The sequence below is a fragment of the Streptomyces sp. NPDC017676 genome (assembly GCF_044329325.1).
Taxonomy (GTDB): Bacteria; Actinomycetota; Actinomycetes; order Streptomycetales; family Streptomycetaceae; genus Streptomyces.
On sequence record NZ_JBIRJA010000015.1, the window covers coordinates 141,615 to 199,168 of the forward strand.

Below are 57,554 nucleotides of genomic sequence, written 5' to 3' on the forward strand. Positions count from 1 at the left end.
GCGCTGAAGCGGCTGGAGAAGGGCGACGTCAAGGAGGCGATGGCCGAGCAGCCCAGCTGCAAGGTCACCCCGTCCGGCTCCGCCCAGCCGACGGCGTCGGGGACGGCTGGCTGACGTCTGCGGGAGCGCGGCTGAGGTCTGCGGGTGCGCGGCTGAGGTCGGTGGGTGGCTCGCTGAGGTCGTGAGTGGGCGGCTGACGTGGCGAACGGTCCGCGCGCAGTCGGGCCGGGGCAGTCGCCGCGAGCCGGTCTCTGGCAGTGGCCAGGACTCAGCTCCGGGCAGCCGCCGCAGTCGACCCGGCCAGCTTTCGCCGGTCGACCCGGCCAGCTTTCGCCGGTCGGCCCGCGCGCCGTCGCCGGTCGGTCCGCGCAGCCCTCGTCGGCCGGCCCGCGCAGCCCTCGCCCGTCGGCCCGCCCGCCTTCGCCGGTCGGCCCGCGCGCCGTCGCCCGTCGGTCCGCGCAGCGCTCGCCCGTCGGCCCGCGCAGCCGTCGTGAGGCGGTCGTGGGTGGCTGTCGCGGGCGACAATGGGGGCGTGACTGACTCCGGACCCGCTTCCCTGCCCGCTTCCGACCGGCTCGACATCGCCGCGCGTCTGAGGGACGCGCTGCTGGCCGCCTCCTTCACCGCCGACGGGCTGCTCGACCTGCTCGGCGCGCCCGCGTACGCGGCGCTGGCCCGCAGCGAGACAGTGCCCGCTCTCCGGGCGACCCGTGGCGACACGCCGCTGGAGACGCTCGTACGGCTGTTCCTGCTCCAGCAACCGGTGCCCCACGCGCGCGTGGCGGCCGTTCTGCCGGTCGGGGAGGCGGTCGAGGCCGGCTGGCTCAGGCGTGTGAGCGGTGACGAGGTGGCCGCGACCGTGGACGTGCGGCCGTACGGCGGTCCCGGCGGCGAGGACTGGTTCATCGTCTCCGACCTCGGCTGCGCGGTCGGCGGAGCCGGCGGCATCGGACAGCGTGACGAGGGTGTCGTCCTGGGTGTCGGCGGCGCCTCGACGACCCTCGCCGGCATCACCGTCCGTACCCCCGTCGCCGCCGCCCTGGACCTGGGCACCGGGTCCGGTATCCAGGCGCTGCACGCCGCGCAGCACGCCACGCGCGTGACGGCGACCGACCTCAACCCCCGCGCGCTGCACATCACGGCGCTCACCCTGGCGCTCTCCGGGGCGCCCGCCGCCGACCTGCGCGAGGGCTCGCTGTTCGAACCGGTCCGGGACGACGAGACGTTCGACCTGATCGTCTCCAACCCCCCGTTCGTGATCTCCCCGCGCGCCCGGCTGACGTACCGGGACGGTGGCATGGGCGGGGACGATCTGTGCCGCTCGCTCGTTCAGGAAGCGGGGGAACGGCTGAACGAGGGCGGGTTCGCGCAGTTCCTCGCGAACTGGCAGCACGTGGCGGGGGAGGACTGGCAGGACAGACTCAGGTCGTGGGTGCCGCGCGGGTGCGATGCCTGGATCGTGCAGCGCGAGGTGCAGGACGTCACGCAGTACGCCGAGTTGTGGCTGAGGGACGCCGGTGACCACCGTGGGGACCCGGCGGAGTACCAGGCGCGGTACGACGCCTGGCTCGACGAGTTCGAGGCGCGCAAGGTCAGGGCGGTCGGTTTCGGCTGGATCACCCTGCGCAGGACCGGGTCCGCCGAGCCCTTGGTCACGGTGGAGGAGTGGCCGCATCCGGTTGAACAGCCGCTCGGCGAGACGATCCGGGCGCACTTCGAGCGGCTCGACTATCTCCGGGAGCACGACGACGCGGCGCTGCTGGACAGTCGCTTCAAGCTCGTCCCCGAGGTGGTCCAGGAGCAGGTCGGGCTGCCCGGCGCGGAGGACCCGGAGCATGTGGTGCTGCGCCAGCACCGCGGGATGCGCCGGGCGACGAAGGTGGACACGGTGGGGGCCGGGTTCGCGGGGGTGTGCGACGGCACGCTGAGCGCGGGCCGCATCCTGGACGCCATCGCGCAGCTCGTCGGCGAGGACCCGGTGGTGCTCCGCGACCGCACGCCCGCGCAGATCCGGCTGCTGGTGGAGCAGGGCTTCCTGGAACCGGCGGGCTGAGCGGGCGCGCGGGACGGGACGGCGCCAGGAGCGGTGCCGCGGCGCCGGGTGCGAGGCCCGGTGGGGAGCGGTGCCGGGCAGGTGCCGTACGCCGGGTGCCCGTGCCGACGTAGGCGCGGTCGGATCATCTCCTGATCGCGCCGCGCGCATCGTCGTATGCCGCTGGCACGGGCCCGGCGAGGTCGCAGGGAGAGGGCGGCGCCGGGCCGTTTCCCGAAAACGGCTGGAAAAAATATCGGCACCGGGTTCGGGCCCTGCGATTCGAGTGTGCGTTCGAATGATCGGGAGCCTTCCGTTCACCCCGATGTCGCCCGCCCGCCTCCATGGCGTGCCACCCTCCCGGCGCTGGGCAGAGCCGACGGCAGGGAAGGGGTGCTCGGGCGATGGAGAGCGGACCGGCGATCTTCGCGGGAGTGGTGTTCGCCCTGTTCGGGGCCGGTCTGCTGGCGTGGACAGGCATCCGCGTCCGGCGCAGGGAACCGGTGGCCGTCGGTGTGAGTCGGGTCGCATCCGCCGCCGTCGCGAGCCTGGCCGGAGCGATCGCGCTGAGCCTCGGGGTGTACTGCCTGACCCGGCTCTGAGACGGGTGCCCGCCATGTCCAGCGGGTAAGGGGAGCGTCACGCTCCGGACAGGATCGCGGGGGTGGGCGAGCAGTCCGGGCGGCAGGAATGGCGGTAGTCGGGTTACCGTTCGAGTGGCCGTTGTGGGCTTTTCCCGTTTGACACGGGGGCGGGATGTAGCGTCACACTCCGCAGCGTCACACGTGCCAGCAGTACGCCGCGACCCCGGGACCAAGGCCTGGGGAGGCCCCAGCGTCGACCGGAGAGAAGAGCGAAGTTGTCCCCGACCAGCGAGACCGCACAGGGCGGCCGCCGACTCGTCATCGTCGAGTCGCCTGCCAAGGCGAAGACGATCAAGGGCTACCTCGGCCCCGGATACGTCGTCGAAGCGAGCGTCGGGCACATCCGTGACCTTCCCAACGGCGCCGCGGAGGTGCCCGAGAAGTACACCGGCGAGGTCCGTCGCCTCGGTGTGGACGTCGACCATGACTTCCAGCCGATCTATGTGATCAACGCGGACAAGAAGGCCCAGGTCAAGAAGCTCAAGGACCTCCTGAAGGACTCCGACGAGCTGTTCCTCGCCACTGACGAGGACCGGGAGGGCGAGGCGATCGCCTGGCACCTCCAGGAGGTCCTGAAGCCGAAGATCCCCGTCAAGCGCATGGTGTTCCACGAGATCACCAAGGACGCGATCCGCGAGGCCGTCGCCAACCCGCGCCAGCTCAACCAGAAGCTGGTCGACGCCCAGGAGACCCGCCGCATCCTCGATCGCCTCTACGGCTACGAGGTCTCCCCGGTGCTGTGGAAGAAGGTCATGCCCCGGCTGTCGGCCGGCCGCGTGCAGTCCGTCGCCACACGGCTCGTCGTGGAGCGGGAACGCGAGCGCATCGCGTTCCGTTCCGCCGAGTACTGGGACCTGACGGGCACCTTCGCGACCGGCCGCGCGGGAGACCCGTCGGACCCGTCGTCGCTGGTCGCCCGCCTGCAGACCGTCGACGGCCGACGGGTCGCGCAGGGCCGCGACTTCGACTCCCTGGGACAGCTCAAGAGCGAGAACACCCTCCACCTCGACGAGGCGACCGCCCGCGCCCTCGCCGCCGCCCTGGAGGACACCCGCTTCTCCGTGCGGTCCGTCGAGTCCAAGCCGTACCGCCGCTCGCCGTACGCCCCGTTCCGTACGACGACGCTGCAGCAGGAGGCCAGCCGCAAGCTCGGCTTCGGCGCGAAGGCGACCATGCAGATCGCCCAGAAGCTGTACGAGAACGGCTACATCACGTACATGCGTACGGACTCCACGACGCTGAGCGACACGGCGGTCTCCGCTGCCCGCGCCCAGGTCACGCAGCTGTACGGCGCCGACTACCTGCCGCCGCAGCCGCGCACCTACGCCGCCAAGGTCAAGAACGCCCAGGAGGCGCACGAGGCGATCCGCCCGTCGGGTGACCGTTTCCGCACGCCCGCGGAGACCGGCCTGACCGGCGACCAGTTCAAGCTGTACGAACTCATCTGGAAGCGGACCGTCGCCTCCCAGATGAAGGACGCGACCGGCAACAGCGTCACCGTGAAGATCGGCGGCACCGCCGCCGACGGCCGGGACGTCGAGTTCAGCGCCTCCGGCAAGACGATCACCTTCCACGGCTTCCTGAAGGCCTACGTCGAGGGTGCCGACGACCCGAACGCCGAGCTGGACGACCGCGAGCGCCGGCTGCCGCAGGTCGCCGAGGGCGACGCGCTGTCCGCCGAGGAGATCACGGTCGACGGCCACGCCACCAAGCCCCCGGCCCGCTACACCGAGGCCAGCCTGGTCAAGGAGCTGGAAGAGCGCGAGATCGGCCGCCCGTCGACGTACGCGTCGATCATCGGCACGATCCTGGACCGCGGTTACGTCTTCAAGAAGGGCACGGCCCTGGTGCCGTCGTTCCTGTCGTTCGCCGTGGTGAACCTCCTGGAGAAGCACTTCGGGCGGCTCGTCGACTACGACTTCACGGCCAGGATGGAGGACGACCTCGACCGCATCGCGGCGGGTGAGGCCAAGGCCGTGCCGTGGCTGAAGCGCTTCTACTTCGGCGAGGGGACGGCCACGGGCGGCGCGGCCGACGCCGGCAACGGCGACGGCGACCACCTCGGCGGCCTCAAGGAGCTGGTGACCGACCTGGGCGCGATCGACGCGCGCGAGGTGTCGTCGTTCCCGGTGGGCAATGACATCGTGCTCCGCGTCGGCCGCTACGGCCCGTACATCGAGCGCGGCGAGAAGGACACCGAGCAGCACCAGCGTGCCGACATCCCGGACGACCTGGCACCGGACGAGCTGACCGTCGAGCTGGCCGAGGAACTGCTGGCCAAGCCCAGCGGCGACTTCGAGCTGGGCACCGACCCGGCCACCGGCCACTCGATCGTCGCCAAGGCCGGCCGCTACGGCCCGTACGTCACGGAGGTCCTTCCCGAGGGCACCCCGAAGACCGGCAAGAACGCGGTCAAGCCGCGGACGGCCTCGCTGTTCAAGTCCATGTCGCTCGACACGGTGACGCTGGAGGACGCGCTCAGGCTGATGTCGCTGCCGCGCGTCGTCGGCACCGACGCGGACGGCCAGGAGATCACCGCGCAGAACGGTCGCTACGGCCCGTACCTGAAGAAGGGCACGGACTCGCGCTCGCTGCAGTCCGAGGACCAGATCTTCACGATCACGCTGGAGGAGGCGCAGGCGATCTACGCCCAGCCGAAGCAGCGTGGCCGGGCGGCCGCCAAGCCGCCGCTGAAGGAGCTGGGCGAGGACCCGGTCTCCGGTAAGCCGGTCGTGGTCAAGGACGGCCGCTTCGGTCCGTACGTCACCGACGGCGAGACCAACGCGACCCTGCGCTCCGGCGACAGCGTCGAAACCATCACTCCTGAGCGTGGTTTCGAACTGCTCGCCGAGAAGCGCGCGAAGGGGCCCGCCAAGAAGACCGCGAAGAAGGCGGCGGCCAAGAAGACCGCCCCGGCGAAGAAGACCGCCGCGAAGAAGGCGGCCGCGAAGAAGACGACGACCGCGGCGAAGAAGACGACTGCCAAGAAGACCACCGCCAAGAAGGCGACGGCTTCCAAGGCGACGGCTTCCGGCGCGGAGGACTGACACGCCATCGGGTCACTGACCTGAACGCCCCGGCACCCCCTCGGTGCCGGGGCGCGCGCATGCCCGGACACGCGAGGTGTGGTGTCAGCGGCTGCGGATAGGCTGAACGCATGACGCGAGCCGAGCAGCCGACGGCCCACACCCCAGCACCGGACGACGCCCTGGTCGCGGACTCCCGCGAGCGCGCCGTCCGTTCCCTGCTGCGCCGACCGCAGCTGAGGCGCCTGTGGAGCGCGCAGCTGGTGAGCGGTGTCGGCGACATCCTGTCCCTCCTCGTCCTCGTCCTCCTGGTCCTCCAGTCGGCGATCGCCGAGGGAGCCTTCGGGGGCGGCTACCGAGGCGTGGCGTTCGCGGTGGCGACGGTCTTCGCCGCGCGTGTCCTCGCCGCGCTGCTCTTCGGCGCCGTCCTCCTCGGTCCGCTGACCTCGCTCACCGCCCAGGAGGGCCCGCTCGACCGCCGCTGGACCATGGTCGGCGCCGACGGCCTGCGTGCGGCGCTGCTGATCGTCGCGCCTCTGTGGATCGACTGGACACCGGACGACGCGCTGGCAGTCCTGCTCGTCACCGCCTTCGTCACCGGCGTCGCCGAGCGGCTGTGGACCGTGTGCCGGGAGAGTGCCGCTCCGGCCCTGCTGCCGGCCCCGCCGCCGGAGGGAGCGACGGTACGACCGCTGCCGGACCACCTGGACGCCCTGCGCCGTCTGTCGCTGCGGACGACCTTCCTGGCGGTGCCGCTGGCCGCCGCCGCCCTGGTCGTCGCCGCCCTGCTGAACAACCTGCTGGGCAGCGGCGTGGCCTGGTTCGACCAGCACCAGGCGGCCCTCGGGTCGTACGTGGCGGCGGGCCTGTTCGCCGCCTCGCTGTCCGTGCTGACCTGTCTGGAGCTGCCCGGCACGCGCACCCCGCGCGCGCGGTCCCCGCTGGAGGGCCTGCGCCGCCCGCGCACCGCCACCGGCGTCGACAAGGGCCGTACGGGCGCCATCCCGCTGCTCGTCCCGGCCTGCGCCGGAGTCGCCGGCGCCATCGCGGCGGCCGTCTCGGTGTGCGTACTGCACGCCAAGGACCTGGGCGGCGGCCCCGTGCTGTACGGCCTGCTGGTGCTGGGCCTGACCGGCGGTGTCGCCGTCGGCATCCGCACGGCCCCCCGGCTGCTGCCCTCGCTCTCCCGGCGCCGCCTGCTGGCCCTGGCCATCGCGGTCGCCGGCATCGCGCTGCTGGCCGCCGGACTGGTCCCGGACGTCACCACGGTCCTGCTGATCGTGACGCTGGCCGGCGTCGGCGCGGGTGTGGCCGCCAACACCGGGCACACCCTGCTCGACCAGGAGACCGAGGACTCCCGCCGGGCGCGCACCACCGAACACCTGCACGCCATGGTCCGCGTCTTCATAGCGCTGGGCGCCGTGATCGCGCCCCTGGTCGCGGCCCTGATCGGCCCGCACCGGCTGGAGAACGGCAAGTTCGTCTTCGCGCACGGCGGCGCCGCCTTCACCCTCATGCTGGTCGGCGCGCTGCTGTTGCCGGTGGCCGCGCTGGTGCTCGCCAAGGTCGACGACCGCTCCGGTGTGCCGCTGCGGCAGGACCTCAAGGACGCCCTGCTGGGCGGCGACGACCCGGTCACCGCCCCGGCTGCCAACGGCTTCTTCATCGCCCTGGAGGGCGGCGACGGCGCCGGCAAGTCCACCCAGGCCGAGGCGCTCGCCGAGTGGATCCGGGCCAAGGGCCACGAGGTCGTGCTCACCCGCGAGCCCGGCGCCACCCCGGTGGGCAAGCGGCTGCGTTCGATCCTGCTGGACGTCTCGTCGGCGGGCCTGTCCCACCGCGCGGAGGCGCTGCTGTACGCCGCCGACCGCGCCGAGCACGTCGACACCGTCGTACGACCCGCCCTGGAGCGCGGCGCGGTGGTGATCACCGACCGCTACATCGACTCCTCCGTCGCCTACCAGGGCGCCGGCCGCGACCTGTCCCCGACCGAGATCGCCCGCATCAACCGCTGGGCCACCAACGGTCTCGTCCCGCACCTGACCGTCCTGCTGGACGTCTCCCCGGAGACCGCCCGCGAGCGGTTCACCGAGGCACCCGACCGGCTGGAGTCGGAGCCCGCGGAGTTCCACGCACGCGTGCGGGCCGGTTTCCTCACGCTGGCCGCCTCCGACCCCGGGCGCTACCTGGTCGTGGACGCCGGGCAGGAGCCCGAGGCCGTCACCACCGTGATCCGGCACCGGCTCGATGTCGTGCTGCCGCTGTCCGAGGCCGAGATCAAGGCCCAGGAGGAGGCCCGCAGGAAGGCCGAGGAGGAAGCCCGCCGCAAGGCCGAGGAAGAGGCCGCCCGCAAGGCCGAGGAGGAGCGCCTGGAGCGCGAGCGCCAGGAGCAGCTGGCCAGGTTGCGCGCCGAGGAGGAGGAGCGCAAGCGGCGCGAGCTGGAGGAGGCGCAGCGGCGCGAGGCCGAACGGCAGGCGGAGGAGGCCCGGCAGCGGGCCGAGGAGGCCCGCCGGCGCGCCGAGGAGGAGCGGCAGCGGCTGCTTGCCGAGGAGAAGGCTCGCGCGGAGGAGGAGGCCCGCCGCCGGGCCGAGGAGGAGCGGCGCCGCAAGGAGGCCGAGGAGGAGGCCCGTCGGCGCGCCGAGGAAGAGGCCCGGCAGGCACGGCTGCGTGCCGAGGAGGAGGCCCGGCGCCTGGAGGCCCAGCGCAAGGCCGAGGAGGCGCTGCTGCGGGCGGAGGAGGCCCGTCGGCAGGCCGCCGAGGCCGCGGCGGCGGCCGACGCGGCGGCCCGCAGGCCCAGCACGCCGCTGCCGACGGCACCGCGGGTGGTCCCTGACGCGGCCACGGTTCCGACGCCGGTGGTGTCGCGGGAAGCGGCCGCGCGCGGGACGGACACGCGGGGCACGGACGACGAGACGACGGTGCTGCGTCCGGTGCGCGAGGAGCGCGCCGCCGGCGACGCCCGGGGCGTCCACCCCGACTCCGAGGTGACCGCCGAGCTGCCGCAACTCCCTGCGGTCACCGGGCCGGCCGACGAGACCGCGGTGCTGCCCCGGGTGCCGCCGGGCGCGGCGGACGAGACGGCCGTGCTGCCCTCGGTGTCCGCCGACGAGACGGCCGAGCTGCCGTCGGTGGCTCCGGGCGCGGCGGAGGAGACCGCCGTGCTGCCGCCCGTACGGGGTGGCGACCCGGCCGACCGGGTGCCGCCCGGCTTCTTCCGGGAGGAGCGGCCCGCCGCGGCCCCCGACGGCTCCGAGCCGCGCACGCGTGAGATGCCCCAGCTCGACGCCGACGGCACGCCCCGCCGCCGCCCGCGTCCCGACTGGGCCGAGGAGACCCCGCTGGACGACCTGCCCACGCTGGCCGACGAGCTGCTGGGTTCGTACGACGAGGGGCAGTACGGCGACCAGGGCGACGGCGGGGAAGAGGGCCGCAAGGGACGCGGCCGGGGCCGCCGCGGCTGAGCTGCACGCCGGTGAGAGCCGGTCGCCGGGCGCCGATGAGAGTCGGCGCCCGGGACATCGGCGGGATGGTGCGTCCGGGTGCCGGGCAGCCGTAGCCTCCCCGACGGGACAGACGTCGGCCCGGCGCCGGACGGGCACGGCGCACCGGATCCGCCGACTGCGCGACGGGGCAGACGCCGGTCCCGCGCCGGATGGGCACGGCGCACCGGATCCGCCGCCTCCGCGACCTCCGTCCGCCCCCTTTGTCAGTGCCCACCCGCACAATGGATGCCGGAACGCGGAGTGTGACGGAAGGGCGGCGTGACCCATGACCGTGTGGGACGACCTCGTCGGGCAGGAGAAGGTGAGCGCGGTGCTGGACGCCGCCGCGCGGGACGCCGACGCCCTCGTCACGGCCGCCGCGGCGGACCAGCCGCTGCCCGAGACGTCGAAGATGACCCACGCCTGGCTCTTCACCGGCCCGCCCGGCGCGGGCCGGAGCCAGGCGGCCAGGGCCTTCGCCGCCGCCCTGCAGTGCGTGAGTCCCGACCGCGCGCTCGGCGGCGCCCCCGGCTGCGGCTTCTGCGACGGCTGCCACACCGCGCTGCTCGGCACCCACGCGGACGTCACGACGGTCGCCGCGGTCGGCTCCGAGATCCTGGTCAAGGACATGCGGGACACGGTCCGCAAGTCGTTCACCTCCCCGGCGAACGGCCGCTGGCAGATCATCCTGGTCGAGGACGCCGAGCGGCTGAACGAGAAGTCGGCCAACGCGGTCCTCAAGGCGGTGGAGGAACCCGCCCCGCGCACGGTCTGGCTGCTGTGCGCCCCCTCCATCGAGGACGTCCTGCCGACCATCCGCTCCCGCTGCCGCCACCTGAACCTGCGCACGCCGTCCGTCGAGGCGGTCGCCGACATGCTCATGCGGCGCGACGGCATCGAGCCGGAGGTCGCCGCGTCCGCCGCCCGGGCCACCCAGGGGCACGTCGACCGGGCCCGCCGCCTGGCCACCGACCCGGCGGCCCGTGAGCGCCGGGCCGCCGTGCTGAAGCTCCCGCTGCGGCTGGACGAGGTCGGCGCCTGCCTGAGAGCCGCCCAGGAACTGGTCGACGCCGCCGCCGAGGACGCCAAGCAGCTCGCCGAGGAGATGGACGGCAAGGAGACCGAGGAACTGAAGGCGGCGCTCGGCGCGGCCCAGGGCGGCCGTATGCCGCGCGGCACGGCGGGGGTGATGAAGGACCTGGAGGACATGCAGAAGCGCCGCAGAACCCGTACCCAGCGCGACAGCCTGGACGTCGCCCTCGGCGACCTCACCGCCTTCTACCGCGACGTCCTCGCCCTGCAACTCGGCACGCGCGTGGCGCTCGCCAACGCCGACGCGGAGGACGCCCTGGAGCGGCTGGCCCGAGCCGGCACCCCGGAGTCCACCCTGCGCCGCATCGAGGCGATCGCCGCGTGCCGCGAGGCCCTGGACCGCAATGTGGCTCCGCTGCTGGCGGTGGAGGCGATGACCATGGCGCTGCGCGCGGGGTGAGGCGCCCAGCCCGAGAGGACGACCGGCCGGGCAGGGCCCAGCCCGTGAAGGCGGCCGGCTGAGGAGGGACGGAGGCCACCGTGTCGCTCGGACGAGGTCCCTCGTACGAGCCACAATCCACACGCTCCGCACGCAACCCGTCGCACACCGTTAGGCTCGCCGGATGTACACCAGGCCATCCCCCCGCACCCGCCGGACCCGGGGCACCCGCGCCCGGACGACGGCCCGCCTCACGGCCACCCTCCTCACGGCCGCCGCACTGCTCGTGTCCGCATGCTCCTCCGGGAGCTCGACCACATCGTCCGCGGGCGGGACGGTGGAGGCGGCGCTGGCCGCGCTGCCGTATGCGACGCCGTCGGCGCTGACGCCGTACTACGGCCAACGGCTGAGCTGGCGCGACTGCGGTGTGCCCGGGTTCCAGTGCGCGACGATGAAGGCCCCGCTGGACTACGCCCGGCCCGACGCGGGCACCGTCCGGCTCGCCGTGGCCCGCAAGAAGGCCACCGGCAAGGGCAAGCCGCTCGGCTCCCTGCTGGTCAACCCCGGAGGACCGGGCGGTTCGGCCGTCGGGTATCTCCAGCAGTACGCGGGCGTCGGCTACCCGGCTCAGGTCCGGGCCCGCTACGACATGGTCGCGATGGACCCACGGGGCGTCGCCCGCAGCGAGCCCGTCCAATGCCTCGACGGGCGGCAGATGGACGCGTACACGCAGACGGACATGACCCCCGACGACCAGCGGGAACAGGACGCGCTGGTCGCGGCGGACCGGAAGTTCGCGGAGAGCTGCGGGGCCCGCTCGGCACGGCTGCTGCGACACGTCTCCACCGTCGAGGCGGCACGGGACATGGACATCCTGCGGGCGGTGCTCGGGGACCGGAAGCTCAACTACGTCGGGGCGTCGTACGGCACGTTCCTCGGGGCGACGTACGCCGGACTGTTCCCCCGGCGGGTCGGCCGGATGGTCCTGGACGGTGCGATGGACCCGACCGTGGACGCCCGCAGGCTGAACCTGGACCAGACGGCGGGCTTCGAGACGGCGTTCCAGGCGTTCGCGAAGGACTGCGTACGGCACTCCGACTGCCCGCTCGGCGGGAAGGGCACGACGCCCGCGCGGGTCGGCGCGAATTTGCAGGCGTTCTTCCGCAAGCTCGACGCCCACCCGATTTCGGCGGGCGACGCGGACGGCCGCAAGCTGGGGGAGTCACTGGCCACGACCGGGGTGATCGCGTCGATGTACGACGAGTCGTCCTGGGAGCGACTGCGCGAGGCGCTGACCTCGGCGATGAGGGAGAACGACGGCGGCGGCCTGCTGTCCCTCGCCGACAGCTACTACGAGCGGGACGCGAACGGCCACTACAGCAATCTGATGATGGCCAACGCCGCGGTGAACTGCCTCGATCTGCCGCCGGCCTTCTCCGGTCCCGGGGACGTCGAGAAGGCGCTGCCCGAGTTCGAGAAGGCGTCCCCGGTCTTCGGCCCGAGCCTGGCCTGGGCCTCGCTGAACTGCGCGTACTGGCCGGTGCGGGCGACGGGTGGGCCGCACCGCATCGAGGCGAAGGGGGCGGCGCCGATCGTGGTGGTCGGCACGGTCCGCGACCCGGCCACCCCGTACCGCTGGGCCCGGTCCCTGGCCCGCCAGCTCTCCTCGTCCCGCCTGCTGACCTACGACGGCGACGGGCACACGGCGTACGGCCGGGGCAGCGCCTGCATCGACACGGCGATCGACACCTACCTCCTCCGTGGCACCCCGCCGACCCCCGGAAAGCGCTGCTCATAGCCCCTGCCACCCACCCCGGAACCACCCCCTCCGGGGTGGGTGCGAAGCACCCCCGGAAACTGTGTAGACTTACCGACGTTGCCGATCGCACCATGGTGCGGGCAGCACGCCGCTTTAGCTCAGATGGCCAGAGCAACGCACTCGTAATGCGTAGGTCTCGGGTTCGAATCCCGAAAGCGGCTCGGTGAGAGGCCAGGTCATGTCGCCCATGACCTGGCCTTTCAGTTGTCAAAGGGGGTTCGTGGGACGGCGTCGGGGCGGAGGCGGGCGGCCAGGAGGGCGATGTCGTCCTCGCACATGCCGTTGGTCAGCTGGGTCAAGAGCGTGTCGAGCAGGTGGTCCAGTGAGTCGTCGGGCGACAGGGCCATGGTGGTGAGGCGGCGTACGGAGTCGTCGATGTCCGCGCCCCGCTGTTCCACGAGGCCGTCGGTGTAGAGCAGGAGCACCGAGCCCGGTTCGAATGCGAACGTTGTCATCTCGTAGTCGCCGAGTTCCGTGCCGATGGGCGGGCCGGCCGGCAGGTGCATCAGGCCGGTGCCGCCGCCCGGGCGGATGACGAGGGGCGGCAGGTGTCCGGCCGTGGCCGCGGTACAGGTGCCGGCCCCGGTGTCCACGAGGACCAGCAGGCAGGTGGCCGCGCGGTCGAGGCCGATGCGCGCCGCCCTGCGGTCCGCCTCGGTGAGCATGGCGTCCACGGGCAGTCCGGCGGCGGCGACGGTGCGCAGGACGGAGCGGTACTGGCTCATGGCGACCGCGGCCTGGAAGCCGTGTCCCATCACGTCGCCCATGACCAGCAGGGCGCGGCGGTCCGGGAGGGCGATGGAGTCGTACCAGTCGCCGCCGACGAGCGCGCTGCGGCCGGAGGGCAGGTAGCGGATGGCCACCTCGACCGTGGGGTGGGGGCGGTCGGGCTCGGACAGCAGGGCGCGCTGGAGTTCCAGCGTCATCGTGTGCTCGTGGCTGTACCGGTGGCCGCTGTCGATGGAGACCGCCGCCCGCGCGGCCACACCCTGCGCGGTCAGGACGTCGTCGTTGCTGAAGGACTTCTCCAGCTGTCCGGGCAGATCGGGCCCTTTCCATCGTGTGGGGACAGTGGAGCGGACGCGTCTCGGCCGTCGCCCGGCGCCCGTGCCGGCAGACCGTGGCCGTCGCGCTGGTCGCCTGCTCAACGAGCCGGCCGCAAGAGCTCGGCCTCAACTGCCTGGTCCCACCTGCTCGGCCCCAACTGCTCGGCCCCAACTGCTCGGCTACGACGCGGGGGCTTCAACGAGCGGGCTTATAAGGGCCGGTCTCAAGGCGTAGCTGGAAGGAGCGCGGAGGGGAACGTAGCGACAAAACCGGATCAAAGACGCGGCAAAGTGAATGGGCGTCCGGTGAACCCGCGGACCTGAGGCAACATCTTGGTGAAGGGCGGGCAGCGCGCGGTCGGGACGCGGTGCCGCTGTCGGCCGGATGAGGTGAGGGACGTGGCGGAGCCGAGGATCGCCGTCGCCGTGGTGACCATGGGCAACCGGCCCGCCGAGGTCGACGCCCTGCTGGAGTCCGTGGCCAAGCAGGACCTCGCCCCTGACCGCATCGTGATCGTCGGCAACGGCTGCCGGCTGCCCGAGTTCGCCCGGCGGCTCTCCCTGCCGGGCGAGGTCACCACCATCGACGTCGAGGAGAACCTCGGCTGCCCGGGTGGCCGGAACGTCGCCCTCGCGCGGCTGCGGGAGTTCGGGGACGTCGACGTGGTCGTGGAGCTGGACGACGACGGGCTGCTCGTCGACCCCGACGTGCTGCGCCGGGTGCGCGACCGGTACACCGCCGATCCGCGCCTCGGCATCGTCGGATTCCGCATCGCCGACGAGCTGGGCGAGACCCAGCAGCGGCATGTGCCGAGGATCGGCAGGTCGGACCCGCTGCGCGGCGGCTACGTCACCGGTTTCCTCGGCGGGGGACACGCCCTGCGCATGGCCATGCTGACCGAGACCGGGGACTGGCCCGCCGAGTTCTTCTTCGCGCACGAGGAGACCGACCTGGCCTGGCGAGCCGCCGACGCCGGCTGGAAGATCCTGTACGCCCCCGAACTGCTCCTCCAGCACCCCAGGACCTCACCGGCCCGGCACGCCATCTACTACCGGGTCAACGCCCGCAACCGCGTCTGGCTCGTCCGGCGCCGGCTGCCGTTGCCGCTCGTCCCGGTGCACCTCGGGGTGTGGACCCTCCTCACCCTCGCCCGAACCCGCTCCCCGGCGGGGCTCAGGGCCTGGTTCGGCGGGTTCACGGAGGGACTGCGGGAACGGCCCGGTGAGCGGCGGCCGATGCGCTGGCGGACGGTGTGGAGGCTCACCCGGCTGGGACGCCCGCCGGTGATCTGAGCCCGGGCAGCCCAAGAAGTCAAGACGTCAAGAAATCAGGCGGCCGGAGAAGCCAAGAAGCCTGAGAAGTCAGGGGGGCCTGAGAAGTCAGCGGCCTGCGAGTCAGGGGACTGGGGAGTCCGGGAAGTCTGGGATGAGAAACGGGACGGGGCCCCGGTCGTTCACCTCCGCCGGCCGGGGCCCTTGTCGTCCCCGGACCCAGCCTGCGGCGACACTCCCCCGAGTTACGCGTGCTACGCGCGCGCCGTCGGGCCGAATCCGATGGAATGATCACATCAGGATGCGCCAACGGATCGCTAACATGTGGCCAACGGTTCGTCAGCGGACCGCGGAGCGGTTGGCCGGAAGTCCTCCGGCGGCAGCGGGAACCGTCCCTTCGGGTGGGCGGACGTCAACTGCCGAACGGGCGGGGGGCCGTAGGACGGCCGGCGGTCGGCCGACGAGAGGAAGGTGGCGGGAAACCGCTGTGGACAGGGCGGAATTCCGCCAGGCAACGGCGGGTACACATCCGCCGCGGAGCGCGGTCGGGCCGACCGCGCGGGAAGGCAGTGGAGCGGCGTGATGCGGCGGTGCGAACTGCACTTCGGACTGCTGGGACCGCCGGTCCTCTACGACCGACCGCCGTACGGGATGTCGTACGACAGCTCCTGCACCACCTCTCCAGAGACTCCCGGCACCTCTCTCGGAGCCGACACCTCGGCCGGTGCCGCACCCGGAGCCGCTGGCGCCGCACCCGAATCCTCCGATGGCGCGCCCGGACCCTGCGGTCCCCCCAGCTCTCATCGTCCCGCCGAGAAGGCCGGCCACGACGCCCCCGACAACGGCGTCCGAGCCATCGGCAGCCCCAAGGTCCGCGCCCTGCTCGCCGCGCTGCTCCTGGAGCCCGGCCGGGTCGTGTCGGTCGAGGCGCTGAAGGACGCGTTGTGGGGCGGCGCGCCGCCCGTCTCCGCGCAGGCTTCCCTGCACAACCACGTCACCCGGCTGCGCCGGCTCCTGGACGACCCCGAACGGCTCAGGGCCGTACCGCCGGGCTATGTGCTGCGGGTCGACCACGGCGAACTGGACGTGCACGTCTTCGACGCCCGGGTCGCCGAGGCGCGCGCCGCACACGCCCGGCGCGACTGGCCGGGCGTCGTCCGCGCCTGCGCCGCCGCGCTCGCGCTGTGGCGCGGCACGCCGCTCAGCGGACTCCCCGCCGACATCGGCGGCTACGCCCTCGTGCAGCGCCTGAGCGAGGCGCGGCTGCTCCTGCTGGAGCTGCGCTACGACGCCGAACTCGCCCTCGGCGGCGCCCGCTTGGCCGCGCTCGTCCCCGAACTGGCGGCCCTGGTCGCCGAACATCCGCTGCGTGAGGCGTACCACCGTCAGCTGATGCTCGCCCTGCACCGCACCGGCCGCCAGGCCGAGGCCCTCGCCGTCCACCGTGATCTGCGTGCGCGCCTGGTCGAGGAACTCGGCATCGAACCCGGCCCGGCGGTCCGCGAGGCGCATGTCGAGGTGCTGCGGGGAATCGGTGGGGAGCGGCGGCGGGACACGACGGAGTACGGCGGCTCCTCGCAGCCGGCCGGGCAGGGCGGACAGCCGCGTCGGGAGGGCGACTCGGCCGCCGGTGAGGGCGACGGCAAGGGCAACGGCGACCGCACGGGTACCGGCACCCCCAGCGGCACGGGTACCGGTCCCGGTTTCGGCACGGGTACCGCCTCCGGCACCCCCGCCGGCACCCTGGGTGGTTCCGCGTCCGCGCCGTCCCAGGCGTCCGCCGCGCCTCCCACGGCCTCCGCGTCCTCAAGGGAGGACGACGGAGCCGCCGTACGGCAGACCCCCCGTCCGGCCCAGCTCCCCGCCCCGCCGGCCCACTTCACCGGCCGTGCCCACGTGCGCCGCGAGCTGCGCCGCACGCTGACGGAGCCGTCCGCTCCGGCCCCCGCCGTCGCGGTGGTCAGCGGTATGGCCGGCGTCGGCAAGAGCGCGCTGGCCCTGCACGTGGCCCATGAGTTGAGGGAACGTTTCACCGACGGTCAGCTCTACGTCAACCTGCACGGCGCCACCCCCGGCATGACCCCGCTCACCGCCACGCAGGCGCTCGCCGCGCTGCTGCGCGACCTCGGTGCCGCACCCCGGAACATCCCGGAACACCCGGATGCGGCCGCCGCGTTGCTCCGTTCACTGCTCGCGCCGGCGCGCATCCTGCTGGTGCTGGACGACGCGGCGAACGCGGCCCAGGTACGGCCCCTGCTGCCGGCCGGGCCCGGCTGCGCGGTGATCGTCACCAGCCGCTCACCGCTCACCGCGCTCGACGGCGCCCGTCGCTTCCCGCTCTCCCCGCTGACCGGCGAGGACAGCGCGGCCCTGCTGCGCGCGGTGAGCGGGCGTGCGGGACTCGACGCCGGCCACGCGCTGGTCGAGCTGACCGGCCGGCTCCCGCTGGCGCTGCGCGTGGTCGCCGCCCGGCTCGCGGCCCGCCGCGCCCTGACCCCGGACGTGCTGGCCGGCCAACTCGCCGAGACCGGCGGGCGGTTGCGGCACCTGGAGTACGACGACCTGAGCGTCCGCCGCTCCCTGGCCGTCGCCCACGACGCGCTCGCCGCCGCAGAGCGCGAGGCCGACCGGGACGCGGCCCTCGCCCTGCGTCACATCGGCGCGCTCGACCTGCCCACCTACGGTGCCCCGCTGATCGCGCGCCTCACCGGCACGGACGAGCGCCGTGCCGAGGCCGCCCTGGACCGCCTGGTCGACGTCGCCCTCCTGGAGGAGACGGCGTACGGCCGCTACGTGCCCCACGACCTGGTCCGCGACTTCGCCCGAGAACTCGCCGACACCGTCCCGGGGCCCGCCACGAACCCGGCCGCCGACGCGGCAGGGACGGATGCACACGGCCCGGTTCCCGCATCAGCCGGGGGCATGCCCTCCAAGAAGCCCCCCGCCGCCTCCGGCAACGGCGGCCCCGATGGCCCCGGCAGCACCGTCCACCCCGAAGGCACCGCTCTCCCCGAACACACCGCTCACGCCGATAGCCCCGCTGGCACCGCTGTCCCCGACCGCACCCCCGGCCCGGAAGACGCCCCCGCCGTCCCCGGACGCACCCGCCCTCACAACGCCCCCACCGTCCCCGACCTGGCTGCCCTCCGCTGGTACGCCGCCATGGCCGAGCGGGTGCTGACGGCGGTCGTGGAGCCCGGGCTCGATCAGGACGACCGGCGGCGGCCGACCTCCGCGCAGCCGGTGGGACACGCGGCGGAGGTGGCGGCCCTGGCGCCCTTCGAGTCGGCCGAGGAGGCGTTCGCGTGGGGTGAGCTGGAGCTGGAGAACGTGGTCACGCTCGTGGAACGCAACGCCGACACCGACGATCCGTGCACGGCCGCCCCTCTCTCCACGCTCGTACGGCTGCTGTTCCCCTATGTGCAGCGCAGCGGCCGGGTCGCCGAGATGGAGGTGCTGGGGCGGGCCGCGCTCGGTGCCGCGCGACGGCTCGGGGACCCGGAGGCCGAGGCGTACGCGTTGGGCGACCTCGCGGGCCTGCACTTCCTGACCGGCCGGCAGAACGACGCCCTCGCCCTCACCGACCGGGCCCTGGAGATCTGGGGGCGGCTGGGCAGGGCCTCCCGGATCCGGCGCTGCCTGAACAACCGTGGCCTGCTGCTGGAGGGGCTGGGGCGGTTCGAGGAGTCGGGGGAGGCGCTGCGGCAGAGCCTCGCCTACTCGCGGCTGCTGAACGACCCCTACGGCGAGGCCGTCACCCGCAGCCACCTGGGCAACCTCTACGAGCACACCGACCCGCGCGCCGCCATCGAGCAGCACCGGCGCTCGCTGGCCATCGGGGACGAGATCGGCGCCGTCATCGTGCAGCACTCGGCGCACTGCAACATCGGGTACGCCCACCTCACCCTCGGCGAACCGGCCGCCGCCGCACGGCACTTCGAGGAGAGCCTGCGCATCCTCGGCGGACATGGCGACTGGCACGGTGAGTCCCAGACCCGGCTCGGTCTGGTCCGCGCGCTGCGGCGGCTGGGGCAGACCGATCGAGCGGCGGACGAGTGCGCCGAGCTGCTGCGCCGGGCCGACGCCCGCGCCGACCGGTACATGGGCGGGCTGGCCCTGCACCAGCACGGGTTCCTGCTGCGCGAGCGGGGGCGACGGGCAGAGGCGTACGACGCCTGGCGCGCGGCCCACGAGGCGCTGGACGGCACCGACGAGCAGGCGATCCTCGCGGAGTTGCGGGAGCTGTTGAGCGGCTCGGCCGGGGTGTGAGCCGCTGGGCACCACGAGGTGACGGGCGCTATTTGGCGTCGGCGTAGCACCGCACCACCGCCGTCGTGAACGGGAACCGCACCGGTGTGTCGCCGAAGGTCAGCCGGCCGGCGAGGGCGGCGGACTCGCGGATGGCCTGGACGACGGCGTCGGCCTCCTCGGCGGGGCAGTGCACGATCACCTCGTCGTGCTGGAAGAAGACCAGCTCGGCCTTCAGCTCCGCACAGGCCCGGCGCAGCGCGGCGAGCAGCAGCAGGGCCCAGTCGGCGGCGCTGCCCTGGACGACGAAGTTCCGTGCGAAGCGGCCCCGCGCGCGGGAGTCGGTCGACGTGTAACCGGGGCCCCAGCCGGTCTGGCCTTCCGGTTCCTCCTCGCCGACGGGGATGCCCGCCTCCTCCGCCGCGTCCTCACCCGCACGGGCGGCCGGGGGACAGGTGCGGCCCAGCCAGGTGCGCACCAGCCGGCCCTCCTCGCCCGCGCGGGCCGCCTCGTCGACGTAGGCGACGGCCCGGGGGAAGCGGCGGCGGAGCGCGGCGAGGTTCTTCAGGCCGTCCCCGGAGGTCTGGCCGTAGATCGCGCCGAGCACGGCGAGTTTGGCCTGGCTGCGGTCGCCGGAGAAGGCGCGGTCGGAGACGGACTGGTAGAGGTCGCTCTCCCGGCCGGCGACCTCCATCAGGCCGGGGTCGCGGGAGATGGCGGCCAGCACGCGCGGCTCCATCTGGTCGGCGTCGGCCACCACCAGCCGCCAGCCGGGGTCGGCGACGACGGCCCGGCGGATCACCTTGGGGATCTGCAGCGCGCCCCCGCCGTTGGTCACCCAGCGCCCGGTGACCGTGCCGCCGGCCAGGAACTCGGGGCGGAAGCGGCCGTCGCGCACCCAGTCCTGGAGCCAGGACCAGCCGTGGGCCACCCAGATGCGGTACAGCTTCTTGTACTCCAGCAGGGGCTCGACGGCCGGGTGGTCGACGGACTGGATCTCCCAGCGGCGGGTGGACCTCACCTTGATCCCGGCCTGCGCGAAGGCCTTGATCACATCGGTGGGCAGATCGGGCCGCACCCTGCGGCCGAAGGCGGCGGACACCTGGTCGGCCAGCTCGGCGAGGCGGCGCGGCTCGCCGCCGCCCGCGTAGCGCTCGCCGAGCAGGTCGTGCAGCAGCTCGCGGTGGACCTCGGCGCTCCAGGGAAGGCCCGCGTGGTTCATCTCGGCGGCGACCAGCATCCCGGCCGACTCGGCGGCGGTCAGCAGCCGCATGCGGTCGGGGTGGGCGGTCTTCTCGTGCCGCCGTACCTGGTCGGCGTAGACCGCGAGCAGGTCCGGCAGGGGCAGGCGGCTGCCGATGGGCTCGAAGAGCGGGGACTGGGCGCTGGGATCGGCCGCCCGCTGCGGCGGGTCGGGTGGGACGGGGCCGCCGCGGAGGCGGGCCAGGGCTGCGGCGGCCGAGCGTGGCTCGCCGTACCGCCCCTCGTGGCCCAGCAGGAGGGTCTCGGCATCCTCGATGTCGTAGCACCGCTCCACTCGCACCCCCGTGGCGAGCAGTCGCGGGTAGACCTCGGGGGTCGACCGCCACACCCAGCGCGTCACCTCCGGGCGGCTCCGCACCGCCGCGGCGAGATCGCTCTCCCGCCGCACCGGTCCGGCGGGCAGCCCGTCCGGGCCGAGGGGGGCGACGTCCACGCCTTCGTCCTCGGCCGGTGCGAGCGCCCACCGGTCGGTCATGACTGCGAGTGTGGCAGGGGGGTCTGACAATGGCCCCGGCCTGCGCAGACGGCCCGCGTCAGTCCTGATCGGTCTCCGCGGCCCCGGTCGCCGACTCGGCTGCCGCGGCCGCCCCCTTCTTCTGTTCCAGCAGCAGCGACAGCACCTTGTCGACGTACTCCTCGGTGGCCGCCTTGGTGATGCCGAGGCCGCTGAGGACGCCCTGGCCGTTCTCGTGCTCCAGCAGGGCGAGCAGGAGGTGCTCGGTGCCGACGTAGTTGTGGCCGAGCCGGAGGGCCTCACGGAAGGTGAGTTCCAGGACCTTCTTGGCCTCGGGGCCGTAGGGGACGAGGTCGGGGACGTCGTCCGAGGCGGGTGCGAGCACGGCGGTGGCGGCCTGGCGTACGGCGTCCAGCGGGACGCCCTGCGCGGTGATCGCCTTCGCGGCCAGGCCCTCGGGCTCGGCCAGCAGCCCGAGGAGCAGGTGCTCGGGGCGGCCCTCGGCGTTGCGGGCGGCCACCGCCTCGTTGTGCGCGGCCATCACCACCTGCCGCGCGCGGGGGGTGTAGCGGCTGAAGCCCTGGCTGAGGTCGAGGTCGGTGGACTCCTTGGGCACGAACCGCTTCTGCGCCGCCTGCCGGGTGACGCCCATGCTGCGCCCGATGTCGGTCCAGGAGGCGCCCGAGCGGCGGGCCTGGTCGACGAAGTGCCCGATCAGGTGGTCGGCAACGTCACCGAGGTGATCGGCGGCGATCACCGCGTCCTGGAGCTGGTCGAGGGGTTCGCTGTGAACCTTCTTGATCGCCTCGATGAGGTCGTCGAGGCGCACGGATGCCGTGATGTTCGGGTTGGTCGCCATAGTGTCAACCGTAGGTTGCGCACACGGGACTGTCAACCGATGGTTGACATTTCACTGCCGCTCCTCCGTGACCCCTCTCCCTCGACCTGTTCCGGACGTTGTCCACAGCCTGTGGACAACGTCCGTGCACTGTCGGTGGGGCATGGCACGATCGACAGCGTGACCAGCACTGCCAGCACCGTCGAACGGGCCTTCCGGGCCGCCCTCTACGACGACACCGACACCGGCCTCGACACGGGCGCCTCCCTGCTCGCCGCCGACCCGGGCGCCGACGCCGAACTCACGCGCCGCGGCGAGGACTTCGTGGCCGGGGCCTGGCAGCGCGGCTGGCAGCCCGCCGATGTCGTACGGCTGGTGCGGCGCGAGCTGGACGACGGGCACGTCCGCCTGGCCGCCGCGCTGATCCGGGCGCAGGCCGGGCGGGACCGCCCGCGCGGGCGCCGCTGGGACGGCCAGCTCACGGCACTGCCCGCCGGCCCGGAACGCACCGCTGACCGCTTCTCGCACGCCACGGCGGTCCTGGAGCTGTACCGCCTGCTGCTGCGCCTGCCCGCCCTGGAGCCCCTGGAGGAGGAGCCGCGGCGCGCCCCCGGTCCGGCCGCCGCCCGCATGCTCACCCGTATCCGCGCGCTGCTCGCCAAGGCCGAGGCCACCGGCTTTCCGGAGGAGGCCGAGGCGCTCAGCGCCAAAGCGCAGGAGCTGATGGCCCGGCACAGCGTCGACGAGGCGCTGCTCGCCGCCGAGGCGCCCGCGCCGGACGCGCCCGGCGCCTGCCGCATCGGGGTCGAGCCGCCGTACGAACAGGCCAAGGCGGTCCTGCTGGACGCGGTGGCCACGGCGAACCACTGCCGCGCGGTGTGGAACGAACCGCTCGGCTTCTCGACGGTCGTCGGCTTCGAGGGGGACCTGGAGGCGGTCGAGCTGCTCTACACCTCGCTGCTGGTGCAGGCCACGCACGCGATGACGAAGGCGGAGGCCGCCCAGAGAGCCGGCGGGCGCAAGCGGACCAAGACCTTTCGGCAGTCCTTCCTCGCGGCCTACGCGCACCGCGTGGGCGACCGGCTCGCGGCCGCCGCCGAGACCCAGGTGACGCGGGACCTGCTGCCGGTGCTGGCCACACGCGAGACGGCCGTCACCGGGCGGCTGGAGCGCATGTTCCCGGAGACCACGACGACCCGGCTGCGCGGGGTCAGCGACGCGGCGGGCTGGACGGAGGGCGCACGCGCGGCGGACCGCGCCCAGGTCAGAAACCGCCCGCGCCTGGGATGACGGCCAGCCGCCGACCGGCCCGCCCGCCGACGCCGCACCCGCGCCGACCGGCCCGGCGGTCAACGCTGCACCCGCGCTGACCGGCCCGCCCGCCGACGCCGCACCCGCGCCGACCGGCCCGGCGGTCAACGCTGCACCCGCGCTGACCGTCCCGGTCGCCAATGCCGGGCCGTCCGGCCAAGTCGCTGTCCGCCGCGCACGGTCGCCGGCCTTGCTCCCGTGCCGCCTTCCGGCCGCCCCCCGCCCAGTCGCCGCCCGGCGCACTCGACGACGCGCCCGGCGCGCTCGCCGACCCTCCCGGCGCGCCCGCCGACCCGCGCGCTAGTCGCCCCGCTCGCCAGTCGCCCCCTACCGTCCCGCCCCCTCAGTCCCCCACCTGCTGGAAAGCGCTCACGGACGCGTCCGGGCCGTTTCCGGTGGCCTTGCCCGCGACCGGGCCGTACTTCCACGGGAAGGTGCGGCTGGTGTCCGAGCCGGGCAGGGTGATCTTCACGGTCTGCGCGGTCAGGGCGTTCTCGGCGCCCTCCTCGCCGCGTACGTAACTGATCGAGAAGGACGCGGAGTCGCCCTTGGCGAGCTTCAGCTTCTGGGCCTTCGCGCCCTTGAGCACGGGCACTTGGGCCTTGGAACCGCCCCCGGTCAGGACGACGTCCGGGAAGTCGTCCAGGGTGCAGGGGGCGCTCTGGTTGGTGATGCTGACCGGGATCTCGCCGGTGTCCCCGGCGGCCGGGGCCACGCTCGCCGCCCCGATCTCCAGCGAGACTCCGCCGATCTCGCAGGCGGAGCCGCTCTTGCCGTTCTTGTCCCCACCGCTGTCGTTGCAGGCGGTCAGCAGCAGGGCGGCGGCGAGAGCGGTGACGGTGAGCGGAATGGCGCGCATGAGCAGGTTCCCATCGAGGTGGTGACGGTCTCCCCCGCATCATGGCCCCTGCGGCCGGGGCGCCATCACGCACCCCGGTCCGATTCACCACTTCAGATGGTGCTCAACGGCTTCGAAGGCCGCGAGGGCGTCCTCACCGCGGCACCGGCGCCGTCGGCAGTCCCGACGGCAGCTTCCCGCCCTCGGCCTTGGTGTACGTCTCCTGGCCGGCCTTGCCCGACCAGGTCACCTTCAGCGTCGTACCGTTCACCGAGTCGACCATGCCGGTGGTGCGGCCCTTGTCCCCGCCGGCGCAGGTCAGATGGATCATCTGCATGCCGTCCTCGGCGCCCGCCGTCCCGCTGCACACGGTCCCGCCGGTCGCGAAGATCCCGGCCTTCTTCCCGGTGACCACCAGGGCCACGACCTTGCCGTCGGCGGTGGTGATCCAGCTGCCCTGGAGCTTGGCGGAGGCACCGGTGGGGGAGTCCCCGCCCGGCGACGGGGCCGCGGTCGTGTGCGTCGAGGGCGACGCCGAGGCGCGGTCCTCGTTCCCGGAGCCGCCGCCGCTGCACGCCGTGAGCGCCAGCGCGCCCGCCAGCCCCGCGGCCAGGGCCGCGCCCCGCACCCGCGCGGTCGCCCGCACTCTCGCAGTCGCAGTAGTCACCGGAAGCTCCCTCAGCGATAGCGGCCGGCCGCCCTCGCCGGACGGCCCGCAGCGCAAGCTACCAGCAGTGACCAGGCGGACTTCCGTACGCCGGGCGGGAATCCCCGGACTCTCCCGGGCCGGCCCGGAACAGGCCGAAGGCGCGCAGACAGCCGCGCAGACAGCCGCGCGGGCGGCCGCCGGCCTGGTCACGGTGGCGGACGCGAGGGCGCCGGCGCCCCCGGCGTGCCGCCGGGACCCAGCCTTCCGGGCGCTCGTGAACGCGCGTCTGCGGGGAGGAGCACGGGCGGCCACTCCTGGGAGAGGAACCGCCCGGCCGGTTCCCGCCGCGCCGCCGGCCGTCCCCGCCGCGCCGCGTCGCCGGCCGTCCGGCCTGGGCCGGAGGGCCGGTGGATCGCGTCTCGGCGCGCGAGAAGGAGGGGCGCTGCCGCTGTGTGCCGGGCACCGAGCCGATGCGTAGGAACTTCCCTACGCTTGACCAGTAGGGAACTGCCTACCTATGGTCGGCGGCATGAACATCACGCACGCCTCCTTCGTCACCCTCCCCGTCGCCGACCAGGACCGCGCCCTGCGCTTCTACCGCGACGTCCTCGGCTTCGAGGTCACCGCCGACCGGGACATGCCGCAGGGGCGCTGGCTCCAGGTCGCCCCCAGGGGTGCGCAGACCGTCTTCACGCTCTCCGGTCCGGGGATGGGCGGCTTTGAGCCCGGATCCGCGCGGGGGATCATGTTGGTCACGACCGATGTCGACGCCGACTGCGCGCGGCTGGCCGCGGCCGGCGCCCGGGTACAGGGGCCGGACGACGTCCCCTGGGGGCGGATGGCCTCCTTCACCGACCCCGACGGCAACGGTCTGATGCTGCTGACGGAGAAGGAAGGCTTCTGACCGCTCGATGAACGGGACGGGTACCGCCGCCGAGGACCGCGTCTTCGCCGCGCTCGCCAACGCCACCCGCCGCGAGGTGCTGCGGCTGCTGCGCGAGCGCGGGCCGCAGCCCGTACAGGCCCTGGCCGACCACTTCGACATGCGCCGCCCGAGCCTCTCGGAACACCTCAAGGTGCTCCGGGAGGCCGGTCTCGTCTCCGAGCAGCGCTCCGGACGGCAGCGCATCTACCGCCTGGAGGCGGCTCCGCTCGCCGATGTGCAGGACTGGCTCCATCCGTACGAGCGGTTCTGGCGCGAGCGGCTGAAGGGCCTCGGTGATCTCCTCGACCGCATGCCCGACGATGAGCAGTCATGAGTTCAGAACCCGGACCTGACGCGGACGACCTCACCACGATCCGCGTCGACCAGTTCTTCCCGCACCCTCCCGCCAAGGTCTGGCGGGCGCTGACCGACCCCGACCTGCTGGCCCGCTGGCAGATGCCCGGCGCCGAGGACTTCCGTCTCCGGGTCGGCCACCGGTACCGGATGACCTCCGTCCCCCGTCCCAACGCCCGCTTCTCGGGTGTCGTAGAGGTGGAGGTGCTGGCCTACGACACCGAGCGGATGCTGTCCCTCCGCTGGGCGGATGCCGATCCGGCCAACCCGGCCGACTGGACGATCACCTGGACGCTGGAACATGAGGGGCGCGGTACGCGTCTCTTCCTAGTGCACGAGGGGTTCGATCCGGACGACCCTGCCCAGCTGATGGCGCGGAAGATCATGGGCGGGGGCTGGAAGGGACATGTCCTGCCTGCTCTGGGGCAGACGCTGGAACGGCTTCGGTAAAGCGGACGTCAAGACTGTAACCGTGGCACCACTCCTCGTGCACGTGCATTTGCTCATGCATCTGCACGTGAACAGAGCTATGATCCGGGTCAGTTGACTACAGCATCTATGGCCTCACCAGCCAGTGCACCACTCGGGGAGCGACCTGTGGACCGCGACGTTGACGGCGTGTACGGGGGGTACGACGTGTACAACGGCATGGCTGCCACGCAGCTGGACGGAGTGGCCTGGCAGAAGAGCAGGCACAGCAACTCGCAGGGCTCCTGCGTGGAGTTCGCGCGGCTGCCGGGCGGTGAGGTCGCCGTACGCAACTCGCGCTTCCCGGACGGGCCGGCGCTCGTCTACACGCGCGCGGAGATCGAGGCGATGCTCCTGGGCGTCAAGGACGGCGAGTTCGACCATCTGATAGCGAGCTGACGCCGGGCCGTCCGCTCGCGCCGCGCCGCTGGCAACGATGTCGGCGGGGCGGGCCGACGGGGACCGGTGGACGCGCGTAGAACCCGTGCGCCCGCCGGTGCCGTACCGGATCAGCCCGCCGTGCGCAGTCGGAACAGCGCCCAGACCACCTTGCCGTCGAGCGTGCCCGCGAGCGGGTGCCAGCCCCAGCTGTCGGCGAAGGAGTCGACCAGGAACAGCCCACGGCCCGACTCGGCCGAGAAGTCGTCCGAGTCCCGCGGGGCCGGACTCTCGTGGCTCGGGTCGCGCACCGCGCACACCAGCCGCTCGGTCCAGCGCATCAGGTGCAGCCGCACGGACGGGTGGTCCTCGCCGCCGCGCGGCGCGGCCGGCACCGCGTGGCGCAGCGCGTTGGTGACGAGTTCGGAGACGACGAGACAGATGTCGTCGAAGCGGTCACCGACGTCCCACTGCTCCAGGGTGCACCGGGTGAAGCGCCGGGCCTCGCGCACCGCCTCGAACCGGGCGGGCAGGGCGCAGGAGGCGGCATCGGACACGGCCGCGGGATCCAGCGGCGGAAGGCCCTGCCGTAACGGCTTGAGCATGGTCGATCCATTCGTCCCCATGCGAGGCACTCCCGGGAATTCGCGGTCGTTGCGATGCAGCGGTGGCGCGGCACCATGGTTTCGGATGCGCACAGCAGATGCAAGGGCAGATGCACGTGCACGCGACCGAAATGGCACCGCCCGTACCGCTTCTTGGCCATTTTTTCTGCCATCTTCCCGACGTTCCCGCCAGAGGTCCGGACCTCTTCCCGGCCCGCACCCGGTGGAAACGGGCGGACTCTTTCCGTTTCCGTAACCGGACGAGTACTGCTCGAAGTGTTTTAGTGGCAGACTTCGGCCCCTGAAGACGGTTGGGGAGGCTGGCGAAAGTGAGCGCGGGAGAGCCCGGATCGGTGGTGCGGCGGATGCTGCTCGGCTCGCAACTGAGGCGACTGCGGGAAGCGCGGGGGATCACGCGTGAGGCGGCGGGGTACTCGATCCGCGCCTCGGAGTCGAAGATCAGCCGGATGGAGCTGGGCCGGGTGAGCTTCAAGACGAGGGACGTCGAGGACCTGCTCACGCTGTACGGCATCACGGACGAGGCGGAGCGCGAGTCGCTGCTCTCCCTCGCCCGGGAGGCCAACGTGGCGGGCTGGTGGCACAGTTACACCGACGTCCTGCCGAGCTGGTTCCCCACCTATGTGGGCCTGGAGGGCGCCGCCTCGCTGATCCGTGCCTACGAGGTGCAGTTCGTGCACGGTCTGCTGCAGACCGAGGAGTACGCCCGCGCGGTGGTCCGGCGCGGCATGAAGGGCGCGAGCGTCGCCGACGTCGAGCGCCGGGTCGCGCTGCGCCTGGAGCGGCAGAAGTACCTGCTCGCCGACAACGCCCCCGAGTTCCACATCGTCCTGGACGAGGCCGCCCTGCGCCGCCCCTACGGGGACCGCGAGGTGATGCGCGGCCAGCTCCAGCACCTGATCGACATCTCCGAGCGGCCCAACGTACGGCTCCAGGTCATGCCGTTCAGCCTCGGCGGGCACTCCGGCGAGAGCGGCGCCTTCACCATCCTCAGCTTCCCCGAGTCCGACCTGTCCGACGTGGTCTACCTGGAGCAGCTGACCAGCGCCCTCTACCTGGACAAGCGCGAGGACGTCGCCCAGTACGAGCAGGCCCTGAAGGAACTCCAGCAGGACAGCCCCGGCCCGGACGAGAGCCGCGACCTCCTGCGCGGTCTGCTGCAACTGTCCTGACGAGCCCCAACTTACTTGACCCGCAAGTAGGATGACGTGCGATCAGACCCGGCGTAGATCTGTGGCCGCTAGCGATTGAGGGATCACATGTCGTCCTACTTCACCGACCTGGCCCAGCAGTACATCGACGGCGAGTGGCGGCCGGGCACCGGCTCCTGGGACGTCATCGACTTCAACCCATACGACGACGAGAAGCTGGCCTCGATCACGGTGGCCACGGTCGACGAGGTGGACGAGGCCTACCAGGCCGCCGCCCGCGCCCAGAAGAAGTGGGCCGAGACCAACCCCTACACCCGGCGCGCGGTCTTCGAGCGGGCCCTCAGGCTGATAGAGGACCGCGAGCAGGAGATAGCCGACCTGATCATCGCGGAGCTGGGCGGCACGCGCGTCAAGGCGGGCTTCGAGCTGCACCTGGCCAAGGAGTTCCTGCGCGAGTCGGTCCACCTCGCACTGCGCCCCGAGGGCCGGATCCTGCCCTCCCCGGGCGAGGGCAAGGAGAACCGCGTCTACCGCGTGCCGGTCGGCGTCGTGGGCGTCATCAGCCCCTTCAACTTCCCGTTCCTGCTGTCGCTGAAGTCGGTCGCGCCGGCCCTCGCGCTGGGCAACGCCGTGGTGCTCAAGCCGCACCAGAACACCCCGATCGCCGGCGGCACCCTGCTCGCGAAGATCTTCGAGGACGCCGGGCTGCCCGGCGGCCTGCTCAACGTCGTGGTCACCGACATCGCCGAGATCGGTGACGCGTTCCTTGAGCACCCCGTCCCGAAGGTCATCTCCTTCACCGGTTCGGACAAGGTCGGCCGGCACGTCGCCACCGTCTGCGCCAGGCACTTCAAGCGCGCGGTCCTCGAACTGGGCGGCAACAGCGCGCTGGTCGTGCTGGACGACGCCGACCTCGACTACGCGGTGGACGCGGCGGTCTTCAGCCGGTTCGTGCACCAGGGCCAGGTCTGCATGGCCGCCAACCGGGTCCTCGTGGACGCGTCCGTGGCCGAGGAGTTCACCGAGAAGTTCGTCGCCAAGGTCCGCACCCTCAAGGTCGGCGACCCCCGCGACCCGGAGACCGTGATCGGCCCGGTGATCAACTCCGCGCAGGCGAACGCCGTCTCCGGCACCGTGGAGCAGGCGCTCGCCGAGGGCGCCACCGCCCTCGTACGCGGCAGCACGACCAACAACCTGGTCGAGCCGACCGTGCTGACCGGCGTCCCGGCCGGCTCTCCACTGCTCCGGCAGGAGGTCTTCGGCCCGGTCGTCTTCCTCCTCACGTTCGACGGCGAGGAGGAGGCGGTCCGGATCGTCAACGACACCCCGTACGGCCTCAGCGGCGCCGTCCACACGGCCGACATCGAGCGGGGCGTGGCCTTCGCCAAGCGGATCGACACCGGCATGTTCCACGTGAACGACGGCACGGTCCACGACGAGCCGATCGTGCCCTTCGGCGGCGAGAAGCACTCCGGCCTCGGCCGTCTCAACGGCGAGACCACGCTGGAGGCGTTCACCACCGTCAAGTGGATCTCGGTGCAGCACGGGCGCAGCGCGTTCCCGTTCTAGTCGCGCCCTCGTCGTCCCGGGCCCCTGCCGTCGTCCCGCAGCCGACTTCTCCGGAGTCCTTCCGGTGCGCGGGCCATTGCGGACAGCCCCTGACCGCAACGGCCCGTAGCGTCTTCGGTGTCGGGAGGGAACGGCCCCCGGCGAACCGGTCCGACGAAAGGCGGCACGCCATGGTCACGCACGTTGCGGCGGAGGCGAAGGGCGACGAGCGCGGGGCACTGCTCGCGTTCATCGAGGAACAGCGCGGAGGCATCCGCCGGGCACTGCTCGGGCTGACCGAGGAGCAGGCCCGCACCCGCCCCAGCGCCAGCGAGCTGTCCCTGGGCGGTCTGCTCAAGCACGTCGCCGAGACGGAGCAGAGCTGGATCGCCCGGGCGAAGCAGGAGCCGCCGGCGATCCGGCGCGACGAGTCGAACTGGCACGAGACCTTCCAGCTGGCCGTCCACGAGACGGTCGCCTCGCAGCTGGCGTACTGGGAGCAGGTGGCCGCCGAGACGGAGAAGTTCATCCGCTCCGCGCCCAGCCTGGACGACACCTTCCCGCTGCCGCCCGACCCCTGGTTCCCGCCGGAGGGCCGGGTGTCGCTGCGCTGGCTGTGTCTGCACCTGATCCGCGAGACGGCCCGGCACGCCGGCCACGCCGACATCATCCGTGAGTCCCTGGACGGGAAGACCGCGTTCGAGCTGGTGGCGCTGGAGCGGGGCGGGTCCTGGGGGTGATCGGGGGGTCCTAACCTGGACCCCATGTCAGCGATCCGTCTTCTCGTGCTGGGCGCGGTCCGCCAGCACGGGCGGGCCCATGGCTACCAGGTCCGCAACGACCTGGAGTACTGGGGCGCGCACGAGTGGTCCCACGCCAAGCCGGGGTCGATCTACCACGCCCTGAAGCAGATGGCCAAGCAAGGACTGCTGCACGCGCACGAGATCGCGCCGTCCACGGCCGGCGGGCCGCCGCGGGTGGAGTACGAGATCACGGAGCGGGGCGAGGACGAGTTCTTCCGGCTGCTGCGCGAGTCCCTGGTCGCCTACGACCAGAAGATGGACGTCCAGTCCGCGGCGATCGGCTTCCTGGTCGAACTGCCCCGTGCCGAGGCCCTGGAGTTGCTGCGGGAGCGGATCCGCCGGATCGTCCGGTGGCGGACCGCCGTCACCGAGCACTACGTCCCCGAGGACGGCCCGGAGCAGCTCGGCCACATCGGGGAGATCATGAACCTCTGGGTCCACACGGCCGACTCCGACGCGGCCTGGACCCAGGGGCTCATCGACCGCCTGGAGGCGGGCGCGTACACCTTCGCGGGGGAGGGCGAGCCGTTCGTGGGCGTGCTGACCGAGGGGCAGGAGAACCCGTACGCGACGGGGGAGCGGCATCCGGAGGACGACCGCTGAGGCCCCCGCGGCCGGTGCGGCTCTGGCCGGCCGTCCTGCGGCCGCTCGCCCTGCCGGCGGTGTTCTTCCCGCCGGCTGGGCGGACGCTCCCGCGCCTGGGCCGCCGGACCCTGTCGTCTGATCGTCCCGCCGCCGCGGGCCCCAGCGCGGCCGTCTGCCGCGTCGTCGGTTGCCGGCCCCCGCGCTCGGCTGATGTGCGCGGGGGCCCATCGCGTCGACTCCGCCTCCGCCTCGCGGCCGCACGCACCGGACCCCGCTCGGACCGGCCCGACGGCACCGCCCCTCACGGCCGGTCCGGCCCGGACGGCAGGGCCTGTTCCCGCCGCTCGACAGTCCCTAGTGGTGGAAGCCCGTGGCCGCCTCCTTGTCGCGGGTCAGGGGGTGCGGCTGCCGGCGCAGCTCCGGCAGCAGGCGGGCCAGGTCGTCCAGGAACAGGTCGGCCAGGTCGTGCGAGAAGCCGTTGCGGCACACGATCCGCAGCACGGACAGGTCCTCACGGTTCGCCGGGAAGGTGTAGGCGGGCACCAGCCAGCCGCCCTCGCGCAGCCGCCGGGAGACGTCGAAGACGTCGTACGAGGTGACGTGGTCGGCGGTGGTCAGCGCGAACACGGGGAGCTGGTCCCCGCGCGTGAGCAGCCGGAAGTCGCCGAGCGCCTCGATCCGGGAGGCGAGCGAGGTCGCCACGTCCCGCGTCGACTGCTGCACCGCCCGGTAGCCCTCCCGGCCCAGCCGCAGGAACGTGTAGTACTGCGCCACCACCTGGGCGCCGGGCCGGGAGAAGTTCAGCGCGAAGGTCGGCATGTCCCCGCCCAGGTAGTTCACCCGGAAGACCAGCTCCTCGGGCAGCGCCTCCTTGTCCCGCCACAGTGCCCAGCCGACGCCGGGGTAGACCAGGCCGTACTTGTGGCCGGAGGTGTTGATCGACGCCACGCGCGGCAGGCGGAAGTCCCACACCAGGTCCTCGTCCAGGAAGGGTGCCACCATCCCGCCGGACGCGCCGTCCACGTGCACCGGGATGTCGAGTCCGGTGCGCTCCTGGAGGGCGTCGAGGGCCGCGCACAGGTCGGCGACCGGTTCGTAGGAGCCGTCGAAGGTCGAGCCGAGGATGCCGACGACCCCGATGGTGTTCTCGTCGCACAGCTCGACGGCGGCCTGCGGGTCCAGATGGAAGCGGTCGCCCTCCATCGGGACCAGCCGGGCCTCCACCTCCCAGAAGTTGCAGAACTTCTCCCAGCACACCTGGACGTTGACGCCCATGACCAGATTGGGCCGGGCGCCCGGATAGCGGTCGGCGTTCCGCTTCGTCCAGCGCCGCTTGAGCGCCATCCCGGCGAGCATGCACGCCTCGCTCGACCCGGTCGTCGAACAGCCGACGGCCGCCGACGGGTCCGGCGCGTTCCACAGGTCCGCGAGCATCGCCACGCAGCGCCGCTCCAGTTCGGCCGTGCGCGGGTACTCGTCCTTGTCGATCATGTTCTTGTCCCGGCACTCGCCCATCAGCACCCCGGCCTGCGGCTCCATCCAGGTGGTGACGAAGGTGGCCAGGTTCAGGCGGGAGTTGCCGTCGAGCATCAGCTCGTCATGCACCAGCTGGTACGCCGTGGACGGCGGCAGCGGGGTGTCCGGGAGCCGGTGCGTGGGCGGGGCCTCGGTCATACCGCCGACGGGGTTGGCCTCCCCGAAGAACGGGTTGACCGACATCGTCCGCTGCTCGTGCTTCTCGGGACCTCTGTGCAGGGCCATCGGGATGTGCCTCCAAGGAAACCGGTGTGAGGAGTGGGTGAGTGGGGGTCAGGTGAGGACGGTCATCGGACCGGGGTCCCGTTCTGGCGCAACTGCATCTGCGGCCGGCCCGTCACCAGGAGCCAGGCCGGCAGCGAGGCGGCGCACAGCAGCGCGAGGACGCTGGGCGAGGCGACCAGGACGGCGGCGGTGAACAGGCTCATCCAGCCCTGCCGGGTGATCGCCAGGAGCATGCCCAGGACGCCCGTGGCCACGCCCAGCGAGAGATGCACGGCCGGCACCAGCGCGTGGGCGCACAGGCCCAGGGCGGCACCGGCGAAGACGGCGGGGAAGATCCGGCCGCCCCGGAAGCCGCAGCTCGCCCCGACGAGCAGCGCGGCCAGCTTCACCACCGCCATCGTGGCGAACTGTCCCGCCGACCAGCCCTCCGGGTCGCGGGCCAGCCGCCCGATCTCCGACACGCCCTTGAACAGCGTCAGCTGGCCGCCCAGGGCCGCCAGCGCCCCCAGCACGACCCCACCGGCCGGAAGCATGAGCATCGGGTGCCGCAGCCGCCCGAAGGCCGCGTGGACGTACGGGAAGGCGCGGACGGCGCACATGCCGAGCAGCGCGGCGACCGAGGCGATCACCAGGGCCGCCAGCAGGTCCCTCGCGCGCGGGTGGCCCATGGGCGGCAGGCCCAGGTCGAAGGTCGGACGGGCCACCAGGGCCGTAGTGATCGCCCCGCACGTGCCCGCGGTCAGCGGCGCGAACACGTTGTCCCACAGCCGGCCCGGCATCGGCCGTCCCGCCAGCGCCTCGGAGATCACCAGCGCCGCCGCCACCGGTGTGCCGAACAGCGCGCCGATCGTCGCCGCCTCCGCCAGCACCGGCCACAGGGCGCCCGGTGTGCGGGGCAGGAAGCGCGCGCCGAGCCAGGCCGCGAGGCCCACGTTCACCGCGATGACCGGGTTCTCCGGGCCGAGGCTCGGACCGCCGGCCAGCATGAGCGTGGTGGCCAGCAGCAGGCCGGGCAGGACGGCCGGCGGCAGGACCGGCGCGTCCAGCCCGACGGTGGCCGGGTCGGGACCGGCGTGGCCGGGGACCTTCCAGACCACCAGCCCGACGGCGATCCCGGTCGCCACGAGCATGACGAACATCCACAGCACGCTGGAGCGGCCCACGCCGAGGGCGTCCGGCAGCGGCCCCCACAGCAGGCGCTGGAGCTGCTCCCCGGCCGTGCTCACCCCGACGAAGACGAGACTCGCGGCCACGCCCACGAGGACTGCGGGCAGGATGAACGGCAGCAGAGCCCGTGCCGGGGCGGTCGGGGCGCTCGGGGGCGCCTGCTGCGTCGTCTCCTGGGCCACGGGCTCACCATAAGCGGACGAAACGTGCGCAACATCCGGAACCGTAGCGTCCGTAACCACGGCGTCCGTGACCACGGCATCCGGAACGTGCCGTCGGCTTGCACCTCACGTGACGTGAGGCCGCAGCGTGGAGGCGTACCGACGACAAGGAGCGGAAAGTGAGCTACTCCGTGGGACAGGTCGCGGGGTTCGCCGGCGTGACGGTGCGCACCCTGCACCACTACGACGAGATCGGCCTGCTCGTGCCCAGCGAGCGGACGTACGCCGGCCACCGGCGCTACGGCGACGCCGACCTCGACCGGCTCCAGCAGATCCTGTTCTACCGGGAGCTCGGCTTCCCGCTCGACGAGGTCGCGGCCCTGCTCGACGACCCGGACGCGGACCCGCGCACGCACCTGCGCCGCCGGCACGACCTGCTGACCGCCCGGATCGAGAAGCTGCAGAAGATGGCCGCGGCCGTGGAGCACGCCTTGGAGGCACGCACGATGGGCATCGACCTGACGCCGGAGGAGCGGTTCGAGGTCTTCGGGGACAAGGACCCCGAGCAGTACGCCGAGGAGGCCGAGCAGCGCTGGGGCGGCACCGAGGCGTGGGCGGAGTCCCAGCGCCGCGCCGCCCGCTACACCAAGGAGGACTGGAAGCGGATCAAGGCCGAGGTCGACGACTGGGGCGAGCGGTACGCCGCCCTGGTCGCCGCCGGCGAGCGGCCGGCCGGCGAGGCGGCCATGGACCTGGCCGAGGAACACCGGCGGCACATCAACCGGTACTACTTCGAGGTCCCGTACGAGACGCACCGGTGCTTCGCGGAGATGTACGTCTCCGACGAGCGATTCAAGGCGTTCTACGACTCCATGCGCCCCGGCCTCGCCGAACACCTGCGCGAGGCGATCCTCGCCAACGCGGACCGGCACACCACCTCCTGACGCCCGGGCCCGGGGCCGGTCCCCGGGCCGGGCACCACCCGGTGACGCGGTGGAACCCGGGGCGGTCCCCTTACGTTGATAGTTTTGTACGGCGCCCCATCGACGTTTCGCCGCCGTAGCCGCCTTCACCCCCCAGGGAGCCCGGACCCGTGATGACACTCGCCCTCGGCCCGAGCTGGCTGGATCCCAACTATCTGCTCGACACGTACAGCATCTGGGGTCTGCTGCTCATCGTCTTCGCCGAGTCCGGCCTGCTCATCGGCTTCTTCCTGCCGGGTGACTCGTTGCTGTTCACCTGCGGCCTGCTGATCACGTCCGGGGACCTCGACTTCCCGCTGTGGGCCGCCATCGCGCTGATCTGCCTCGCCGCGATCCTCGGCGACCAGGCGGGCTACATGTTCGGCAAGAAGGTCGGCCCGTCCCTGTTCAACCGGCCGGACTCCCGCCTGTTCAAGCAGGAGAACGTCACCAAGGCGCACGAGTTCTTCGAGAAGTACGGCCCGAAGTCCCTGGTCCTGGCCCGCTTCGTGCCGATCGTGCGCACGTTCACGCCGATCATCGCGGGCGTCAGCGGCATGAAGTACCGCTCGTTCCTGACCTTCAACGTCATCGGCGGCGTCCTGTGGGGCGCGGGCGTCACCCTGCTCGGCTCCTGGCTCGGCAACATCGGCTTCGTCAAGAAGAACATCGAGGCGATCCTGATCCTGATCGTCCTCGTCTCGGTGATCCCGATCGCGATCGAGTTCCTGAGGGCGCGCGGCAAGGACAAGAAGGCCGGGCAGACCGCCCCGGAGCCCCCGCAGCAGCCCGCCCACCAGCAGCCGCAGTACCAGCACCCGCCGGTCATGGACGACGCCACGACCCGCCTGCGGCGCGTGGAGCCCGAGCAGCCGTACGCCCCGCAGTACGAGCAGCCGTACCAGCAGCCCCAGCAGCAGGACTGGAACCAGGGGCACGACAACCAGGGCTATGGCCGGCAGGGCTATGACCACCAGGGGTACGGCCGGCAGGGGTACGACAACCAGGGGTACGGCCGGCAGGGGTACGACCACCAGGGGTACGGCACCGGCCAGTCCTACGACCGGCAGCAGTACCCGCAGCAGCAGCCCCAGCCCCAGCCCCAGTACGACCCGAACCAGTACCCGTACGACAACCGCGGCCGCTGACCGGGGCGCGGGGGACGGGGAGACTCAGAACCCGCGCGTCCGCTTGGCGGCCCGGCGCTTCCCGGCGGAGCCGATCCGCAGGAACAGCCGGGAGATCTCCGACCCCAGGTTGACCCCGATGGCGATGGCCATCGCAAGCGACGCGGCCTTGGCCAGCGACACCAGCCCCTTGTCCACGTCGTTCTGCGCCATGGACAGCAGCCCGAAGTACGTCGCCGAACCGGGCAGCAGCGGCCCGATCGCCGCCGTCGTGTACGGCAGCGCAGAGGCGAACCGGTACCGGGACAGCAGCTGCCCGAACAGCCCCACGAGCCCCGCCGCCACGGCCGTGGACGCCACCGGCGAGATGTCGCCCGCGTAGCGCATCGCGCCGTACACCGACCAGGCCACCCCGCCGTTGAGGGTCACCCAGAGCACGGTGGACCGTTCCTGCTGGAGCAGCACCGCGAAGGTCAGCGACAGCAGCATCGAGGCCGCGATCTGGATCAGCGGCCGTTCGGAGATGCCCAACTGCGCGTCCGGATTGAGCTTGCCGCCGATCTTCACGCCGAAGTACAGGACGGTCAGCACCCCGGTGACGATGCCGACGAAGAAGTACATGACTTCCAGCAGCCGGGCCGAGGCGGTGATGTAGAAGCCCGTCAGCCCGTCCTGCACCCCCGCCACGAGCGCCCGCCCGGGCAGCAGCGCGAACAGCCCACCGGTGATCACCGCGGACGCCTTCACGTCCACGTGCGCCAGCGTCAGCGCCACCCCGATCGCCGCGGGCGGCATCGCGGCCACCGTGAACTGGTAGAACTCCGGCAGCCCGCGCCCCGCGCACAGCCACGCCAGCCGGTCGCCGAGCATCGCGCCGACGGCCGCCGCCAGGAACACGACCGGGTCACCACCGACCAGCACGGAGGCCGCACCGGCCAGCAGCCCGCTCGCCAGGGTCAGCGCCCAGCCGGGGTAGGGGTGCCGGTTGCGGCGGATCTCCGCCAGCCGCCGGTAGGCCTCCTCCAGGGAGACATGGGTCTCCGGGTCGGTCAGGTCGTCCACCAGCCGGAAGACGGCCGCCAGACGCGTGTAGTCGGTGCCCCGCCGCCGGACCGTCCGGGACGCCGTCACCGGGTCCTCCACCAGGGACGGCTGGTGCGAGATGGACAGCAGCGTGAAGGTGACGGTCGGTTCGCACCGGTCCAGGCCGTAGGACCGGCACACCGCGAACATCGCGGCCTCCACGTCCTCCGCGCCCTCACCGCCGGCCAGCAGCAGCTCCCCGATACGCAGGGTCAGGTCCAGCACGCGCGGGACGGCCGGGCCGCCCTCCTCCACGCGCTGCACCGGCTCCGGCGCCGGCCGCTCCGCCACCGGCATGCGCAGCATCGTGCGCATCCGGTCCTGCCAGGGCGCGTCCTTGACCAGGCTGACCAGCGGCACACCGGTGGCCGGGGTGAACGCGGCCGGCGCGGTCTGCGCGCTGTAGGTGCTCGGCGCGCCGAACGCCGAACCCTCCGGCTCGGCACTCGGCGGCTGCGGCGTCCGAAGCCCCTCCGGCACCGCGAACTCGGAGGTCGTCTCCGACTCGCCCCGGGGGACGTCGAGCCCCTCCGGAATGGCGAACTCGGACGTGATCTCCGGGTCGTACCGCGCCTCGTCCGACCGGGGCTTGCGCTCCTCCGCCTCCGTCACCTCGCACCGCTCCCTGAACCACACTTGCCGTAAGCATCAGTATGCGCACTCGTACCCGGACGGGCCGTATGTGTGCGGACATGCGAAACGGGCCGCACGCGTGCGCGTGCGGCCCGTTCGCGCGAGCGGGTGCTCAGTGGCCGCCCTGCTCCTTGAAGCGCTTGTACGACCGCTCGATCTCCGCCTCGGCGTCCGACCGGCCCACCCAGTTGGCGCCCTCGACCGACTTGCCGGGCTCCAGGTCCTTGTAGACCTCGAAGAAGTGCTGGATCTCCAGGCGGTCGAACTCGGACACGTGGTGGATGTCGCGCAGGTGCTCCACGCGCGGGTCGGTGGCCGGCACGCACAGCAGCTTGTCGTCGCCGCCCGCCTCGTCCGTCATGCGGAACATGCCGATCGCGCGGCAGCGGATGAGGCAGCCCGGGAAGGTCGGCTCGTCCAGGATGACCAGCGCGTCCAGCGGGTCGCCGTCCTCGCCGAGGGTGTTCTCGACGAAGCCGTAGTCGGTCGGGTAGGCGGTCGAGGTGAAGAGACGACGGTCCAGGCGGATCCGACCGGTCTCGTGGTCCACCTCGTACTTGTTCCGCGAACCCTTCGGGATCTCGATCGTGACGTCGAACTCCACCGGTGGCTCCTCCATGATCAGCACATAGTTCTGGTGGTTAAGTGTCCCTCACGCAGGTGTGTGATCGCGAAAGGGGCTGGTGGTCGTGCCAGAGCTGAGGCCTTGGCGAGCCGCGAGACCGCGCGTGGCGCGGATCGTGACCGCCGTACGACCGGGTCTGGCGCGCGCCGTGACCGCCGCCCGGCCGCGGATCGCGCGGCTGACGGAAGCCGTGCGCGTCAGGCCTGTGCACCTCCCCCGTCCGCGGACCGTCAGGACCTGGCAGTACACCGCGGGCGCCGCCACCGCCGGCCTGGCGCTGGCCGCCGGCGTGGTGACCGTGGCCGGTCCCTGGGACGCCAACGGTCAGCGTACGGCCGAGCGGCACCGCGCCGCCGCACTGGAGCGGTCAGGTGGCGCAGATCACGGCCGCTCCGGTACGGCCGCCAGGGCGCCCCGGCCCGCGCCGAGCGCCGCGCCCGTGCTGACGGGCCTGGGCGGCACCACGGGCGCCGTCGGCACCAAGGAGACCTCTCCGGACGCGCAGGCACTCTCGGACGTCCTGGGGCCCCTCCTGGAGGCGCCCGCGCTCGGCGGCACCCACGCGGCCGCCGTCGTCGACGTCACGACCGGCGAACGCCTCTACGGAGCCGACGCCGGCAAGGCCCTCACGCCCGCCTCCACCACCAAGATCGCCACCGCCGTCGCCGCGCTGTCCGCCCTCGGCCCCGACCACCGCCTCACCACCCGCACCGCCCTGGAACCCGACACCCGCGAACTCGTCCTCGTCGGCGGCGGTGACCCCACCCTCACCGCGCACGCCGAGGCCGGCGGCTGGGCCGGCCTGCGGGCCCTGGCGAAGGACACCGCGAAAGCACTGGACGAGCGCGGTATCCACAAGATCACCCTCTCGTACGACACCACCCTCTTCACCGGCCCCGCCCTGCACCCCATCGGCGTCAACGACAACCTCGCCCCGATCAGCGCCCTGACCGTCGACGAGGGCCGCACCGACGCCTCCACCAGCGGCCCGGCGCCCCGCGTGGGCGACCCCGCGGCGAACGCGGCCACCCGGTTCGCGGCCTTCCTGAAGGACGCCGGCATCACCACCACGGCCCCCGGCCCCTCCAAGGCCAGCACGCGCGCGGAGACCCTCGCCCGCGTCTCCTCGCCGCCGCTGTCGGAGCTGGTCGAGCGGATGCTGACCAACAGCGACAACGACATCGCGGAGGCACTGGCCCGGCACACCGCCCTGGCGAGCGGGCAGCCCGCCGGCTTCGACGGGGGCGCGAAGGCGATCGCCATCCAGCTGCGCAAGCTCGGCCTGCCGATGGCCGGCGCCGCCTTCCACGACGGCAGCGGCCTGAACCGCGACGACCGCCTCACGGCCGACCTCCTCACCGCCCTCCTGGTCAAGGCGGGCGACCCCGGCCGCCCCGGCCTGCGCCCGGTCCTCACCGGCCTCCCCGTGGCCGGCTTCACCGGCACCCTGAGCACGCGCTACACCGACGGCGCGGCCGGCCTCGTACGCGCCAAGACGGGCACCCTGACCGGCGTGAACACCCTCGCGGGCACGGTCGTCGACAAGACCGGCCACCTGTTGGCCTTCGCCTTCCTGGCCTCGGACACGACGAATCCACTGGAGGCCCAGTCGGCCCTGGACACAGCGGCGACAGCCCTGGCGGGCTGACCGCCGAGGCGTGGGCACGGCCCGGTGCGGGTGACCGGAAAGCACGGCCGGCCCCGTCGCCGCCCACACGGCCTGCCCGAAATGGGGCCGCTCACGTACGGTTGACAACATGACTGGCTTCGGTGGCACCGCATCTCCCGGGATGGTCGACTGGAACCTCGCGGTGGCGACCGCGACACGGCTCGTACGCCCCGGCCCCGACGTCAGCCGCGACGAGGCCAGGGCCGTCGTCGCGGAGCTGCGCCGGCACGCGAAGGCCTCGGAGGGACACGTCCGGGGCTTCACTCGTATGGGCACCGAGGAGACCCACGACACCCCGGTCCTCGTCGTCGACCGCCCCGGCTGGGTCCGCGCCAACGTCGCCGGTTTCCGCGAGATCCTCCGCCCGCTCCTGGAGAAGATGCAGGAACGGCGCGGCAACAACCCGGGCAGCGCGGTCCTGGGCGCCGTCGGCGGCAAGGTCACCGGCGTCGAACTCGGCATGCTCCTGTCGTTCCTGTCCTCCCGCGTCCTCGGCCAGTACGAGACCTTCGCCCCCGCCGGCCGCGACCTCCCGGCCGGCGAGAACGGCGGGGGCCGGCTGCTGCTCGTCGCGCCCAACATCGTCCACGTCGAGCGCGAACTCGACGTCGAGCCGCACGACTTCCGCCTGTGGGTGTGCCTGCACGAGGAGACCCACCGCACGCAGTTCACCGCCGTGCCCTGGCTGCGGGACCACCTGGAGGGAGAAATCCAGTCGTTCCTGGCGGAGACCGACGTCGACCCGATGACCTTCCTGGAGCGCATCCGGGACGCCGCTCAGTCCCTGGCCGGCGGCCGTCCCGAGGGCGAGGAGGAGGACGGCGGACGCTCCTTCGTGGAGCTGGTGCAGACCCCCGCCCAGCGGGAGATCCTCGGCCGGCTGACCGCCGTGATGTCCCTGCTGGAGGGGCACGCCGACTACGTCATGGACGGCGTGGGCCCGAGCGTCGTACCGACCGTCGCGGAGATCCGCGAGAAGTTCCAGCAGCGCCGCGCGAAGGGCGCCTCCCGGCTGGACACGGCCCTGCGCAAGCTGCTCGGTCTGGACGCCAAACTGAGGCAGTACAGGGACGGCGAACGGTTCGTGCGGGCCGTGGTCGAACAGGTCGGCGTCGACGGTTTCAACCGCGTGTGGACCTCGCCCAACACCCTTCCCACCAAGGCGGAGATCGCCAAACCGGCGGACTGGGTCGCGCGGGTGCACCGCAAGGCCGAGTCGTGAACGGCACGGGGACGTCGTGAAAGGAATCCGGCCGACGGCAGGCGAACGCCCCTCCAATCACCCGTCCGAGGGACCGTAAGCCATGCGTAGGCGTGCAATGCTCGGGGAACGGCCCGCTTCTGTCACCATCTACACACTCTGAGTGACCGTCCCGGGTTAACCCCCCGAAAACTTCATGAAGGGAACCGGACATGGGTCCCCATCCTGCGGTCGCGGCGATACGCCTGGCGGTTCGCCGCGTCCTCCACGACATCCTGAACGACCACCAGGCCTCTCCCGCGCACCCGGCCCCGCAGCCGGCCGCCGCGCGCCCGGACCGGACGGCCGAGCGGCCCCCCTCCCCGCTCGTGCTCGTCGCGTGCTCCGGCGGCGCCGACTCCATGGCCCTCGCCTCCGCCCTCGCCTTCGAGGCACCCAAGCTCGGCGTCCGGGCCGGCGGGGTCACCGTCGACCACGGCCTCCAGCCCGGCTCCGACCTCCGCGCCGACGAGGTCGTCCTGCGGCTGCGCGGACTCGGACTCGATCCGGTCGAGTCCGTCGCCGTGACCGTCGGCCGCGCGGGTGGCCCCGAAGCCGCCGCCCGCGACGCCCGCTACGCCGCCCTGGACGCCGCCGCCGAACGCCACGGCGCCGCCGCCGTCCTGCTCGGCCACACCCGGGACGACCAGGCCGAAACCGTCCTGCTGGGTCTCGCCCGCGGCTCCGGCATCCGCTCCCTGTCCGGCATGGCCGCGGTCTCGGGGGCCGGCGGCCGTTACCGGCGGCCCTTCCTGCAGCTCGACCGGCAGACCGCCCGCAAGGCCTGCATGGTCCAGTCGCTGCCCGTCTGGGACGACCCGCACAACACCGACCCCGCCTACACCCGCTCCCGGCTCCGGCACGAGGGCCTGCCCGCCCTGGAGAAGGCCCTCGGCAAGGGCGTCGTGGAGGCGCTCGCCCGCACCGCCCAGCTCTCCCGCGACGACGCCGACGCCCTGGACGCCTGGGCCCGCCAGGCCGAGGCCTCCGTACGGGACGCCGCCGGCCTGCTGGAGTGCGCCAAGCTGTACGCCCTCCCGCCCGCCGTGCGCCGCCGGATCCTGCGCCGCGCCGCCATCGAGGCCGGTGCCCCGGCCGGTGCGCTGTTCGCCCGCCACATCGAGGAAGTCGACCGCCTGATCACCGGCTGGCGCGGCCAGGGAGCCATCAATCTCCCGGGCAAAGTCGTCGCTCAGCGGCAGGGTGGCAGACTGGTGATTCGGCAAGGCTGAACGCCGACCCTCCCGGAGCGACCCTCCGGTGGGCCGGACAGCCGGAGGCCGTGCGTGCGGCCGGTGCCGTTGGCCGCGCACGCGGCCGTAAGTGCGGGACGACCGAAAGTGATGCGGGTGGACGCGAAAGACATGGGTGCCGACCTCCAGCAGGTGCTCATCACCAAGGAAGAGATCGACGCGAAGCTGGCCGAGCTGGCCGCGAAGATCGACGCGGAGTACGCGGGCAAGGACCTGCTCATCGTCGGCGTCCTCAAGGGCGCGGTGATGGTCATGGCGGACCTCGCCCGGGCGCTGTCCACCCCCGTCACCATGGACTGGATGGCCGTGTCCTCCTACGGCGCGGGCACCCAGTCCTCCGGTGTCGTGCGGATCCTCAAGGACCTCGACACCGACATCAAGGGCAGGCACGTCCTGATCGTCGAGGACATCATCGACTCCGGCCTGACCCTGTCGTGGCTGATCAACAACCTCGGCTCCCGCGAGCCCGCCTCCCTGAAGGTGTGCACGCTGCTGCGCAAGCCGGACGCCGCCAAGGTCGCCATCGACGTGGAGTGGGTCGGCTTCGACATCCCGAACGAGTTCGTCGTGGGCTACGGCCTCGACTACGCCGAGAAGTACCGCAACCTGCCGTTCGTCGGTACGCTCGCGCCTCACGTCTACGGCGGCTGAGCCAGTCGGCCCAAGCCCAGTAGGACGATCGGGAACCCCAGCGGGTTCCACGCCGTTGAAGGATGCAGAGACGGGTTTCCCAGCCGTCGAAACGGCTCCGTGCGGCTTCGGGCAACAATGCTGGGGTACCGTCAGAAGAACTGTCTTATCAAACTCACTATGGCAGGAGGGACGGGGCGGCACCGCTCCGTATGGATGGACGTGAAGCGATACTTCCGTGGGCCGGTCATGTGGATCGTGCTGGCCGTCCTTGCCGTGGTCGTGTTGATGCAGGTCGTCGGCTCGTCCGGCGGCTACAAGACGGTGGACACCGGCCAGGTCGTGGCGGCGATCAACGACAACAAGGTCGAGTCGGCCAAGCTCACCACCGGTGACGAACAGAGCATCAAGGTCACGCTCAAGGACGGCTTCAAGGTCGAGGGCAGCTCGAAGATCCAGGCGAGCTACATCGGCGACCAGGGCGTGACCATCGCCGGCACGCTGCAGACCAAGTACCAGGACAAGCAGATTCCGGACGGCTACACGGTCTCGCCGTCCAAGCAGAACCCGTTCGTCGGCGTCCTGCTCTCGCTGCTGCCCTTCGTCCTGATCGTGGTCGTCTTCCTGTTCCTGATGAACCAGATGCAGGGCGGCGGCTCCCGGGTCATGAACTTCGGCAAGTCCAAGGCGAAGCTCATCACCAAGGACACCCCGAAGACGACCTTCTCCGACGTCGCGGGCTGCGACGAGGCCGTCGAGGAGCTCCAGGAGATCAAGGAGTTCCTCCAGGAGCCGGCCAAGTTCCAGGCGGTCGGCGCCAAGATCCCCAAGGGCGTGCTGCTCTACGGCCGCCCGGGTACGGGCAAGACCCTGCTCGCGCGCGCCGTCGCCGGCGAGGCGGGCGTCCCCTTCTACTCGATCTCCGGTTCCGACTTCGTCGAGATGTTCGTCGGTGTCGGTGCCTCCCGGGTCCGTGACCTGTTCGAGCAGGCCAAGGCGAACGCCCCGGCGATCGTCTTCGTGGACGAGATCGACGCGGTCGGCCGTCACCGTGGCGCCGGTCTCGGCGGCGGTCACGACGAGCGCGAGCAGACCCTGAACCAGCTGCTCGTCGAGATGGACGGCTTCGACGTCAAGGGCGGTGTGATCCTGATCGCCGCCACGAACCGCCCGGACATCCTCGACCCGGCGCTGCTGCGCCCCGGCCGCTTCGACCGGCAGATCGCGGTCGACCCGCCGGACCTGCAGGGCCGTCTGGAGATCCTCAAGGTCCACCAGAAGGGCAAGCCGGTCGCGCCCGACGTCGACCTGTCCGCCGTGGCCCGCCGCACCCCGGGCATGACCGGTGCCGACCTCGCCAACGTGCTGAACGAGGCGGCACTGCTCACCGCCCGCGGCGACCAGAAGCTGATCGACAACAAGGCGCTGGACGAGGCGATCGACCGCGTGGTCGCGGGCCCGCAGAAGCGGACCCGGATCATGTCGGACAAGGAGAAGAAGATCACCGCGTACCACGAGGGCGGTCACGCCCTGGTCGCGGCGGCCTCGCCGAACTCCGACCCGGTCCACAAGATCACGATCCTGTCCCGTGGCCGTGCCCTCGGTTACACGATGGTCCTGCCGGACGAGGACAAGTACTCGACCACGCGCAACGAGATGCTCGACCAGCTCGCCTACATGCTGGGCGGCCGGGCGGCCGAGGAACTGGTCTTCCACGACCCGACCACGGGCGCCGCGAACGACATCGAGAAGGCCACCAACCTGGCCCGCGCGATGGTCACCCAGTACGGCATGACCGAGCGCCTCGGTGCGATCAAGTTCGGAGGCGACAACTCCGAGCCGTTCCTGGGCCGTGAGATGGCTCACCAGCGCGACTACTCGGAAGAGGTCGCCGCGCTGGTGGACGAAGAGGTCAAGAAGCTCATCGAGACCGCGCACAACGAGGCCTGGGAGATCCTGGTCGAGAACCGCGACGTGCTCGACAACCTCGTCCTCCAGCTGCTGGAGAAGGAGACGCTGGGCAAGGAGGAGATCGCCGAGATCTTCGCCCCGATCGTCAAGCGCCCGCCGCGGCCCGCCTGGACCGGCTCTTCCCGCCGGACCCCGTCCACCCGCCCGCCGGTGCTCTCCCCGAAGGAGCTGGCACTGACCAACGGTGCGAACGGCGCGACGGCGGCGATCAGCACGGCGAAGTCCACCGCCGCGGAATCCGCCCCGGTGACGGAGCAGACTCCGGAGGACCGCTCCGAGAGCTGACCCTGTTCCGGCCGTGAGGGCCGGAATGGATGCCGCGTCCCCCGGGTTTTAGCCTGGGGGCGCGGCATTTCGCATGTCCGCAGACGGAACGCGAGGCACACCCGCGTGCAAGGCACAGGAACGAGGAACCAGATGACCGACCCGGTGACGCTGGACGGCGAGGGCCCCATCGGCGAGTTCGACGAGAAGCGCGCCGAGAACGCCGTACGCGAACTGCTGATCGCGGTCGGTGAGGACCCGGACCGTGAGGGCCTGCGGGAGACGCCGGCCAGGGTCGCGCGTGCCTACAAGGAGATCTTCGCCGGTCTGTGGCAGCAGCCGGAGGACGTCCTGACGACGACGTTCGACCTGGGGCACGACGAGATGGTCCTCGTGAAGGACATCGAGGTGTACTCGACCTGCGAGCATCATCTGGTGCCGTTCCGGGGTGTCGCCCACGTCGGCTACATCCCGTCCGAGACCGGCAAGATCACCGGCCTGTCCAAGCTGGCCCGCCTGGTCGACGTCTACGCCCGCCGGCCGCAGGTGCAGGAACGCCTCACCACGCAGATCGCGGACTCCCTGATGGAGATCCTGGAGCCGCGGGGCGTCATCGTGGTCGTCGAGTGCGAGCACATGTGCATGTCCATGCGCGGTATCCGCAAGCCGGGCGCGAAGACCATAACGTCCGCCGTCCGCGGTCAGCTGAGGGACGCCGCGACGCGGAACGAGGCGATGAGCCTCATCATGGCGCGCTGAGCGAGCCGCCGGGCTCGCCGGGGCCGCGGGGCCGGAGATCAGGCCACCGGCTCCGCTCCCGGGTGGTTCTGGTCGTCGTCCTCGGGGAGCTTGCACACCCGCTCCAGGAAGATCGCGGCGGCTATCACGCCGAGGCCGGTCAGGACCGAGAAGCCGGCGTAGATCGCCTGGTCGCGGCGGGCCGGGAGGTCCAGCAGCTCCAGCAGGAAGACGCCCGTCCCGCCGTACATACCGGCGACGAGCGCGGCCACCAGGGCGCTGGCCTGGCCGAAGACGACCGCCCGGGCGGCCATCAGCGGGTCGACGCCCTTGGCGCCGGGCCGGCGCTCGCGCTGGGCCCGGAGACGGGCGCGCAGCGACAGCGCCGTCGAGAGCAGGACCACCGCGATCAGCGCGAGGACGACGGGGGCGGCCAAGGGGACGCTGGGGAGGGTCCCGATCGAGTTCCAGAGGCGGGCGCCCGCCCAGGACAGGACGCCTGCCACGACGAACACGCCCGCCAGCACCCTGATGCGCAGCTCTCTCACGGTGTCCCTTCAGTTCCCCCGGACCGTCCCGGACGGTGGTCGTCTTGGTCTTGACCCGTCTCGACCTTAACGACTACTCGGGCAGCCGGAGTTCCAGGTCCGCGCGGGGCGCGACACCCTCACGGGTGACGGCGGACAGCAGGTCGGCCACCGTGCCGCGGCCGGGCAGCTGCGCCTGCGGGTCGACGTCGTGCCAGGGCGCGAGAACGAAGGCGCGCTCGTGGGCGCGCGGGTGGGGCAGGGTGAGCCGCGGGTCGTCCGAGGTGACGCCGGCGTAGGCGACGATGTCGACGTCCAGCGTGCGCGGACCCCAGCGCTCGTCCCGGACGCGGTGGAAGGCCTCCTCGACGGCGTGCGCCCGCTCCAGCAGGGACGACGGGGGCAGGGTCGTCTTGAGGACCACGACCGCGTTGAAGTACGACGGCTGGCTGCCCGGCTCCACGCCCCACGGCTCGGTCTCGTACACCGGGGAGACGGCCTTCACGCGGACGCCCGGGGTGTCCTCCAGGGCGTCGACGGCACCCTGGAGGGTCTCCAGGCGGTTGCCGAGGTTGGAGCCGATGGAGATCACGGCCCACTTCGGGTTGCTCAGCGTCGTGTCGGCGGCGTCGACCTGCTCGACGACCGAGGCGGGCACCGGCTGGACGGTCGGGTCGCTGTGACCCTGGTGGAAAGGTCGGGTCATACTCGGCTCCGGGTGATGGTGACGGTCACGTCGTCGAAGGGCACGGTGATCGGGGCGTCCGGCTTGTGGACGCAGACCTCGACCTCCTCGACCCCTTCGTGCTTCAGGCAGGTCCGGGCGATCCGCTCGGCGAGGGTCTCGATGAGGTTCACCGGCTCGCCCTCGACCACGGCCACGACCTCCTCGGCCACGATGCCGTAGTGCACGGTCTTCGTCAGGTCGTCGTCGGCCGCGGCCGGCCGGGTGTCCAGGCCGAGCACGAGGTCCACGATGAAGGTCTGGCCCTCCTCGCGCTCCTTGGGGAACACACCGTGGTGCCCGCGGGCCTTGAGGCCGCGCAGCGCGACACGATCCACGCGAATCACTCCTGCAATCGTCGGGAAGGACCGGCCCGTGCCGCGTGCGGGCGGCACACCGGCCTCAGACGAATCTACCTGCGGGCACTGACAAAGCCGGGCCGCGGGGGCGTGGGCACGGGCCGGTGTCCGGAGGGTTCACCGGCCGTTTCCCCCGGGGAACCCGGCCCTGTCATGGGCTGGTAGCCGCTCCTACCCCGGGGTAGGTGATTCCAACCACTTCTCCGGGTCAGGCCAGGGGTTCGTCGTCCGGGTTCACGCCGTTCACGTGGTTGTCGTCCTCGTCCTCGTCGGTCTCGGCCAGCACGGGGGAGGCGTGGTGCGACCAGAGCTTCCAGCCGGAGGGCGTGCGCCGGAACACGTTCGTGGCGACGACGAGCTGGCCGACCAGCGGTCCGAGCTCCGCGCCCTCCTCGGGGGCGGGGCCGCCGCTGAGGATGTTCTCCGTGCAGGTCACGAGCGCGGTGTCGCCGGTCACGGAGACATGCACATCGGTGAGGAAGAACTGGATGTAGTCGGTGTTGGCCATGATCAGGGCGTACGACCTGAGGACCTCGCCGCGGCCGGTGAGCACCGGCCAGCCGGGGTGGACGCAGGAGATGACCCCGCTGTCCGCGGGGTCGTGGTACGTCTCGTCCACGCCCAGGTCGGCGGGGGTCAGCCAGAGGGAGGAGACCTCCTCGAAGTCGCCGCGTTCGAGTGCCTCGTAGAAGGCGGTGTTGGCGGCCTCCACCTGCTCGACGTCGGTGTGGGGGGCGCTCACCGCTCTCCTTCCGCCCCGTGCTCGCCGCCGGTGCCGGGCGCGCTCGTGGCACCGCGCGCCTCCTCCACGGCCCGGGCCACCCGGACCGCGTCCGCCGTGGCGCGCACCTCGTGCACCCGCACCGCCCACGCACCGGCGTGCGCGGCCAGCGCGGAGACGGCCGCCGTGGCCGCGTCGCGTTCGCGGGCCGGCGGGGGTGCCCCCTGCGGTCCGGCGAGGACCCGGCCGAGGAACCGCTTGCGGGAGGCGGCGACCAGCAGCGGGTGGCCGAGGGAGGCCAGCCGGTCGAGGTGGGCGAGGAGGGCGAGGTCGTGCCCGGCCTCCTTGGAGAAGCCGAGGCCCGGGTCGACGACGATGCGGTCCGGGGCGACACCGCCCGCCAGAACGGCCTCAACGCGCGCGTGCAGTTCGTCCAGGACTTCCCCGACGACGTCCTCGTAGACGCCCTTGACGTTGCCGCCCTGGAGGAAGCCGCGCCAGTGCATGACGACGAAGGGGGCGCCCGCGTCGGCGACCACCGAGATCATCGCGGGATCGGCGAGGCCGCCGCTGACGTCGTTGACGAGGGCGGCACCGGCCGCGAGGGCCTGTCCGGCGACGGAGGCGCGCATGGTGTCGACGGAGACGACGACGCCCTCGGAGGCGAGGCCGCGCACCACGGGGACGACCCGCCGCAGCTCCTCGGCCTCGTCCACGCGCGTGGCACCGGGCCGGGTGGACTCGCCGCCGACGTCGACCAGATCCGCGCCCTCGGCGACCAGATCCAGGCCGTGTTTGACGGCGGCGGTCGTGTCGAACCAGCGGCCGCCGTCGGAGAAGGAGTCGGGGGTCACGTTCACGACCCCCATGACCGCGCACCGGTCCCATGCCGGAAGGCCGGCGACTCGGCCGCGCCCGCTGAGGTTGTTCATACGTTCAGCGTAGGCCCAGCAGGGTGCCGCCCACGCGCCGCGACCCGGGCGGAAGCCCCGTTGCTGGAGGGGGTGGGGCTTCCGCCCGGGCCGGTCCTGGGGCCGTACCGCTCGGCGTGTCGGGGCGCGGGAGGCAGGTGGGCGGATCAGGCCGCCCGGACGTCCCGTTCGGTCACCGTGTGCGCGCACGCGCGCCGGGCCGTCGACCGGCGCCGGCGCAGGAAACGCGGCAGCGGCACGGCGAGGTTGACGAAGCCCTCCGCCTGCATGGCGGCGAAGCCGATGCGGGGCAGGTCGGCGGAGGCCCGGTAGACCACGAAGCGCGGTTCCCAGCGCGGCTGGAACTTGGCGTTGAACTTGTACAGCGACTCGATCTGGAACCAGCGCGAGAGGAACACCAGCAGCCCGCGCCAGGCGCGCAGCACCGGGCCGGCGCCGATCTTCTCGCCGCGGGCGAGGGCGGAGCGGAACATCGCGAAGTTCAGCGAGACCCGGGTGATGCCGAACCTCGGAGCGGCCTGCAGGGCGGCGACGATCAGCAGTTCGTTCATGCCCGGGTCGGCGCCGCGGTCGCGGCGCATCAGGTCCAGCGACACACCGTCCCTGCCCCAGGGCACGAAGTGGAGGATCGCCTTCAGGTCGCCGTACTCACCGGGTTCGTCGTCCTGCTTGTGGGCGGTGGCGATCAGGCAGTCGCCGTCGGCGGGGTCGCCGATGCGGCCGAGCGCCATGGAGAATCCGCGCTCGGTGTCCGTGCCGCGCCAGTCCTCCGCCGCCAGGCGGATCCGCTCCAGCTCGGCCTCGCCGACGTCACGGATGCGCCGTACCCGGGTTTCGTAGCCGGCCCGCTCGATGCGCTTGACCATCTGGCGCACGTTGCGCATCGCGCGTCCGGCGAGCGAGAAATCCGCCACGTCGACCACCGCCTCGTCGCCCAGTTCCAGGGCGTCCAGGCCGGTCTCGCGGGTCCACACCTCGCCACCGGTCTCCGAGCAGCCCATGACCGCGGGCGTCCAGGAGTGGGCCCTGGCCTCGTCCATGAAGCGCTCGATGGCGCCCGGCCAGGCCTCGACGTCGCCGATGGGGTCGCCGCTGGCGAGCATCACGCCGGACACGACCCGGTAGGTGACCGCGGCCTTGCCGCTCGGCGAGAACACGACGGCCTTGTCGCGGCGCAGCGCGAAGTGGCCGAGCGAGTCGCGCCCGCCGTGCTTCTCCAGCAGCGCGCGCAGCTTGACCTCGTCGTCCTCGGTGAGCCGGGCGGCCGGGTGCTCCGGGCGGAAGGCCAGGTAGATCGTGGTGACGGCGGTGATCCAGCCGAGGGCGCCGAGGGAGAAGGCGACCGTCCAGGAGGTGTTGCCCTGGTAGTCGACCGGGCCCTCGAAGCCGGCCAGACCGTAGATGACGTGCGTCAGCCGGTCGGCCAGGCTCGGGTCGCCGATCGTCCGGTGCGGGTGGACGCTGACGATGACGAGACCGAGGGCGAGGGAACCGGCGCTCATGAGCACGAAGTTGGCGAGCGCCCGCCACCTGCTGCGCGGATCGGGCAGGGCCGCGAACTGGTCGCGGTGGCGCAGCAGCGGCACCAGCAGCGCGACCGCGATCAGCATGCCCACGACCGAGTGCCGGTACGCGAACTGCGCCACCGCACCCGCCGGGAGCAGCGCGACCGCCGCACGCCACGCCCGGCGCTTGCGCCGTTTGAGCCCGTGCGCCAGCAGCAGCAACAGCACGCCCGCGCTGAGCGAGAGCGCCGCCGCGAACGGCCCGAAGGAGCCCGGCAGCACCTCCGCCATGGCGTGCATACGGCTGTGACGGAAGCGCGGGAACACACCCGCGGCGATGTCCAGGGCGCCCACGAGCGCGGCGGCCCTGCCGACCACGGCGGGAACGGCCTCGGGGCGCGGGCCGCGCAGTATGCGCCGCGCCCGGCTTGATCGGCCCGGAACCCCGCCCGACATTTCCCCATCTATCCTGACAGACATCGCATCCCGTAGTTCTGCGAGAGACCTTGAACCCGGGCCCGATCGGGCATCCGGCGACATTGCGCCCTCTAGGACGGTGTCTCGGGGAGAGAGGTTCACTCCCCACCGGAAAGTCGGGTCAAAGGCCAAGGAAAGCCCCGGGCAAGCCCTCGCAACGTCGCGCGGGCACGACACGGGCGGAAAGCACAGGCAGGAAACAGCCCATGGGTCTCACGAGCAACAAAGTGCTGGTGCTGGCGATCGCGATCGCCGTCGTGCTGTTCGTCGGCACGGTATGGCTGTGGCCGCGCCTGGCCCGCCCGAACTGGCGGGCCGTCAGCGGGCGGGTCGGTCTGCTGCTGTTCACCCAGGTGGCCCTGTTCGCCTGCGTCGGGCTCGCCGCCAACCAGGCGTTCGGCTTCTACGCCAGCTGGGCGGACCTGTTCGGCCAGGAGACCGACCAGGGGATCGTCGTCGACCACTCGGCCAACGGCAGCACCGGCGGCCCGCTCCAGGTGGTCTCCACCTCCGACGTGCCGGGCGTGAGCGCCGCGCGGCCGGAGACCGGCGGGCAGATACAGAAGGTCGACATCGTGGGCCGTACGACCCACATCGCCACACCGGCGTACGTGTACCTGCCGCCGGAGTACTTCCAGCCGCAGTACCGCACGCGTACGTTCCCGGTGGCGGTCGTGCTGACCGGCTACCCGGGCACCGCGCGGGCGCTGGTGGAGAAGCTGAACTACCCGAGCACGGCGCAGCGGCTGGCCAAGGACGGGCGGGTGCAGCCGATGATCCTGGTGATGCTGCGGCCGACCGTGGCACCGCCGCGGGACACCGAGTGCGTCGACGTGCCGGGCGGACCGCAAGCGGAATCGTTTTTCGCCAAGGATCTGCCGGAGGCCGTCCTCGGGCACTACCGGGCCGGCAAGCGGCCGGGCAGCTGGGGCGTCGTCGGCGACTCCACGGGCGGCTACTGCGCCCTCAAGCTCGCCATGCACCACCCGAACGTGTACGCGGCCGGCGCGGGCCTCTCGCCGTACTACACGGCGCCGATCGACCCGACCACCGGTGACCTCTTCCACGGCGACAAGAAGCTGCGGAACCGCGCTGACCTGTTCTGGCTGCTGGAGCACGAGGAGGCGCCGGACACCTCGCTGCTCGTCACCAGCAGCAAGGTCGGCGAGCACAACTACAACTCCACCATGAAGTTCATCCGTCAGGTCCAGGCCACGAACCTGACCCGGATCTCGTCGATCATCCTCGGCAGCGGCGGGCACAACTTCAACACCTGGCGGCGCGAGATCCCGCCGACGCTCCAGTGGCTCAGCGGCCGGCTCACCGACCGCTGAGCCGTTCTGGCCCTGACGTCCCGTGAAGCCCACGGTGTGGCCGTGTTTTTACGGGGCGGGGGCCCACGATTCGCCTACGCGCGGTAAGTTTCTGGCCATGCCACGTGGACGCCACCGCCATTCCCCGCCTCTGCACCGGCTGTTGCCCCCGTCGGCGATCGCCGGCGTCTCCGTCGCCTGCGCGCTGGGTCCGTGGGCGTTCTCCGAGGTCACCGTGTTGCGCGCGCTGGCCGCTGCGGCCGCCGCGACGGCGGTCCTCGGCGCGTTCGTGATGCGCCGCTGGGACGCGCAGGCGGGCAAGCAGGTCGCCGAACTCACGCGCGCGCGTGCGGGTGACGAGTGGCGGTTCGAGGAACGGGTCGCCGAACTGGAGACGGACCTGGAGGAGTCCCGCGAGCTGCGCGCGAAGCTGGAGCAGCGGCTGCGCGCCAAGCGGGCCGAGCTGGCGGGCCTGCGCAACGAGCACGCGGCCCTGCTGCGCCGGTACGCCACGGCGGAGACCGAGCGTGCCAGCGCCCTGGAGGGACGGCGGCTGCTGGAGATCGAGGCGGCGGTGCCCGAGCCGGGGCCCGCGCCTTCGTCGTCGCCCGCGCTGCCGCCGGCGCGCGGCGCCGAGCCCGCGGCCGCCGCGGGTCAGGAGGCGTCCGGCACCGAGGAGCGGCCGGCGGTGTTCTCGCCCGGGGGCGCCGAGCTGTACCGGCGGGCGCTGACGGCCCTGGCGCGGTTCGACCGGGAGGGTCCGCGGCAGGGGGAGGCCGGAGTCGGGACCGACGCCAGGACCGACGCCGAGGCCGGTGCCGAGGGGGACGGCGAGGGGGACGAGACGGAGGTGGCGGAGGTCCGGGGCGCGCGGCTTGAGTCCGCGGAGTCCACTGCCGCCGAGGAGTCCGCTGACGCGGCGGGGTCCACTGTCGCCGCAAAGTCCGCAGGCGCCACCGGATCCGCAGGCGCCACCGGATCCGGAAACGCCGCCGGATCCGCTGGCGCCGCCGGGTCCGCCGACGCTGGTGAGGCGGCCGATGCCGCCGGGTCCGTTGCCGTAGCGTCGCAGACGGCCGAGCCGGAGGCTCACTCGGCTCCCGAGGATGCCGCCGCGGAGGCCGCGGTCGCCAAAGGAGAACCCGCAGCGGACGGCGTGAAGGAGGGCGCCGGTCCGGCGCCGGCCACCGAACTCGCGCGTCCCGTGGGCCGGCCGCCCGCCGGGCACTTCACCGTGCCGACCGCGGTGGCCGTCGTACCGGCGGCGCCCGCACGGCGCCCGGTGGTCGAGGGCGGCTTCGACTTCTTCGGCACCCAGAAGGGCGCTCCGAAGGCCACGCTGGACTCCGTGCAGAACGAGGACCTCGCCGACGTCGTCGGTCCCGAGGCGCTCGCCGTGCACAAGGCGGAGTCCGAGGCAGGGTTCAAGGCCGCCGACGCGCGCTCCCGGGGGGTCGGCCAGGTCATCGACCTGACCGCGCACGACGAGACCGAGCAGATCGACATCCAGGGGCTGCGCAGCGCGGCCTCCTGAGCCGACGTCAGCCGTACGGACCGAGCACCGGGCCCGGCCTTCCCACGAGGGGAGCCGGGCCCGAGGCGTTCCGGCCGGGCGTGACCGGTGGGTCAGCGTGTGGGGCGGGTCGGGCGGTGCCGGTCAGCCGGTGGTCATCCAGCGGTCCGGGAGGGCGTCCCGGCGGCCCGTGCGGGATCTCTCCGCCTGCTCGTCCAGGAGCCGTGCGGCCTCCTCCGCGTCCCGCAGCCGGGCCGTCACGGTCTTGTTCGCGCCGGTGTCCACGTGGACGTCGGTGAGCCCCCAGCGCCGCTCCCAGGGCCCCTGGGTGAGCCGTACGCTCTGCACCTTGGCGTGCGGAACGAGCGAGAGCCGGCGGCGCAGCAGGCCGCTCCGGGCGGCGAACACCGCGCCGGTGACCGCGAGCCCGTGCCCGCGCCACCACAACGGCACGCACCACCGGGCCCGGCGCGGCACCCGCGACAGCTCCCGGGGCACGGTCACACCGGGCAGCACGCGCGCGACGACGGTCTCGGCGACCGCGCGCGGGGCGACGGGGATCAGCATGGAGTTGGCGGATCCGGCCACGTCCAGTTCCACCCGCACCCAGCCCGGCCACCGCCACAGCAGCGGCTCCACGATCCGCACGGTCTGCACCCGGCCGGGCGGCACCGTCTCGTGCGTACGGTCGAGCAGCCCGTGGTCGATGCGGAGCCCGTCCGGGGACTCGCTCACCGTCCAGTCGAATTCCGTGACGAACCGGCCCACGCTGCTCGCCCCGGCCGCGCCGACCAGGGGCAGGGCGGTCCCGAAGACCGTCCACAGGCTGTGGGTGACGAGCCACAGCACGGTCGGGACCACGAGCGCGGCACACAGCGAGCCCCAGGTGGCGCCGGTCAGCACCAGGGAGCGCGCCAGCACGCGCGGGGGCACGCGCAGCAGTACGCGCGCCGGTGCCTCTCCGACCTCGTGCGCCGTCTCGGGCGCGAAACCCGCCGCACGCGCGAGCAGTTCCGCGCGGAGCGCGCGCGCCTCCCGCTCGCCCAGGAACGCCAGCTCGTCCTTGCGCTCGGCACCGACGACGTCGATCCGCAGCTTCGCGACGCCCGCCACACGCGCGAGGAGCGGACGTGAGACGTCCACGGCCTGGACGCGCTCCAGCCGGATGTGCGCGGTGCGCCGGAACAACAGCCCGGTGCGTATGCGCAGTTCGGTGTCGGTGACCGCGTAGTGCGTGAACCACCAGGACAGGAAGCCGTACAGGCCGGCCGCGGGCACCAGTACCGCGAGCCCCAGCAGGAGAACGGTGCCGGTCAGCCGGTTGAGCTGTTCCTGGGCGCCGTTCGGGTCGTGCGCGGCCCAGCCGGCCAGTACCGCGAGCGGCGCCCACGCCCGGCGGAAGGGCGTGACCGGGTGCAGCCGGCGCTCGGTGACGGGCGGGCGCCGCGGTGTGCCGTCGTGAGGTACGCCGCCGTGAGGTGTCGCGCTGTCCGGTGTGCCGCCGGCCGGTGTGCCGTCGCCGGGTATGCCGTCGGTGTCGTCGGGGGAGGTCACAGGCCCGCCGATCGTGCCTCGCCCAGCTCGGTCAGCCGGTCGCGCAGGCGTTCCGCCTCGGCCGGGTCGAGGCCGGGGATGGTCGCGTCGGTCGCGGCGGCGGCCGTGTGCAGCTGGACCGTGGCCAGCCCGAAGCGCCGCTCCAGCGGTCCGGAGGTCACCTCCACCAGCTGCATCCGCCCGTACGGCACCACTGTCTCCTCACGCCACAGGACACCCCGGCTGATCAGCAGGTCGTCGGCGCGCTCGGCGTACCGCCACGAGCGCCAGTTGCGCTCCAGCAGCCACCAGCACCAGGCGGCGCACGCCGCCGGCAGCAGTGCCCAGGCCGCCCAGGCGGGCCCCGCGAGAAGGCCCGGGAGGAGCCCCGCGGCGAGCGCGATCACCGCCGTCCACACCACCAGCAGCAGCCGGCGCACCCGCAGCAGCCCGGGCCGCAGCCCGCGCCACACCGGCCGGTCCGCCGGCGCTCCGGTCCCTCGAAGACTCCCCGTTTCCATGAGCCCAGCGTACGTAGGGGAAACTGGGCCCATGACTCCTACGACGGAGACCACGGTCGGTATCGGCGGGGCGGCGGAGAGCACCGACATGGTGCTCAACATCGGGCCCCAGCACCCGTCCACGCACGGTGTGCTGCGGCTCAGGCTCGTGCTGGACGGGGAGCGCATCGTGCGCGCCGAGCCGGTGATCGGCTACATGCACCGGGGTGCGGAGAAGCTCTTCGAGGCGCGCGACTACCGGCAGATCATCGTGCTCGCCAACCGCCACGACTGGCTGTCGGCGTTCTCGAACGAGCTGGGCGTGGTCCTCGCGGTGGAGCGGATGCTCGGCATGGAGGTCCCCGGGCGGGCGGTGTGGACGCGCACGCTGCTCGCCGAGCTGAACCGGGTGCTGAACCACCTGATGTTCCTCGGCTCCTACCCGCTGGAGCTGGGCGGGATCACGCCGGTGTTCTACGCGTTCCGGGAGCGCGAGGTGCTCCAGAACGTGATGGAGGAGGTATCCGGCGGGCGCATGCACTACATGTTCAACCGCGTCGGCGGCCTCAAGGAGGACCTGCCGGCCGGCTGGACCGCACGCGCGCGTGAGGCCGTCGCCGCCGTGCGCTCGCGCATGGACGTCTTCGACGACCTGGTGCTCGGCAACGAGATCTTCCGGGGGCGCACCCGCGGGGTGGGCGTGCTGACCCCGGAGGCGGTGCACGCCTACGGCGTGAGCGGGCCCATCGCGCGCGCCTCGGGCGTCGACTTCGACCTGCGCCGCGACGAGCCGTACCTGGCCTACGGCGATCTCCAGGACGCCCTGGAGGTCGTCACCCGGAGCGAGGGCGACTGCCTCGCCCGGTTCGAGGTGCTGCTGGCGCAGACCCACAACGCGCTGGACCTCGCCGACGCCTGCCTGGACCGGCTCGCCGAGC

General features: G+C 72.6%; 47 protein-coding genes and 1 tRNA gene (2 of these 48 cut by a window edge). 30 read left to right on the plus strand and 18 right to left on the minus strand.

What is annotated here, in order from left to right; genetic code table 11:
- From ACH4LD_RS30035 to ACH4LD_RS30070, 8 genes are all read left to right on the plus strand, one after another.
- Positions 1 to 114, plus strand: the 3' end of a protein-coding gene (locus ACH4LD_RS30035) for a small secreted protein (protein ID WP_398054639.1). 516 nt of this gene lie to the left of the window's left edge; only the last 114 of its 630 coding nucleotides appear in the window; the start codon falls outside the window, past its left edge; its stop codon occupies positions 112 to 114.
- Between the two features lie 418 nt (positions 115 to 532).
- Positions 533 to 2,053, plus strand: a complete 1,521-nt coding sequence (locus ACH4LD_RS30040; protein ID WP_398054638.1) for a methyltransferase — start codon at positions 533 to 535, stop codon at positions 2,051 to 2,053.
- A 383-nt stretch (positions 2,054 to 2,436) separates the two neighbouring features.
- The gene (locus tag ACH4LD_RS30045) at positions 2,437 to 2,634 is read left to right on the plus strand and encodes a hypothetical protein (protein WP_165951824.1); all 198 of its coding nucleotides are present in this window, start codon (positions 2,437 to 2,439) and stop codon (positions 2,632 to 2,634) included.
- 257 nt (positions 2,635 to 2,891) lie between these two features.
- On the plus strand, positions 2,892 to 5,723 hold the full coding sequence (gene topA / locus ACH4LD_RS30050) for a type I DNA topoisomerase (protein ID WP_398054637.1): 2,832 nt from the start codon (positions 2,892 to 2,894) through the stop codon (positions 5,721 to 5,723).
- A 110-nt stretch (positions 5,724 to 5,833) separates the two neighbouring features.
- Positions 5,834 to 9,163: a dTMP kinase gene (gene tmk, locus ACH4LD_RS30055; RefSeq protein WP_398054636.1), complete on the plus strand. Its 3,330-nt coding sequence runs from the start codon at positions 5,834 to 5,836 to the stop codon at positions 9,161 to 9,163.
- A 307-nt stretch (positions 9,164 to 9,470) separates the two neighbouring features.
- On the plus strand, positions 9,471 to 10,676 hold the full coding sequence (locus ACH4LD_RS30060; RefSeq protein WP_398054635.1) for a DNA polymerase III subunit delta': 1,206 nt from the start codon (positions 9,471 to 9,473) through the stop codon (positions 10,674 to 10,676).
- Positions 10,677 to 10,839: 163 nt separating this feature from the next.
- The gene (locus ACH4LD_RS30065; protein ID WP_398054634.1) at positions 10,840 to 12,453 is read left to right on the plus strand and encodes an alpha/beta hydrolase; all 1,614 of its coding nucleotides are present in this window, start codon (positions 10,840 to 10,842) and stop codon (positions 12,451 to 12,453) included.
- A 108-nt stretch (positions 12,454 to 12,561) separates the two neighbouring features.
- A tRNA-Thr gene (locus ACH4LD_RS30070) sits at positions 12,562 to 12,635 on the plus strand.
- 39 nt (positions 12,636 to 12,674) lie between these two features.
- On the opposite strand, the gene ACH4LD_RS30075 is transcribed toward ACH4LD_RS30070, so the two are convergent.
- On the minus strand, positions 12,675 to 13,460 hold the full coding sequence (locus tag ACH4LD_RS30075; protein ID WP_398054633.1) for a PP2C family protein-serine/threonine phosphatase: 786 nt from the start codon (positions 13,458 to 13,460) through the stop codon (positions 12,675 to 12,677).
- Positions 13,461 to 13,919: 459 nt separating this feature from the next.
- On the opposite strand from ACH4LD_RS30075, the gene ACH4LD_RS30080 reads away from it, so the two are divergent.
- Positions 13,920 to 14,813, plus strand: coding sequence for a glycosyltransferase family 2 protein (locus ACH4LD_RS30080; protein WP_398054632.1), 894 nt, complete (start codon positions 13,920 to 13,922; stop codon positions 14,811 to 14,813).
- Positions 14,814 to 15,374: 561 nt separating this feature from the next.
- The gene (locus ACH4LD_RS30085) at positions 15,375 to 19,061 is read left to right on the plus strand and encodes a BTAD domain-containing putative transcriptional regulator (protein ID WP_398054631.1); all 3,687 of its coding nucleotides are present in this window, start codon (positions 15,375 to 15,377) and stop codon (positions 19,059 to 19,061) included.
- Positions 19,062 to 19,089: 28 nt separating this feature from the next.
- Here the strand turns inward: ACH4LD_RS30085 and ACH4LD_RS30090 are convergent, their stop codons facing one another.
- Positions 19,090 to 20,778, minus strand: a complete 1,689-nt coding sequence (locus tag ACH4LD_RS30090; protein WP_398054630.1) for a bifunctional 3'-5' exonuclease/DNA polymerase — start codon at positions 20,776 to 20,778, stop codon at positions 19,090 to 19,092.
- A 58-nt stretch (positions 20,779 to 20,836) separates the two neighbouring features.
- Positions 20,837 to 21,616 carry a Clp protease N-terminal domain-containing protein gene (locus tag ACH4LD_RS30095; RefSeq protein WP_398054629.1) on the minus strand — a complete coding sequence of 260 codons (780 nt, stop codon included), beginning with the start codon at positions 21,614 to 21,616 and terminating at the stop codon, positions 20,837 to 20,839.
- 159 nt (positions 21,617 to 21,775) lie between these two features.
- Between ACH4LD_RS30095 and ACH4LD_RS30100 the strand changes: the two genes are divergently transcribed.
- Positions 21,776 to 22,885 carry a DUF2786 domain-containing protein gene (locus tag ACH4LD_RS30100; RefSeq protein WP_398054628.1) on the plus strand — a complete coding sequence of 370 codons (1,110 nt, stop codon included), beginning with the start codon at positions 21,776 to 21,778 and terminating at the stop codon, positions 22,883 to 22,885.
- Positions 22,886 to 23,249: 364 nt separating this feature from the next.
- On the opposite strand, the gene ACH4LD_RS30105 is transcribed toward ACH4LD_RS30100, so the two are convergent.
- The gene (locus ACH4LD_RS30105; RefSeq protein ID WP_398054627.1) at positions 23,250 to 23,765 is read right to left on the minus strand and encodes a DUF4232 domain-containing protein; all 516 of its coding nucleotides are present in this window, start codon (positions 23,763 to 23,765) and stop codon (positions 23,250 to 23,252) included.
- Between the two features lie 133 nt (positions 23,766 to 23,898).
- On the minus strand, positions 23,899 to 24,411 hold the full coding sequence (locus ACH4LD_RS30110) for a hypothetical protein (protein WP_398054626.1): 513 nt from the start codon (positions 24,409 to 24,411) through the stop codon (positions 23,899 to 23,901).
- 511 nt (positions 24,412 to 24,922) lie between these two features.
- Here ACH4LD_RS30110 and ACH4LD_RS30115 point away from each other — a divergent pair.
- The 4 genes from ACH4LD_RS30115 to ACH4LD_RS30130 all read left to right on the plus strand — a co-directional run bounded on the left by ACH4LD_RS30115 (position 24,923) and on the right by ACH4LD_RS30130 (position 26,539).
- Positions 24,923 to 25,297, plus strand: coding sequence for a VOC family protein (locus ACH4LD_RS30115; protein WP_132790001.1), 375 nt, complete (start codon positions 24,923 to 24,925; stop codon positions 25,295 to 25,297).
- 7 nt (positions 25,298 to 25,304) lie between these two features.
- Positions 25,305 to 25,652 carry a helix-turn-helix transcriptional regulator gene (locus tag ACH4LD_RS30120; protein ID WP_030981882.1) on the plus strand — a complete coding sequence of 116 codons (348 nt, stop codon included), beginning with the start codon at positions 25,305 to 25,307 and terminating at the stop codon, positions 25,650 to 25,652.
- Positions 25,649 to 26,122, plus strand: coding sequence for an SRPBCC domain-containing protein (locus ACH4LD_RS30125; RefSeq protein WP_398054625.1), 474 nt, complete (start codon positions 25,649 to 25,651; stop codon positions 26,120 to 26,122). The genes ACH4LD_RS30120 and ACH4LD_RS30125 overlap by 4 nt, the downstream gene beginning before the upstream one ends.
- A 147-nt stretch (positions 26,123 to 26,269) precedes the next feature.
- Positions 26,270 to 26,539, plus strand: a complete 270-nt coding sequence (locus ACH4LD_RS30130; RefSeq protein WP_030651389.1) for a DUF397 domain-containing protein — start codon at positions 26,270 to 26,272, stop codon at positions 26,537 to 26,539.
- Positions 26,540 to 26,649: 110 nt separating this feature from the next.
- Here the strand turns inward: ACH4LD_RS30130 and ACH4LD_RS30135 are convergent, their stop codons facing one another.
- Positions 26,650 to 27,144 carry an ATP-binding protein gene (locus tag ACH4LD_RS30135; protein WP_398054624.1) on the minus strand — a complete coding sequence of 165 codons (495 nt, stop codon included), beginning with the start codon at positions 27,142 to 27,144 and terminating at the stop codon, positions 26,650 to 26,652.
- A gap of 344 nt (positions 27,145 to 27,488) precedes the next feature.
- Between ACH4LD_RS30135 and ACH4LD_RS30140 the strand changes: the two genes are divergently transcribed.
- The 4 genes from ACH4LD_RS30140 (at position 27,489) to ACH4LD_RS30155 (ending at position 31,246) form a co-directional block, all read left to right on the plus strand.
- Positions 27,489 to 28,313, plus strand: coding sequence for a helix-turn-helix transcriptional regulator (locus ACH4LD_RS30140; protein WP_103814811.1), 825 nt, complete (start codon positions 27,489 to 27,491; stop codon positions 28,311 to 28,313).
- 87 nt (positions 28,314 to 28,400) lie between these two features.
- A complete protein-coding gene (locus ACH4LD_RS30145; protein ID WP_398054623.1) occupies positions 28,401 to 29,861 on the plus strand; it encodes an aldehyde dehydrogenase family protein in 1,461 nt (486 codons plus the stop codon).
- 170 nt (positions 29,862 to 30,031) lie between these two features.
- Positions 30,032 to 30,580, plus strand: coding sequence for a DinB family protein (locus ACH4LD_RS30150; protein WP_398054622.1), 549 nt, complete (start codon positions 30,032 to 30,034; stop codon positions 30,578 to 30,580).
- Positions 30,581 to 30,604: 24 nt separating this feature from the next.
- Positions 30,605 to 31,246 (plus strand): PadR family transcriptional regulator, encoded by a 642-nt coding sequence (locus tag ACH4LD_RS30155; protein ID WP_398054621.1) that lies wholly within the window; start codon positions 30,605 to 30,607, stop codon positions 31,244 to 31,246.
- A 336-nt stretch (positions 31,247 to 31,582) separates the two neighbouring features.
- Here ACH4LD_RS30155 and ACH4LD_RS30160 read toward each other — a convergent pair whose 3' ends face one another.
- Positions 31,583 to 32,989, minus strand: coding sequence for a glutamate decarboxylase (locus ACH4LD_RS30160; RefSeq protein WP_132789989.1), 1,407 nt, complete (start codon positions 32,987 to 32,989; stop codon positions 31,583 to 31,585).
- A 62-nt stretch (positions 32,990 to 33,051) separates the two neighbouring features.
- A complete protein-coding gene (locus tag ACH4LD_RS30165) occupies positions 33,052 to 34,338 on the minus strand; it encodes an ion channel protein (protein ID WP_398054620.1) in 1,287 nt (428 codons plus the stop codon).
- Positions 34,339 to 34,496: 158 nt separating this feature from the next.
- Between ACH4LD_RS30165 and ACH4LD_RS30170 the strand changes: the two genes are divergently transcribed.
- Positions 34,497 to 35,261 carry a MerR family transcriptional regulator gene (locus tag ACH4LD_RS30170; RefSeq protein WP_398054619.1) on the plus strand — a complete coding sequence of 255 codons (765 nt, stop codon included), beginning with the start codon at positions 34,497 to 34,499 and terminating at the stop codon, positions 35,259 to 35,261.
- Between the two features lie 149 nt (positions 35,262 to 35,410).
- Entirely contained in the window at positions 35,411 to 36,427 is a 1,017-nt protein-coding gene (locus ACH4LD_RS30175; RefSeq protein WP_398054618.1) for a DedA family protein, read from the plus strand.
- Between the two features lie 24 nt (positions 36,428 to 36,451).
- Here the strand turns inward: ACH4LD_RS30175 and ACH4LD_RS30180 are convergent, their stop codons facing one another.
- Both ACH4LD_RS30180 and ACH4LD_RS30185 read right to left on the minus strand, forming a co-directional pair.
- Positions 36,452 to 38,101, minus strand: a complete 1,650-nt coding sequence (locus tag ACH4LD_RS30180) for a threonine/serine exporter ThrE family protein (RefSeq protein ID WP_398054617.1) — start codon at positions 38,099 to 38,101, stop codon at positions 36,452 to 36,454.
- Positions 38,102 to 38,234: 133 nt separating this feature from the next.
- Positions 38,235 to 38,726 (minus strand): inorganic diphosphatase, encoded by a 492-nt coding sequence (locus ACH4LD_RS30185; RefSeq protein ID WP_014674108.1) that lies wholly within the window; start codon positions 38,724 to 38,726, stop codon positions 38,235 to 38,237.
- Positions 38,727 to 38,850: 124 nt separating this feature from the next.
- Between ACH4LD_RS30185 and dacB the strand changes: the two genes are divergently transcribed.
- The 6 genes from dacB to folE all read left to right on the plus strand — a co-directional run bounded on the left by dacB (position 38,851) and on the right by folE (position 46,533).
- Positions 38,851 to 40,395, plus strand: a complete 1,545-nt coding sequence (gene dacB / locus ACH4LD_RS30190; RefSeq protein WP_398054616.1) for a D-alanyl-D-alanine carboxypeptidase/D-alanyl-D-alanine-endopeptidase — start codon at positions 38,851 to 38,853, stop codon at positions 40,393 to 40,395.
- A 142-nt stretch (positions 40,396 to 40,537) separates the two neighbouring features.
- A complete protein-coding gene (locus ACH4LD_RS30195; protein WP_398054974.1) occupies positions 40,538 to 41,638 on the plus strand; it encodes a zinc-dependent metalloprotease in 1,101 nt (366 codons plus the stop codon).
- A gap of 191 nt (positions 41,639 to 41,829) precedes the next feature.
- Positions 41,830 to 42,888, plus strand: a complete 1,059-nt coding sequence (gene tilS / locus ACH4LD_RS30200; protein WP_132789978.1) for a tRNA lysidine(34) synthetase TilS — start codon at positions 41,830 to 41,832, stop codon at positions 42,886 to 42,888.
- A 111-nt stretch (positions 42,889 to 42,999) separates the two neighbouring features.
- Positions 43,000 to 43,560, plus strand: a complete 561-nt coding sequence (gene hpt / locus ACH4LD_RS30205) for a hypoxanthine phosphoribosyltransferase (protein ID WP_030342680.1) — start codon at positions 43,000 to 43,002, stop codon at positions 43,558 to 43,560.
- A 195-nt stretch (positions 43,561 to 43,755) separates the two neighbouring features.
- On the plus strand, positions 43,756 to 45,795 hold the full coding sequence (gene ftsH / locus ACH4LD_RS30210) for an ATP-dependent zinc metalloprotease FtsH (protein WP_356124472.1): 2,040 nt from the start codon (positions 43,756 to 43,758) through the stop codon (positions 45,793 to 45,795).
- 132 nt (positions 45,796 to 45,927) lie between these two features.
- Positions 45,928 to 46,533 (plus strand): GTP cyclohydrolase I FolE, encoded by a 606-nt coding sequence (folE, locus tag ACH4LD_RS30215; RefSeq protein WP_356336266.1) that lies wholly within the window; start codon positions 45,928 to 45,930, stop codon positions 46,531 to 46,533.
- Between the two features lie 38 nt (positions 46,534 to 46,571).
- On the opposite strand, the gene ACH4LD_RS30220 is transcribed toward folE, so the two are convergent.
- The 6 genes from ACH4LD_RS30220 to ACH4LD_RS30245 all read right to left on the minus strand — a co-directional run bounded on the left by ACH4LD_RS30220 (position 46,572) and on the right by ACH4LD_RS30245 (position 51,736).
- Positions 46,572 to 47,060 (minus strand): DUF3180 domain-containing protein, encoded by a 489-nt coding sequence (locus ACH4LD_RS30220; RefSeq protein ID WP_398054615.1) that lies wholly within the window; start codon positions 47,058 to 47,060, stop codon positions 46,572 to 46,574.
- A 73-nt stretch (positions 47,061 to 47,133) separates the two neighbouring features.
- Positions 47,134 to 47,745 (minus strand): 2-amino-4-hydroxy-6-hydroxymethyldihydropteridine diphosphokinase, encoded by a 612-nt coding sequence (folK, locus tag ACH4LD_RS30225; protein ID WP_132789972.1) that lies wholly within the window; start codon positions 47,743 to 47,745, stop codon positions 47,134 to 47,136.
- Positions 47,742 to 48,101 carry a dihydroneopterin aldolase gene (gene folB / locus ACH4LD_RS30230; RefSeq protein ID WP_030651455.1) on the minus strand — a complete coding sequence of 120 codons (360 nt, stop codon included), beginning with the start codon at positions 48,099 to 48,101 and terminating at the stop codon, positions 47,742 to 47,744. The genes folK and folB overlap by 4 nt, the downstream gene beginning before the upstream one ends.
- Before the next feature lie 229 nt (positions 48,102 to 48,330).
- The gene (locus ACH4LD_RS30235) at positions 48,331 to 48,864 is read right to left on the minus strand and encodes a nuclear transport factor 2 family protein (RefSeq protein WP_103814555.1); all 534 of its coding nucleotides are present in this window, start codon (positions 48,862 to 48,864) and stop codon (positions 48,331 to 48,333) included.
- The gene (gene folP, locus ACH4LD_RS30240; RefSeq protein ID WP_398054614.1) at positions 48,861 to 49,775 is read right to left on the minus strand and encodes a dihydropteroate synthase; all 915 of its coding nucleotides are present in this window, start codon (positions 49,773 to 49,775) and stop codon (positions 48,861 to 48,863) included. The genes ACH4LD_RS30235 and folP overlap by 4 nt, the downstream gene beginning before the upstream one ends.
- Before the next feature lie 146 nt (positions 49,776 to 49,921).
- On the minus strand, positions 49,922 to 51,736 hold the full coding sequence (locus ACH4LD_RS30245; RefSeq protein ID WP_132789970.1) for a phosphatidylglycerol lysyltransferase domain-containing protein: 1,815 nt from the start codon (positions 51,734 to 51,736) through the stop codon (positions 49,922 to 49,924).
- A 227-nt stretch (positions 51,737 to 51,963) separates the two neighbouring features.
- On the opposite strand from ACH4LD_RS30245, the gene ACH4LD_RS30250 reads away from it, so the two are divergent.
- Together ACH4LD_RS30250 and ACH4LD_RS30255 are read left to right on the plus strand one after the other, a co-directional pair.
- Positions 51,964 to 53,091: an alpha/beta hydrolase gene (locus tag ACH4LD_RS30250; protein ID WP_398054613.1), complete on the plus strand. Its 1,128-nt coding sequence runs from the start codon at positions 51,964 to 51,966 to the stop codon at positions 53,089 to 53,091.
- A 97-nt stretch (positions 53,092 to 53,188) separates the two neighbouring features.
- Positions 53,189 to 54,604 (plus strand): hypothetical protein, encoded by a 1,416-nt coding sequence (locus ACH4LD_RS30255; RefSeq protein WP_398054612.1) that lies wholly within the window; start codon positions 53,189 to 53,191, stop codon positions 54,602 to 54,604.
- 123 nt (positions 54,605 to 54,727) lie between these two features.
- On the opposite strand, the gene ACH4LD_RS30260 is transcribed toward ACH4LD_RS30255, so the two are convergent.
- Both ACH4LD_RS30260 and ACH4LD_RS30265 read right to left on the minus strand, forming a co-directional pair.
- Positions 54,728 to 56,137 (minus strand): PH domain-containing protein, encoded by a 1,410-nt coding sequence (locus ACH4LD_RS30260; protein WP_398054611.1) that lies wholly within the window; start codon positions 56,135 to 56,137, stop codon positions 54,728 to 54,730.
- On the minus strand, positions 56,134 to 56,637 hold the full coding sequence (locus ACH4LD_RS30265) for a PH domain-containing protein (protein WP_398054610.1): 504 nt from the start codon (positions 56,635 to 56,637) through the stop codon (positions 56,134 to 56,136). Before ACH4LD_RS30265 ends, ACH4LD_RS30260 begins: the two co-directional genes overlap by 4 nt.
- A 31-nt stretch (positions 56,638 to 56,668) precedes the next feature.
- Here ACH4LD_RS30265 and ACH4LD_RS30270 point away from each other — a divergent pair, with 31 nt between their 5' ends.
- A protein-coding gene (locus tag ACH4LD_RS30270) for an NADH-quinone oxidoreductase subunit D (RefSeq protein ID WP_398054609.1) crosses the window boundary here: on the plus strand, positions 56,669 to 57,554 show its 5' portion. 266 nt of this gene lie beyond the right edge of the window; 886 of the gene's 1,152 nt are visible here — the first part of the coding sequence; it begins with the start codon at positions 56,669 to 56,671; the stop codon falls past the right edge of the window.

Excerpts from the sequence above, each read along its gene's own strand:
- ACH4LD_RS30120 (WP_030981882.1), top strand. The coding sequence starts at position 25,305 with ATGAACGGGACGGGTACCGCCGCCGAGGACCGCGTCTTCGCCGCGCTC.
- ACH4LD_RS30160 (WP_132789989.1), bottom strand. The coding sequence starts at position 32,989 with ATGGCCCTGCACAGAGGTCCCGAGAAGCACGAGCAGCGGACGATGTCG.
- folP (WP_398054614.1), bottom strand. The coding sequence starts at position 49,775 with ATGAACAACCTCAGCGGGCGCGGCCGAGTCGCCGGCCTTCCGGCATGG.
- folE (WP_356336266.1), top strand. The coding sequence starts at position 45,928 with ATGACCGACCCGGTGACGCTGGACGGCGAGGGCCCCATCGGCGAGTTC.
- ACH4LD_RS30115 (WP_132790001.1), top strand. The coding sequence starts at position 24,923 with ATGAACATCACGCACGCCTCCTTCGTCACCCTCCCCGTCGCCGACCAG.
- ACH4LD_RS30250 (WP_398054613.1), top strand. The coding sequence starts at position 51,964 with ATGGGTCTCACGAGCAACAAAGTGCTGGTGCTGGCGATCGCGATCGCC.
- ACH4LD_RS30155 (WP_398054621.1), top strand. The coding sequence starts at position 30,605 with ATGTCAGCGATCCGTCTTCTCGTGCTGGGCGCGGTCCGCCAGCACGGG.
- ACH4LD_RS30090 (WP_398054630.1), bottom strand. The coding sequence starts at position 20,778 with ATGACCGACCGGTGGGCGCTCGCACCGGCCGAGGACGAAGGCGTGGAC.
- ACH4LD_RS30135 (WP_398054624.1), bottom strand. The coding sequence starts at position 27,144 with ATGGGGACGAATGGATCGACCATGCTCAAGCCGTTACGGCAGGGCCTT.
- ACH4LD_RS30265 (WP_398054610.1), bottom strand. The coding sequence starts at position 56,637 with ATGGAAACGGGGAGTCTTCGAGGGACCGGAGCGCCGGCGGACCGGCCG.
- ACH4LD_RS30105 (WP_398054627.1), bottom strand. The coding sequence starts at position 23,765 with ATGCGCGCCATTCCGCTCACCGTCACCGCTCTCGCCGCCGCCCTGCTG.
- tmk (WP_398054636.1), top strand. The coding sequence starts at position 5,834 with ATGACGCGAGCCGAGCAGCCGACGGCCCACACCCCAGCACCGGACGAC.
- ACH4LD_RS30145 (WP_398054623.1), top strand. The coding sequence starts at position 28,401 with ATGTCGTCCTACTTCACCGACCTGGCCCAGCAGTACATCGACGGCGAG.
- ACH4LD_RS30245 (WP_132789970.1), bottom strand. The coding sequence starts at position 51,736 with ATGTCGGGCGGGGTTCCGGGCCGATCAAGCCGGGCGCGGCGCATACTG.
- ACH4LD_RS30255 (WP_398054612.1), top strand. The coding sequence starts at position 53,189 with ATGCCACGTGGACGCCACCGCCATTCCCCGCCTCTGCACCGGCTGTTG.
- ACH4LD_RS30095 (WP_398054629.1), bottom strand. The coding sequence starts at position 21,616 with ATGGCGACCAACCCGAACATCACGGCATCCGTGCGCCTCGACGACCTC.
- ftsH (WP_356124472.1), top strand. The coding sequence starts at position 43,756 with ATGGACGTGAAGCGATACTTCCGTGGGCCGGTCATGTGGATCGTGCTG.
- ACH4LD_RS30150 (WP_398054622.1), top strand. The coding sequence starts at position 30,032 with ATGGTCACGCACGTTGCGGCGGAGGCGAAGGGCGACGAGCGCGGGGCA.
- hpt (WP_030342680.1), top strand. The coding sequence starts at position 43,000 with ATGCGGGTGGACGCGAAAGACATGGGTGCCGACCTCCAGCAGGTGCTC.
- ACH4LD_RS30045 (WP_165951824.1), top strand. The coding sequence starts at position 2,437 with ATGGAGAGCGGACCGGCGATCTTCGCGGGAGTGGTGTTCGCCCTGTTC.
- ACH4LD_RS30085 (WP_398054631.1), top strand. The coding sequence starts at position 15,375 with ATGCGGCGGTGCGAACTGCACTTCGGACTGCTGGGACCGCCGGTCCTC.
- folK (WP_132789972.1), bottom strand. The coding sequence starts at position 47,745 with ATGACCCGACCTTTCCACCAGGGTCACAGCGACCCGACCGTCCAGCCG.
- ACH4LD_RS30060 (WP_398054635.1), top strand. The coding sequence starts at position 9,471 with ATGACCGTGTGGGACGACCTCGTCGGGCAGGAGAAGGTGAGCGCGGTG.
- tilS (WP_132789978.1), top strand. The coding sequence starts at position 41,830 with ATGGGTCCCCATCCTGCGGTCGCGGCGATACGCCTGGCGGTTCGCCGC.
- ACH4LD_RS30065 (WP_398054634.1), top strand. The coding sequence starts at position 10,840 with ATGTACACCAGGCCATCCCCCCGCACCCGCCGGACCCGGGGCACCCGC.
- ACH4LD_RS30140 (WP_103814811.1), top strand. The coding sequence starts at position 27,489 with ATGCTGCTCGGCTCGCAACTGAGGCGACTGCGGGAAGCGCGGGGGATC.
- ACH4LD_RS30195 (WP_398054974.1), top strand. The coding sequence starts at position 40,538 with ATGGTCGACTGGAACCTCGCGGTGGCGACCGCGACACGGCTCGTACGC.
- ACH4LD_RS30125 (WP_398054625.1), top strand. The coding sequence starts at position 25,649 with ATGAGTTCAGAACCCGGACCTGACGCGGACGACCTCACCACGATCCGC.